36 protein-coding genes and 1 pseudogene (2 of these 37 running past the window's edge) are annotated in these 57,671 nt (G+C 71.3%); 10 read left to right on the top strand and 27 right to left on the bottom strand.

The window, feature by feature from the left end; all coding sequences use genetic code 11:
- The 6 genes from AB0F56_RS22445 to AB0F56_RS22420 all read right to left on the bottom strand — a co-directional run.
- Positions 1–1,634, bottom strand: partial view of an SDR family NAD(P)-dependent oxidoreductase gene (locus AB0F56_RS22445; protein ID WP_362012435.1) — the beginning only. Its footprint begins 5,098 nt before the window's first position; 1,634 of the gene's 6,732 nt are visible here — the first part of the coding sequence; the start codon lies at positions 1,632–1,634; its stop codon lies beyond the left edge, outside the window.
- Positions 1,627–12,471, bottom strand: a complete 10,845-nt coding sequence (locus tag AB0F56_RS22440) for an amino acid adenylation domain-containing protein (RefSeq protein WP_362012432.1) — start codon at positions 12,469–12,471, stop codon at positions 1,627–1,629. The genes AB0F56_RS22445 and AB0F56_RS22440 overlap by 8 nt, the downstream gene beginning before the upstream one ends.
- Positions 12,468–13,148, bottom strand: coding sequence for an FMN-binding negative transcriptional regulator (locus tag AB0F56_RS22435; RefSeq protein ID WP_362012430.1), 681 nt, complete (start codon positions 13,146–13,148; stop codon positions 12,468–12,470). Before AB0F56_RS22435 ends, AB0F56_RS22440 begins: the two co-directional genes overlap by 4 nt.
- Positions 13,149–13,164: 16 nt before the next feature.
- Positions 13,165–14,448 carry a SidA/IucD/PvdA family monooxygenase gene (locus tag AB0F56_RS22430; RefSeq protein WP_362012427.1) on the bottom strand — a complete coding sequence of 428 codons (1,284 nt, stop codon included), beginning with the start codon at positions 14,446–14,448 and terminating at the stop codon, positions 13,165–13,167.
- Positions 14,445–15,278 (bottom strand): phenylalanine 4-monooxygenase, encoded by an 834-nt coding sequence (locus AB0F56_RS22425; protein ID WP_362012424.1) that lies wholly within the window; start codon positions 15,276–15,278, stop codon positions 14,445–14,447. Before AB0F56_RS22425 ends, AB0F56_RS22430 begins: the two co-directional genes overlap by 4 nt.
- A 369-nt stretch (positions 15,279–15,647) precedes the next feature.
- Complete coding sequence (locus AB0F56_RS22420) at positions 15,648–16,148, bottom strand: peptidylprolyl isomerase (protein WP_362012421.1); 501 nt, start codon at positions 16,146–16,148, stop codon at positions 15,648–15,650.
- A 90-nt stretch (positions 16,149–16,238) separates the two neighbouring features.
- Here AB0F56_RS22420 and AB0F56_RS22415 point away from each other — a divergent pair, with 90 nt between their 5' ends.
- Positions 16,239–16,499, top strand: a complete 261-nt coding sequence (locus AB0F56_RS22415; RefSeq protein ID WP_362012418.1) for a thioesterase domain-containing protein — start codon at positions 16,239–16,241, stop codon at positions 16,497–16,499.
- On the opposite strand, the gene AB0F56_RS22410 is transcribed toward AB0F56_RS22415, so the two are convergent.
- The 3 genes from AB0F56_RS22410 to AB0F56_RS22400 all read right to left on the bottom strand — a co-directional run bounded on the left by AB0F56_RS22410 (position 16,405) and on the right by AB0F56_RS22400 (position 19,797).
- Complete coding sequence (locus AB0F56_RS22410) at positions 16,405–17,298, bottom strand: NAD(P)-binding domain-containing protein (protein ID WP_362012416.1); 894 nt, start codon at positions 17,296–17,298, stop codon at positions 16,405–16,407. The two genes, AB0F56_RS22415 and AB0F56_RS22410, sit on opposite strands and share 95 nt — an antisense overlap.
- 125 nt (positions 17,299–17,423) lie before the next feature.
- A complete protein-coding gene (locus AB0F56_RS22405; RefSeq protein WP_362012414.1) occupies positions 17,424–19,361 on the bottom strand; it encodes a cation-translocating P-type ATPase in 1,938 nt (645 codons plus the stop codon).
- Between the two features lie 76 nt (positions 19,362–19,437).
- On the bottom strand, positions 19,438–19,797 hold the full coding sequence (locus AB0F56_RS22400; protein ID WP_362012412.1) for a helix-turn-helix domain-containing protein: 360 nt from the start codon (positions 19,795–19,797) through the stop codon (positions 19,438–19,440).
- Positions 19,798–19,958: 161 nt separating this feature from the next.
- On the opposite strand from AB0F56_RS22400, the gene AB0F56_RS22395 reads away from it, so the two are divergent.
- The gene (locus tag AB0F56_RS22395) at positions 19,959–20,906 is read left to right on the top strand and encodes a bile acid:sodium symporter (protein WP_362012463.1); all 948 of its coding nucleotides are present in this window, start codon (positions 19,959–19,961) and stop codon (positions 20,904–20,906) included.
- A gap of 138 nt (positions 20,907–21,044) precedes the next feature.
- On the opposite strand, the gene AB0F56_RS22390 is transcribed toward AB0F56_RS22395, so the two are convergent.
- Together AB0F56_RS22390 and AB0F56_RS22385 are read right to left on the bottom strand one after the other, a co-directional pair.
- Positions 21,045–21,563, bottom strand: a complete 519-nt coding sequence (locus AB0F56_RS22390) for a hypothetical protein (protein ID WP_362012409.1) — start codon at positions 21,561–21,563, stop codon at positions 21,045–21,047.
- A gap of 6 nt (positions 21,564–21,569) precedes the next feature.
- Entirely contained in the window at positions 21,570–29,138 is a 7,569-nt protein-coding gene (locus tag AB0F56_RS22385) for a ricin-type beta-trefoil lectin domain protein (protein ID WP_362012460.1), read from the bottom strand.
- 646 nt (positions 29,139–29,784) lie between these two features.
- On the opposite strand from AB0F56_RS22385, the gene AB0F56_RS22380 reads away from it, so the two are divergent.
- Complete coding sequence (locus tag AB0F56_RS22380; RefSeq protein ID WP_362012458.1) at positions 29,785–32,982, top strand: hypothetical protein; 3,198 nt, start codon at positions 29,785–29,787, stop codon at positions 32,980–32,982.
- 842 nt (positions 32,983–33,824) lie between these two features.
- Positions 33,825–34,757, top strand: a complete 933-nt coding sequence (locus tag AB0F56_RS22375; protein WP_362012406.1) for a ribosome-inactivating family protein — start codon at positions 33,825–33,827, stop codon at positions 34,755–34,757.
- Positions 34,758–34,805: 48 nt separating this feature from the next.
- On the opposite strand, the gene AB0F56_RS22370 is transcribed toward AB0F56_RS22375, so the two are convergent.
- Positions 34,806–37,568 carry a LuxR C-terminal-related transcriptional regulator gene (locus tag AB0F56_RS22370; RefSeq protein WP_362012404.1) on the bottom strand — a complete coding sequence of 921 codons (2,763 nt, stop codon included), beginning with the start codon at positions 37,566–37,568 and terminating at the stop codon, positions 34,806–34,808.
- Between the two features lie 141 nt (positions 37,569–37,709).
- Between AB0F56_RS22370 and AB0F56_RS22365 the strand changes: the two genes are divergently transcribed.
- The gene (locus AB0F56_RS22365; RefSeq protein ID WP_362012401.1) at positions 37,710–38,729 is read left to right on the top strand and encodes a helix-turn-helix domain-containing protein; all 1,020 of its coding nucleotides are present in this window, start codon (positions 37,710–37,712) and stop codon (positions 38,727–38,729) included.
- Positions 38,730–38,795: 66 nt separating this feature from the next.
- On the opposite strand, the gene AB0F56_RS22360 is transcribed toward AB0F56_RS22365, so the two are convergent.
- From AB0F56_RS22360 to AB0F56_RS22330, 7 genes are all read right to left on the bottom strand, one after another.
- On the bottom strand, positions 38,796–39,668 hold the full coding sequence (locus tag AB0F56_RS22360) for an alpha/beta hydrolase (RefSeq protein WP_362012398.1): 873 nt from the start codon (positions 39,666–39,668) through the stop codon (positions 38,796–38,798).
- A gap of 40 nt (positions 39,669–39,708) precedes the next feature.
- Complete coding sequence (locus AB0F56_RS22355) at positions 39,709–40,548, bottom strand: alpha/beta hydrolase (protein ID WP_362012395.1); 840 nt, start codon at positions 40,546–40,548, stop codon at positions 39,709–39,711.
- The gene (locus AB0F56_RS22350; protein WP_362012392.1) at positions 40,545–41,078 is read right to left on the bottom strand and encodes a DoxX family protein; all 534 of its coding nucleotides are present in this window, start codon (positions 41,076–41,078) and stop codon (positions 40,545–40,547) included. Before AB0F56_RS22350 ends, AB0F56_RS22355 begins: the two co-directional genes overlap by 4 nt.
- Before the next feature lie 19 nt (positions 41,079–41,097).
- Positions 41,098–41,772 carry a hydrolase gene (locus AB0F56_RS22345; protein WP_362012391.1) on the bottom strand — a complete coding sequence of 225 codons (675 nt, stop codon included), beginning with the start codon at positions 41,770–41,772 and terminating at the stop codon, positions 41,098–41,100.
- A gap of 60 nt (positions 41,773–41,832) precedes the next feature.
- Positions 41,833–43,731, bottom strand: coding sequence for an amidohydrolase (locus tag AB0F56_RS22340; protein ID WP_362012388.1), 1,899 nt, complete (start codon positions 43,729–43,731; stop codon positions 41,833–41,835).
- A gap of 84 nt (positions 43,732–43,815) precedes the next feature.
- Positions 43,816–44,538: a GPR1/FUN34/YaaH family transporter gene (locus AB0F56_RS22335; protein WP_362012386.1), complete on the bottom strand. Its 723-nt coding sequence runs from the start codon at positions 44,536–44,538 to the stop codon at positions 43,816–43,818.
- Positions 44,531–45,508 (bottom strand): alpha/beta hydrolase, encoded by a 978-nt coding sequence (locus AB0F56_RS22330; protein ID WP_362012383.1) that lies wholly within the window; start codon positions 45,506–45,508, stop codon positions 44,531–44,533. The genes AB0F56_RS22335 and AB0F56_RS22330 overlap by 8 nt, the downstream gene beginning before the upstream one ends.
- A gap of 211 nt (positions 45,509–45,719) precedes the next feature.
- On the opposite strand from AB0F56_RS22330, the gene AB0F56_RS22325 reads away from it, so the two are divergent.
- A complete protein-coding gene (locus AB0F56_RS22325) occupies positions 45,720–46,754 on the top strand; it encodes an AraC family transcriptional regulator (protein ID WP_362012380.1) in 1,035 nt (344 codons plus the stop codon).
- A 22-nt stretch (positions 46,755–46,776) separates the two neighbouring features.
- Here AB0F56_RS22325 and AB0F56_RS22320 read toward each other — a convergent pair whose 3' ends face one another.
- Positions 46,777–46,950, bottom strand: coding sequence for a hypothetical protein (locus AB0F56_RS22320; protein ID WP_362012377.1), 174 nt, complete (start codon positions 46,948–46,950; stop codon positions 46,777–46,779).
- Between AB0F56_RS22320 and AB0F56_RS22315 the strand changes: the two genes are divergently transcribed.
- Positions 46,951–47,190 (top strand): hypothetical protein, encoded by a 240-nt coding sequence (locus AB0F56_RS22315; protein ID WP_362012468.1) that lies wholly within the window; start codon positions 46,951–46,953, stop codon positions 47,188–47,190.
- Positions 47,169–47,258, top strand: a pseudogene (locus tag AB0F56_RS22310) (DNA-binding protein); the annotation flags it as partial. The gene AB0F56_RS22315 and the pseudogene AB0F56_RS22310, both read left to right, overlap by 22 nt.
- Before the next feature lie 140 nt (positions 47,259–47,398).
- Here the strand turns inward: AB0F56_RS22310 and AB0F56_RS22305 are convergent.
- From AB0F56_RS22305 to AB0F56_RS22280, 6 genes are all read right to left on the bottom strand, one after another.
- Positions 47,399–48,200, bottom strand: a protein-coding gene (locus AB0F56_RS22305; protein WP_362012455.1) for an IS5 family transposase whose coding sequence is annotated in 2 segments (ribosomal slippage) — positions 47,399–47,875 and positions 47,877–48,200 — 801 coding nt in all. Because the reading frame shifts where the segments join, the coding sequence is not laid out codon by codon here.
- Between the two features lie 179 nt (positions 48,201–48,379).
- On the bottom strand, positions 48,380–48,733 hold the full coding sequence (locus tag AB0F56_RS22300; RefSeq protein WP_362012375.1) for a DoxX family protein: 354 nt from the start codon (positions 48,731–48,733) through the stop codon (positions 48,380–48,382).
- A complete protein-coding gene (locus AB0F56_RS22295; RefSeq protein ID WP_362012372.1) occupies positions 48,730–50,697 on the bottom strand; it encodes an acetoacetate--CoA ligase in 1,968 nt (655 codons plus the stop codon). The genes AB0F56_RS22300 and AB0F56_RS22295 overlap by 4 nt, the downstream gene beginning before the upstream one ends.
- Complete coding sequence (locus AB0F56_RS22290; RefSeq protein WP_362012369.1) at positions 50,694–52,271, bottom strand: bifunctional 3-(3-hydroxy-phenyl)propionate/3-hydroxycinnamic acid hydroxylase; 1,578 nt, start codon at positions 52,269–52,271, stop codon at positions 50,694–50,696. Before AB0F56_RS22290 ends, AB0F56_RS22295 begins: the two co-directional genes overlap by 4 nt.
- 9 nt (positions 52,272–52,280) lie before the next feature.
- The gene (locus AB0F56_RS22285; protein WP_362012367.1) at positions 52,281–53,258 is read right to left on the bottom strand and encodes a fumarylacetoacetate hydrolase family protein; all 978 of its coding nucleotides are present in this window, start codon (positions 53,256–53,258) and stop codon (positions 52,281–52,283) included.
- Positions 53,259–53,286: 28 nt separating this feature from the next.
- Positions 53,287–54,432, bottom strand: coding sequence for a VOC family protein (locus tag AB0F56_RS22280; protein ID WP_362012365.1), 1,146 nt, complete (start codon positions 54,430–54,432; stop codon positions 53,287–53,289).
- A 135-nt stretch (positions 54,433–54,567) separates the two neighbouring features.
- Here AB0F56_RS22280 and AB0F56_RS22275 point away from each other — a divergent pair, with 135 nt between their 5' ends.
- Positions 54,568–55,203, top strand: coding sequence for a TetR/AcrR family transcriptional regulator (locus AB0F56_RS22275; protein WP_362012362.1), 636 nt, complete (start codon positions 54,568–54,570; stop codon positions 55,201–55,203).
- Positions 55,204–55,214: 11 nt separating this feature from the next.
- Here the strand turns inward: AB0F56_RS22275 and AB0F56_RS22270 are convergent, their stop codons facing one another.
- Positions 55,215–55,997, bottom strand: a complete 783-nt coding sequence (locus AB0F56_RS22270; RefSeq protein ID WP_362012359.1) for a DUF2993 domain-containing protein — start codon at positions 55,995–55,997, stop codon at positions 55,215–55,217.
- Positions 55,998–56,475: 478 nt separating this feature from the next.
- Here AB0F56_RS22270 and AB0F56_RS22265 point away from each other — a divergent pair, with 478 nt between their 5' ends.
- Positions 56,476–57,671 carry the 5' portion of an MFS transporter gene (locus AB0F56_RS22265; RefSeq protein ID WP_362012357.1) on the top strand. It continues 418 nt past the right edge of the window, so the window shows 1,196 of its 1,614 coding nt (coding positions 1–1,196); it begins with the start codon at positions 56,476–56,478; the stop codon falls past the right edge of the window.

Genomic DNA, 57,671 nt, shown 5'->3' with positions numbered 1-57,671 from the left:
ACGATCACATGGGCGTTGGTCCCGCTCACGCCGAACGAGGACACACCCGCCCGGCGCGGCCGGTCGGTGCGCGGCCAGTCCCGGGCCTCGGTCAGCAGCTCCACCGCGCCCGACACCCAGTCCACGTGCGGCGACGGCGCGTCCACGTGCAGGGTCTTCGGCAGCACGCCGTTCCGCAGCGCAAGGACCATCTTCATGACGCCGCCGACGCCCGCCGCGGCCTGCATGTGGCCGAGGTTGGACTTCAGCGAGCCCAGCCAGAGCGGCCGGTCGCGGTCCTGCCCGTACGAGGCGAGCAGCGCCTGCGCCTCGATCGGGTCGCCCAGCTTGGTGCCGGTGCCGTGGCCCTCGACCGTGTCCACGTCGGCGGCGCGAAGGCCCGCGTCGGCGAGCGCCTGCCGCACCACGCGCTGCTGGGCCGCGCCGCTCGGCGCGGTCAGCCCGTTGGAGGCGCCGTCCTGGTTGGTCGCGCTGCCGGTCAGTAGCGCCAGGACCTCGTGTCCGTTGCGGCGCGCGTCGGAGAGGCGTTCGAGCAGCAGCACGCCGACGCCCTCGGACCAGCCGAGGCCCTCGGCGGCCTTGGCGTACGAGCGGCTGCGGCCGTCGGCGGAGAGGCCGCCCTGCTTGGTGAAGTCGACGAACAGCTCGGGGGTGTGCATCACGGTCACGCCGCCCGCGAGCGCCATCGTGGACTCGCCCGAGCGCAGCGACCGTACGGCCATGTGGATGGCGACCAGCGAGGACGAGCACGCCGTGTCGACCGTGACCGCGGGACCCTCCAGGCCCAGCACATAGGCGATGCGCCCGGACAGCACGCTGGAGAGACGGCCGGTCAGCGCGTGGCCGTCGCCGCCCTCGGGGACGCCCGCGAGCAGGGAGGAGTACGACTGCGCGTTGGCGCCGACGAATACGCCGACCTTGCCGCCGCGCCACGAGCCGGGCTCGACGCCGGCGCGCTCCAGCGCCTCCCAGGAGGTCTCCAGGAGCAGCCGCTGCTGCGGGTCCATCAGCTGCGCCTCGCGCGGGCTGATGCCGAAGAACCCCGCGTCGAACAGGGCCACGTCCTCCAGGAATCCGCCGTGGCGGGTGAGGCTGGCGGCCGGTCCCGACTGGTCGGCGAGCGCGGCGAGGTCCCAGCCCCGGTCCTCGGGGAAGGACGAGATCGCGTCGCGCCCCTCGGCGACCACCCGCCACAGTTCGTCGGGCGTGGTCACCCCGCCCGGGTAGCGGCAGGCCATGCCGACCACGGCGATCGGGTCGTCGTCGGCGGCGCGCCGCACGGGCTCGTCGTCGTCGGCGAGGGCGACGTGCTTCCCGTCCGCCGCGTCGACCAGCACGTCCGCAAGGGCCCGGGCGGTCGGGTAGTCGTAGATGGCCGTCGTCGGCAGCTTGACGCCGGTGATCCGGCTGAGCCGCAGCAGCAGCTGTACGGCGGTCAGGGAGCGCAGTCCCAGCTCGCGGATGGCGCGGTCGGGATGCACGTCCTCGGCGGTGCCGATCTCGAGCACCTCGGCGACCTGGGCCAGTACGAGGTCGAGCACCAGTCGGCGCCGCTCGGGCTCGGGCAGACCGCCGAGACGGTGGGCGAGTGCGGGCAACTGACCGGCCGGTGAGGCGTCCAGCGACTCAGGCATGGGTGGTCCCCTCCAGCGGGTCCGAGATCGGGAGAGTGGAAACGGGCAGGGCGGGATCGGCGAGCGCGGCGGCCAGCAGCGCCGCCGTGTCCCCGAGGAGGACGTCGACGGTGGCCTGGTCCAGTACGGCGGCGCGGTGCACGACGTGCCCGGTGAGGCCGCCGTCGGGTTCCTCGACGAGGTGGACCTCGAGGTTCCAGCGGGCGTACACGCGCTCGCCCGCGAACGGCTCGACGCGCACTCCGGGCAGGCGCAGCTCGCCCAGCTCGACGTTGACGAGCTGGAACACCACGTCCACCAGCGGCCGGTCCGGGTCGAGGCCCAGGCCCTCGGCGACCCGCTCCCACGGCAGGGCCTGGTGGGCGTAGGCGTCGACCGAGGTCGTGTGGACGCGGCCGAGGAGCTCGGCGAAGGTCGGGTCGCCCTCGAAGCCGACGCGCAGGGGTACGAAGTTGGCGAAGAAGCCGATCAGGCCCTCCACCTCGGCACGGGTGCGGCCCGCCACGGGCGAACCCACGGCGAGGTCCTCGGAGCCGGTGTGCCGGGCCAGCGTCGCGGTGAACGCGGCGAGCAGGGTCATGTAGAGCGTGGCCCCGTGCGCGGCGCCGATCTGCCGGGCGGTGTCGACGAGTTCGGCGGGCAGCCGCCACTCGGTGAGCACGCCCGCGTCGTCACGAGCCGTCACGGCCCGGGCGCCGGGCAACGCGAGGGGCCGAAGCCCGTCCAGCCGCTCGCGCCAGTGGTCGAGCTGCTCGTCGAGTACGGCGCCGGTCAGCCAGGACCGTTGCCAAGCGGCGAAGTCACCGTACTGCACCGGCAGTTCGGGCAGCTCCGGTACGCGACCCTCACGCAGCGCCTCGTACGCACGGGACAGCTCCGACCAGAGCACGCCCTGCGACCAGCCGTCGGTGGCGATGTGATGCACCGTCAGCATCAGGACGTGGTCGTCGGGGGCGATGCGCAGCAGCGACGGCCGGAGCACCGGGCCCCGGACCAGGTCGAAGGGCCGGGCGGCCTCCTCGCCCGCCGCGACGCGCGCGGCCGCCTCGTCCGGCACGTCCACGGCGAGGAGTTCGACCTCGCCGGCGGGCAGGACGACCGTCGTGGGCTCGTCGCCCGGCACGAACACCGTGCGCAGCACCTCGTGCCTGCGGACGACCTCGGTCAGCGCCCGGCCGAGCAGCTCCACGTCCAGGTCGCCCCGGATCCGTACGGCCAGCGGGATCGTCCACATCGCGTCGTCCGGGTCCGCCTCGTGCAGGCTCCACAGCTGGCGCTGGGTCAGCGAGAGCGGCAGCGGCCGGTCCCGCTCCACCGGCACCAGCGGCGGCACGGCCGAGCGCGGCGCGGTGGCCGCGACCTCGGCGAGCGCACGCGGCGTGCGGTGGTGGAACAGCTCGCGCAGGGACACCTCGACGCCGAGCACCTCGCGGATGCGGGCGACCGTGCGGGCCGCGACCAGCGAGTGGCCGCCCAGGGCGAAGAAGTCGTCGTCCACACCGACCCGTTCGGCCTCCAGGACCTCGCGGAAGATGCCGCAGAGGGCCTCCTCCTCGCGGCTGCCGGCCGCGGCGAAGCCCACATCGAGGGCGGTGCGCAGGTCGGGCGCGGGCAGCGCGCCGCGGTCGACCTTGCCGGTGGTGGTCAGCGGGAACGCGTCGAGCGCGACGAACGCGGAGGGCACCATGTAGTCCGGTACGGCCTCGGCGAGGTGCGCGCGAAGCCGCGCGGGCAGGTCGCGGTCGACTCCGGGGGCGGGCACGACGTAGCCGACGAGCCGCTTGACGCCCGGGGCGTCCTCGCGGGCGACGACGACGGCGCGGGCCACCTCGGGGTGGCGCAGAAGCACGGCCTCGACCTCTCCCAGCTCCACCCGGAAGCCGCGGACCTTGACCTGGTGGTCGAGCCGGCCCAGGAACTCCAGGCTGCCGTCCGGCCGCCAACGGCCCAGGTCGCCCGTGCGGTAGAGGCGGGATCCCGGCGGCCCGAAGGGGTTGGGCACGAACTTCGCCGCGGTCAGCTCCGGCTTGCCGACGTAGCCGCGCGCGAGGCCGGGACCCGCGAAGCACAGCTCGCCCGCCACGCCCACGGGCACGGGCCGCAGCTCGCGGTCGAGCACGTACGCGCGGGAGTTGTCGACCGGCCACCCTAGGTGGGCGGTGGCGGGCCAGTCGGCGACGGCGGCCGGCAGGGTGAAGGCGGTCACGACCTGGATCTCGGTCGAACCGTAGTGGTTGTGGATGCGCAGCTCCGGCCGGGCTGCGCAGAACTCCCGCAGCGCGGCGTCCAGCGACAGCGGCTCGCCCGCCTGCGACATGTGCCGCAGCGAGGTCAGCCGGGCGCGGCCCGCGTTGGCCTCCTCGGCGAGCGCGCGGATCATCAGGTTCGGTACGAAGATCTGCTCGATCGCCCGCTCGTCCAGCCAGCGGGCGAACCAGGCCGGGTCGCGGCGCACCTCGTCGGCGGGGATGACCAGCGTCTCGCCGTAGAGCAGCGCGGAGAGGACCTCCTGCACCGAGACGTCGAACGTGAGGGCGGTGAACTGCGCGGTGCGCGTGCCGGGACCGCCGGGGACGGCCTTCTTCTGCCAGGCCAGCATGTTGACCACGCACCGCGCGGGCATGGCGATGCCCTTCGGGGTACCGGTGGAGCCCGAGGTGTAGACGACGTACGCGAGGGAGTCGGGACCGGGGCCGGCGTCGGCCGGGGCGTCCGGCTCGGTGTCCGCGTCCGACGCGGCGTCGGTCTCGGAGAGGCCGTCCAGCAGGACGAGCGCCGTGTCGTCGGCGAACACGCCCGCGTGGGCCCGCTCGGTGACGGCGACGGCCATCCCCGCGTCGTCCACGATGAGCCGGACCCGCTCGGCGGGGTGGGTCGGGTCGATCGGCACGTATGCCGCGCCCGCCTTCAGGATGCCCACGAGTCCCACGATCATCGCGGTGCTCCGGTCCAGGCAGAGCCCGACGAGGTCGTCCGGGCGCACTCCCCGGGCGCGCAGCCGCCGGGCGACCCGCTCGGCGGCGCGGCCCAGTTCGGCGTAGGTGAGGGTGTCGTCGCCGAACTCCACGGCGCGGGCGTCCGGCGTACGGGCCACCTGCTCGTCGAAGAGCTCGGCGAGCGACGCGTCCCGGTACGGCACCTCCGTGTCGTTCCAGCCCTCCAGGAGCTGGTGGCGGTCGGTGTCGTCCAGGAGGGAGACCGTGGACAGCGGTGCGTCCGGGTCGGCGAGCGCGGCGCGCAGGACGACGGTGAGGTGGTGCAGCAGCCTGCGTACGGTCTCGGCCTCGAAGAGCGCCGTGGCGTGCAGGACCGTGCCGCGGACGCGGTCGCCGTCCTCCGTCAGGTGCACCTCCAGGTCGACGCGGGTGAACGCGTGCTCGTCGAGCAGCGGTTCGAGCCGCGCCTCACCGAGCCGGTCCCCCTTGTCGCCGGGGGCCCGCATGAGCTGGAAGACCACCTGCACCAGCGGGTTGCGGGAGAGGTCACGCTCGGGTGCGAGCGCCTCCACCAGGTTCTCGAACGGCAGGTCCTGGTGCTCCATGGCACCGACCGCCGACTCGCGTACGCGGCCGAGCAGTTCCCGGAAGGTCGGGTCGCCGGAGAGGTCGGTCCGCAGCACGAGCATGTTGACGAAGAAGCCGATCAGCCGCTCCACCTCGGCGCGGGTGCGGCCCGCGACGGGCGTGCCGACGGCGACGTCCTCGGTGCCGGCGAAGCGCGCGAGGGTGAGGGAGAACGCGGCGAGCAGGGTCATGTAGAGCGTGGCGCCCTCGTCGTCGCCGAGCGCCCGCGCGGCGCGGACCAGGTCCTCGGGCAACTCCCACGACTGGGAGGCGCCGGCCGAGGTGGCCAGGGCGGGACGCGGGTGGTCGAGCGGCAGTTCCAGCGGGCGTACGCCGGCGAGCCGATCGCGCCAGTACTCCACGTGCCGGTCGAGCACGGCACCGTCGAGGTGGGCGCGCTGCCAGACGGCGAAGTCCCCGTACTGCACGGGCAGTTCGGGCAGGACGGGCTCGCGCCCTTCGAGCGCGGCGGTGTACGCCTCGGCCAGCTCGCCCCAGAAGACGGCGTGCGACCAGCCGTCGGTGACGGCGTGGTGCGCGGTGATCAGGACGGCGTGGTCCTCCGGCGCGAGCCGCAGCACGCGGGCGCGGAGCAGCGGGCCCCGTGCCAGGTCGAACGGCAGAGCCGCGTCCGCTGCGGCGAGCGCCAGCGCCTCGGCCTCGTCGGCGACGTCGGTGACGGCGAGGGGGATCTCCCGTACGTCCTGGACGACGGCGACCGGCGTGCCGCCCCCGTCGTCGGGGAAGACGGTGCGCAGCGCCTCGTGCCGGGCCACGACGGCCGACAGGGCGGTGCGGAAGGCGTCGACGTCGAAGGCGCCGCGGGCGCGGACGCCCATCGCCACGTTCCAGAAGCCGCTGTCCGGGGTGAGCCGGTCGAGGAACCACAGCCGCTGCTGGGAGAAGGAGAGCGGCAGCGCGCCGTCGCGCGGCACGGGCCGGATCACGTCCACCTCGGCGGCGAGCTCGCCCAACGCCCCGGCCAGCCTGCGGGGCGTGCGCAGCTCGAACAGCGACTTCAGCTCGGCGTCGGGCCCGAAGAGGGCACGGATCTTCGCGATCGCCCGGGTGGCGAGCAGCGAGTGGCCGCCGAGGGCGAAGAAGTCGTCGTCGGCGCCGATCGGCCGCACCTCGAGGACCTCCGCGAAGATCTCGCAGAGCGCCTTCTCGGGTTCGGTCGTGGGCGGTACGTACGCGGCCTCGGCGACGGAGCGGGCGTCCGGCGCGGGCAGCGCCCTGCGGTCGATCTTGCCGGTGGTGGAGAGCGGGAACGCGTCGAGCGCCACGAACGCCGACGGCACCATGTAGTCCGGCACGCCGCCGACCGCGTGGGCGCGGAGCTCGGGCAGCACGCCCTCGCCGTGGCCGGGTTCGAGCACCACGTACGCCACCAGGCGCTTGTCGCCGGGCACGTCCTCGCGGACGGCCACGGTCACCTGCGAGACGGCGGGGTGGCGCAGCAGCACGGCCTCGATCTCGCCCAGCTCCACCCGGAAGCCGCGGATCTTCACCTGCGCGTCGCCGCGGCCCAGGAACTCCAGGGCACCGGTGGGCAGCCAGCGCACGACGTCGCCGGTGCGGTACATCCGCGCGCCGGCCGGGCCCCACGGGTCGGGCACGAACTTCTCGGCGGTCAGCTCGGGCATCCCCACGTAGCCGCGCGCGACGCGCGGCCCCGCGATGACCAGTTCGCCCGCGACGCCCAGCGGCACAGGTCGCAGGTCGCCGTCGACGACGTACACGCGGGTGTTGTCGATCGGCGCGCCGATCGGGACCCGGGAGCCCGCCAGGGTGAAGCCGGGTTCCATCGGGAACAGGGTGGCGAACGCGGTCGCCTCGGTCGGGCCGTAGGCGTCGACCACGGTCAGCTTCGGGTGGGCGGCCATGACGCGGGCGACGGTCTCGCCCGACACGGCCTCGCCGCCGGTGAGCACCTCGCGCAGGCCCTCGAAGCAGGGCAGGCACTCCTCGACGAGGAGGCTGAAGAGCGGCGCGGGCAGGCACATCGCGGTGACGCCGTGCTCGCGGATCAGCCGGTCGAAGGTCTGCGGCTCGACGTGCTCGTCGGCGGCGATGACGATCTGCTTGCCCGCCAGCAGGAACGGCCACAGCTCGTAGGTGGAGATGTCGGTGGCCAACGGGTAGTGCAGCAGCACCCGTTCGTGGTTCCCGTTGCGCCAGCGGCGGTCGGCGGCGAGGACCACGATGTTGCCGTGGGTCACCGCGACGCCCTTGGGCTCGCCGCTCGATCCGGAGGTGTAGATCACGTACGCCGTCGCGTCGCGGTCCGGGTCGATGCCGGGGTCGGTGTCGGGCGCGTCGCCCGGGTGGGCCGCGTCGAGGACCGTCACGGCGTCGGTGCCGGGCACGGGCCGGTCGGCGATGACGACACGGAGGCCGGAGGTGGCCACGATCCGTTCGGTGCGGCCCGAGGGGTTGCGCGGGTCGAGCGGCACGTAGGCGCCGCCCGCCTTGAGGATGCCGAGGACGGCCGCGACCATGTCGACGGAGCGGCCGGTGGCCACACCGACCGGCTCGTCCGCGCGGACGCCGTGCGCGAGGAGCACGTGCGCGAACCTGTTGGCGCGACGGTCGAGTTCGGCGTACGTGACCCGCTCGTCGCCGCAGACCAGGGCGACGGCGTCGGGCGTACGGGCGGTCTGCTCGGCGTAGAGCCGGGGCACGGAGCCCTCGGGCAGCGGCGCCGCGGTGTCGTTCCACTCGACGAGCACGCGGTGCCGGTCGGCGTCGTCGAGCATCGTCGCCGCGGAGATCGGCCGGTCGGGGTCGGCGAGCACCTGGCCGAGGACCACGGTGACGTGGTGCATGAGCTGGCGGACGGTGTCGGCGTCGAACAGGTCGGCCGCGTAGAGCACGGTGGCGGTGACGTCGTCGCCGACCTCGACGGCGTGCACTTCGAGGTCCATCCGGGTGTACGCGTGGTCGAGGTCGAAGTGCTCGACCTCGGCGTCCGCCCACGACGGCCACCCCGGTGCGCCGGTGAGCAGCTGGAACGCCACCTGCACCAAGGGGTTGCGCGAGAGGTCGCGCTCCGGGCGCAGTCGCTCCACCAGGTGCTCGAACGGCACGTCCTGGTGCTCGACGGCGGCGACGGCCGCCTCCCGTACGCGGCCGAGGAGTTCGCGGAACGTCGGGTCGCCCGAGGTGTCCGTGCGGACGACGACGACGTTGACGAAGAAGCCGATCAACGCCTCGACCTCGGCGTGCGTGCGGCCCGCCGTGGGCGAGCCGACGGCCACGTCGTCGGTCCGCGCGTAGCGGGACAGCACGACGTCGAAGGCGGCCAGCAGGGCCATGTACAGCGTCGCGCCCTCCTGGGCGGCGACGGCGCGGGCGGCGCGGACGAGGTCGGCCGGGACGGCCCACGGCAGGGCGCCCGCCCGGCCGGTGGCGACGGCGGGGCGCGCCTTGTCGAGCGGCAGCTCCAGCGGCGGCAGGTCGGCGAGCCGCTTCGTCCAGTGCTCGGCGCGCCGCTCCAGGACGTCTCCGGAGAGCCAGGACCGCTGCCATACGGCGAAGTCGGCGTACTGCACGGGCAGTTCCGCCGGCGCGGTACCGGAGTACGCGGCGGCGATCTCCGCCCACAGCAGCGCCTGTGACCAGCCGTCGGTCGCCACGTGGTGCACGGCGACGACGAGCACGTGGTCGACCGGGCCGAGGCGCAACAGGGTGGCACGCAGCAGCGGGCCGCGGGCCAGGTCGAAGCCGGTGGAGAGCTCGGTGGAGGCCGCCGCGCGCGCCGCGTCGACGCCGTCCACCTCGATCAGGGGCAGCGGGACGGGGGCGGGGGGAGCGATGACCGCGACGGGGGAGCCGTCCTCGATCGCGAAGGTCGTCCGCAGCGCCTCGTGGCGGGCGACGACGGCCGTCAGGGCGGCCGCGAGCCGCTCCGGGTCGACGGCGCCGCGCACCCGCACGGCGCCGCCGGAGGTGTAGGACGCGCTGCCCGGGGTGAGCTGGTCGAGGAACCAGAGCCGCTGCTGCGCGAACGACAGCGGCAGCGGGCCGCCGCGCTCCACCGGCACCAGCGGCGGCGCGGTGGTGGCCGCCGCCGCCTCCACGACGGTGGCCAGCGTGCGGGGCGTGCGCTGCTCGAACAGGTTCCGCAGCGGCACCTCGGCCCCGAGCGCGCCCGCGATGCGGGCGATGACGCGCGTCGCGAGCAGCGAGTGGCCGCCGCGTACGAAGAAGTCGTCGTCGGCGCCGAACTCCGCGACGCCGAGGACCTCGGCGAAGATGCCGCAGAGCGCCCGCTCGGTCTCGGTGCGCGGCGCGACGTGACCCGCGCCCGTCTCCTCCTGCGGGGCGGGCAGCGCGGCGCGGTCGACCTTGCCGGTCGCGGCGAGCGGCAGCGTGTCGAGCAGGACGTACGCGGACGGCACCAGGTAGTCCGGCAGGGCGGCCGAGGCGTGCGTGCGCAGCGCGGCGGCGTCGAGCTCGGCTCCGGCGCGCGGGACGACGTAGGCGACGAGCCGCTTGCCCAGCGCGCCGTCCTCCCGTACGACGACGGCGACGCGCGCGACGGCGGGGTGCCCGGCCAGCGCGGCCTCGACCTCGCCCGGCTCCACGCGGAAGCCCCGCAGCTTCACCTGGCCGTCGGCGCGGCTCAGGAACTCGAGGACACCGCCGGGGCGGCGGCGCACCACGTCGCCGGTGCGGTACATGCGCGTTCCGGGCGGGCCGAACGGGTCGGGCAGGAAGCGTTCCGCGGTGGCCGAGGGGTGACCGGCGTAGCCGCGCGCGAGGCCCACGCCGGAGACGTACAGCTCACCGGGGACGCCGAAGGGCACCGGTCGCAGCCGGTCGTCGAGGACGTGGGCGCCGGTGTTGTCGAGCGGGGTGCCGATGGGCACGCGGCCGGCCGGCGAGGGCTCCCCGGGTGCGACGGCGTGCACGGTGGCGAACGTCGTGGTCTCGGTGGGGCCGTAGCCGTTGAGGACCGTGAGGCCGGGATGGGCGGCGCGTACGCGGGCGACGGTCGCGGGCTGCACGGCGTCGCCGCCGGCGATGATCTCGCGCAGGCCCGCGAGGCAGGCCACGTCCTCCTCCGCGACCAGGTCGAACAGGCCCGATGTCAGCCAGAGGGCGGTGACGCCGTGGTCGGCGACGGCGCGGGCGATCGTCCTCGGCCCGATCGCTCCGGGCGGGGCGACGACCACGCGGCGGCCCGACAGCAGGGGCGACCACAGTTCGTAGGTCGAGGCGTCGAAGGCGTGCGGCGAGTGCAGCAGGACGCGCTCGTGCGCCCCGCCGGCCCAGCGCCGGTCCAGGGCCAGGGCGGCCACGGCGCGGTGCGTCACGGCGACGCCCTTGGGCGTGCCGGTGGACCCCGAGGTGGACATCACGTACGCCAGGGCGTCGGGGTGCGCGTCCGTCTCGGGCGCGGTGTCCGGGACTCCGGCCGGGTCGACCCGCAGGTCCACCACGGGGAGGTCCTCGGCGCCCTGGACCGCCTCGTCGCGGTCGGTCAGGAGCAGGGCCGCGCCGGTGGCGGCGAGGACCGCACGGGTGCGCCCCGCCGGGTTGCGGGCGTCCAGCGGCAGATACGCGCCGCCCGCCTTGAGCACGGCGAGCACGGCGACCACCAGGCGCACGGACCGCTCGGCCGCCAGCGCGACCACGACTTCCGCTCCGACCCCGCGGTCCCTGAGGACGTGCGCGAGCCGGTTCGCGGCCCGGTCGAGTGCGGCGTACGTCCACAGGTCGGCGCCGTCGGCCACCGCCACGGCGTCGGGGGTCCGCGCGGCCTGCGCGGCGAACAGCTCCGGGAGTGCGGCCTCGGGCAGCGGCACGGTCGCGCCGTGCGCGGCGGCGAGGAGCGCGGCCCGCTCGTCGGTGTCCGTCATGGCCAGCCGGGACAGCGGCACGTCGGGGGCTTCGGCCGCCGCCCGCAGCACGGCCGTCAGATGCCGGGCCAGTCCTTCGACGGTCTCGGCGTCGAACAGGGCGCGGCTGTAGTTGACCAGGCCGCCGACCCCGCCGTCGGCCTCCTCGCCGAGGTAGACCTCCAGGTCCATCCGGGCGAAGGCACGGTCGCCGGCGAACGGCTCGGTGGTGGTCCCGGGGAACGGCGCGGGGCCCGCCGTCGCACCCGGCACGACCTGGAAGACGACCTGGGCGAGCGGATTGCGCGACAGGTCGCGCTCGGGTACCAGCTTCTCCACCAGGTACTCGAACGGCACGTCCTGGTGGGCCATCGCGTCCACGGACGCGGTGCGCACGCGGTCGACCAGTTCGCGGAACGTCGGGTCGCCGGACAGGTCGGTGCGCGTCACCACGGTGTTGACGAAGAAGCCGATCAGGTTCTCGACCTCGGCCAGCGGCCGGCCCGCGACGGGCTGGGCGACGGCGACGTCCTCCGTGCGGGCGTGCCGGGACAGCACGACGCCGAAGGCCGCGAGCAGCGTCATGTGCAGGGTCGCGCCCTGTTGTTCGCCCACGGCCCTCGCGGCCGCGACGACGTCGGCGGGCAGCCGCCACATGACGACCCCGCCCTCGGCCGACGCCACGGCGGGGCGCGGCCGGTCCAGCGGCAGTTCCAGGGGCGTGATGCCGTCGAGGCGCTCCCGCCAGAACTCCAGGCGCCGCTCCAGCTCGGCGGCCGGCAGCGTGCGGCGCTGCCACGCGGCGAAGTCGGCGTACTGGAAGCGCAGTTCGGGCAGTTCCGGCTCCCGGCCGTCGGCCAGTGCGGCGTACGCGGCGGTGAGCTCGGCCCACAGCACGCCGTGGGACCAGCCGTCCGTGGCGATGTGATGCACCGTCAACAGCAGGATGTGGTCGTCCTCGGCGAGCCGCAGCAGACGGGCCCGCAGCAGCGGCCCCTCGCTCAGGTCGAAGGGGCGCGCGGCCTCCTCGCCCGCGAGTCGCTCGGCCTCGGCCTCGTCGGCGACGTCGACGACGTCCACCGGCACCGGCGCGGGGGCCAGCACGACGGCGGAGGGCGCACCGGCGTCGTCGGTGTAGACGGTCCGCAGCGCCTCGTGCCGCGCCACGATCAGGCTCAGCGCCCGGCCGAGCACGTCGGGCCGCAGCGTGCCGCGTACGCGTACGGCGGATCCGAAGTTGTAGAACGCGCTGCCCGGCATCAGCCGGTCGAGGAACCACAGCCGCTGCTGCGCGAACGCCAACTCCAGCGGCTGGTCCCGCGACACGCGCGTGATGCCCTCGGGCGCCGCGCCCGTCCGTGCCGTGCGCTGCCTCAGCCTGCTCAGCGCCGAGTCGAGACCCGGCCGCCGCCCCGTGCTCCCGGTCACCTGAGCTCCTCGGCCTCTTCGTCCATGCGGACCAGGCCGCGGGAGCGCATCAGGGCGGCCACCTTCCGGTGGGTCGCCGACTCGCTCCCCTCGAAGTCCTCGACGATCCGACGTCGCATGGGTTCCGGCTTCTCCTGGCTGAGCTTGAACATCGTCTGTACCGACTCCACCTGTAGCTCGAAGGCGCCCACGCCGGGCGCGATCTCGCGGAAGTAGTCCACGGAGGACTCCTGGTCCCATCCCTGGCCGAACCCGGCCTCGAGGCGTCGCGCGGTGTCCCGCACGATCTCCAGGACCTCCGCGGGATCGACGGTGGGGCGCAGCGTGCCCACCACGTGCACGGCGGTGAAGTCCCACGTGGGCGCGGCGGGCGTGACGCCGTACACCGTCGGTGACACATAGCCGTGCGGGCCCTGGAAGACGACCAGCGCCCGGTCGCCCTCGCGCATCGCGGTCCACTGCGGGTTGCGTACGTTCATGTGTCCGACGAGCGTCGAGCCGACCAGGGAGGTGCCGTCGGCCGCGAGGGTCTCCTCGTCGACGCCGCCGGGCCCGTGGCGGAACAGCACCGGCGCATGCGTGCCGAGCGGGGCGTGCTCCCCCGGTGTCACCACCAGGGCCAGTGGGTTGGCTCTCAGCAGGGCCAGGACCGGAGCCGTGCGGTCGTCTGAGTACAACGGACGCTCGTGCACGTCATGTCCCGTTCCCCGCTGTCCGCTCGTGCGTCCGCCGGTCGCCGGCCAGCGACTCCGCGATCTCGCCCGCGCGGACCGCGGTCATCGAAAGTAGGGTCGAGGAGATTCCGTGCGTCGCCTCGGTGGCGCCCTGCACGTAGATGCCGCAACGGACGTCGGCGGTGGTACGGAGCCGGTAGTCGCGGCCGATCCGCAGTTCACCCGTCTCGTCGCGGCACAGCTTGTCCGCGATGCCGCCGAGCAGTTCCGACGGGTCGGGCGAGGTGTATCCGGTGGCGTGGACGACCAGGTCGGCCTCGATGTCGGTGACCTCGCCCGTGGGCAGGAACCGCACGCGCACCGCGACGTCGTCCGCGCGCGGGTCGAGGGAGTCGATCCGGGAGCTGTGCATGACCCGGAGTCGGGGCTCTCCCGTGACCTTCTGCTCGTACTGGCGGCGGTACAGGTCGTCGAGCACGTGCCCGTCGACCACCGCGTAGTTGGTGCCCCCGTGGTACCGCAGCATCGCCTGCTTCACGTCCGGCGGGGCCTGGTAGAAGTCGTCCACGGCGGCGGGGTCGAAGACCCGGTTGGCGAAGGGGCTGGCGTCGGCGACGCTGTAGCCGTAGCGCGTGAAGACGGCGCACACCTCGGCCGTCGGGTAGCGGTCCATCAGGTGCCCGGCGATCTCCGCGGCGCTCTGGCCCGCTCCGACCACCACGACACGCTTGGGGGCCCGTTCGTCGAACGCGGGCAGCCGGTGCATCAGCTGGGAGCTGTGCCAGACCCGCTCGCCGGTTTCGACACCCTCGGGCAGGCGCGGGCGCAGGCCCTGGGCGACCACGAGGTTCCTGGTCCGTGCGGCGATCCGGTCACCGGCCAGGACGTCGAGCGCGACGACGGTGCCGTCCTCCACCACCGGCCGGACGCCCGTGACCTCGACGCCGTACTGGACCATGTGGCGCACCCGGTCGGCGGCCCACCGGAGGTAGTCGTGGAATTCGGTGCGCGAGGGAGTGAGGACCGCGTGATTGATGAAATCGACAAGCCGGCCCTTCTCATGTAAGTAGGAGAGGAAACCGAATTCGCTCACCGGGTTCCGCATCGTGGCGATGTCTTTGAGGAAGGACACCTGCATCGAGGCGCCCTCGATGAGCATGCCGCGATGCCAGCCGAAATCCGGCTGCTTTTCGAGGAAGAGCGCACCCGCCGATCGGTCTGCCTCGTGCAGTGCTGCGGCCAGTGCGAGATTCGCGGCACCGAACCCTATTCCGGCGACGTCGAGCACGGCGGTGCCCGTCATTTCGCGACCGCCAGGAGCCGCTCTATGGATACGTCGTCGCAGGTTGCCCAGAATTCGCCGGCCACATCCTCGAGGTGTGTCAGGGAGCGGGCGCTGTAAAGGGTGTCCTGATACCGGGTGATGTCATAGCTGACATGGACCATGTCGGCGATGGCGAGGGGGCGGATCTCGGCGGCACGGAACTGGTCCAGTTCGCCGTAGGACGAGACGATGCTGGCGCCGTAGGCGCGCGGCCCGTCGGCGGCATCGAGGAGTCCGCACTCGATGGTGAACCAGAAGACCTTGGAAATGAACTGCTGCGCCGTTTCGGTCTCCACGCGGCGCACGGCCTCGCCGGCCAGGCGGTAGAGCTGGGCGAATCGGCGGTCTGCCAGGGCGCTGCCGTGGCCGATGACCTCGTGCAGGACGTCCGGCTCTGTCGAGTAGAACGGCGTCGCGCCGTCACGGATGTACTGCGTGGAGTGGAAGTACCCGTCGGCGAGGGAGCCGCAGAAGCGGTGGAAGGGGACCACGCCCGCGGCCGGCTGCAGCCGAAAGCCGGTCAGCTCGTCGAGCCGGTCGGCGACTTGCTGAAGTTGCGGTATTCCCTCGACGCCGACATCGAGCTGTTCGGCCGCGTCGAGGAATTCAGGTGCCGCAAGGGAATGATGCCGTTCCTGCAGTCGCTCGGCGACGAGTCGCCAGACGGCGTGCTCGGCATCGGTGTATTCGATTTCGGGGATGACGTCGCCGCGTACATAGTTCGCCGCGAGAGCCGCGATCTCGTCACGCCGGCGTCGGTAGACAGAATTGTCCGCCGATACGCCAATTAACTGCTCCTGGCTGTCCACAACGTATCCCCGTAACGTCGTTGGTAAGAGTAGACGGCCAGGGAGAGACCCCTGAACCGAACGACGCTTTCAGGAAATTTTCCCCCGACCAACTCGCTTCAAGCTACACCAACGGACGACCCACTCGCAAGGCATTCACCGGCAACCCGCAGGTCAGCCGCCACTTGACGCCTTGGGATGATCCCAAGAACTCCCACTTCGGTCGATGTATTCAAGCCGTTAACCCCGATGGCGAATTTACCCGATTACCCGCACCATGATCAACTATGCGGCATTTGGCCTCGCGGGAAGGGGCCGGCGGCGCCGGCCCGCCGGGACCAGGCCGGCATCCGCGGCCCGGTCCCGAGCGCCGGACGCGCCGTCAGAACGTCACTGCTCGACCTGGGCGCTGAGGATGACCACGGGCTCGACCGGGACGTCCTGGAAGCCGCTGCGGCGGCCGGTGGGGACCGCGGCGATCTTGTCGACCACGTCGAGCCCCTCGACGACCTTGCCGAACACCGCGTAGCCCCAGCCCTGCGGGGACGGCGACGTGTGGTCGAGGAAGTCGTTGTTCGCCGTGTTGATGAAGAACTGCGCCGACGCCGAGTGCGGGTCGGACGTACGGGCCATGGCCACGGTGTAGCGGGCGTTACGCAGCCCGTTGCGCGCCTCGTTCTCGATCGGCGCGTGGGTGGGCTTCTGCGTCATGTCCTCCAGGAAGCCGCCGCCCTGGACCATGAACGTCTGGATGACGCGGTGGAAGACGGTGTTGTCGTAGTGGCCCTCGTTGACATAGGTCAAGAAGTTCTCGACCGTCTTCGGCGCCTTCTCGGCGTCGAGCTTGAGCTTGATTACACCGAAGTTGGTGGTGAGCACGACCTGAGTCATCGTGTCCTTCTTCCGGGAGCTGTCAGAAATTGCGCTTCAGCCTATATGATCTAGGGTCGCCTCCCCCCAGGAGCACGCCCATCGGCCGGAGTGTTCAATTCCGCCCCCGTGCCGTACGCCTCCGTCGGGCACCGCATGGGCGCCGTCCTGGCGTACGAGACGGCCCGGCGCCTCACCGACATCCCAGGACCGGCCCACCTGCTCCTCTCCGGCCGGGCCGCGCCCGGGCCGACCTCCGCCAGAAGGCCGGTGAAGGCTACTTCTCGTTCTTCGCCTTCACCTTCTCGAAGGTGCGCGCGAAAGAGTCGTCGCCGAAACCCTCGGCGACCAGCTCGTCGGCGGTGTTCTTGACCGGCTCCAGCCAGGACGCGTCGACGCCGAGCTCCCTGCTCGCCTGGAGGATGTGGCCGAGCGCGAGCTGGTTGGTGCGGACGTTGGAGATCCCGGTCGCGTAGTCGCCCTCGTCGATCACGCGCGCCTGGTCCTGGCTCGCGATGGCGGCCGAGACCACGTACCGCACCCAGGTGTCGATGTGGGGCTGGAACTCCTGGGCGGAGATGCCCGCCGTCTTGACCAGCGCGTGCGCGTGCCCCCAGCCCTGGCCGGCGGCGTACAGGACGCTGAGCAGGGCCAGGTCGAAGATGAGGGCAACCCCGGGGTCCTCGCTGACGTGCACGGACGCGCCGCCGAGCTCCTTCAGAAGGGCCACGTTGGCGTCGAAGACCTCCTTCTTACCTCCGTAGAAGAACTGCCCCTGCGGCGTGCCGACGAGCGGCGGGATCGCCATGATCGCGCCGTCGAGGTAGGCGATGCCGTGCTCGGCGGCCCAGGCGGCGGTCGACCGGGCGTCGTCGGGCGTGCCGGTCGTGAGGTTGATGAGGGTCTTGCCCGACAGCTGCGTGGCCAGCGGTTCGATCAGTCCGCGCGTGACCTCGTACGTCGACACGCACACGATGACGACCTCACTCGCGGCGACCGCGTCGGCGGCGGAACCGGCGAGCTTCGCGCCCTCGGAGACGAGCGCGTCGGCCTTGTCGGCGGACCGGTTCCACACGGTGGTCGGGTGACCGTTCCGCAGAAGGGTCGCGGCGAGCGCCTGACCCATCAGACCGAGACCGATGACGGATACCGAAGGGTTGTTGCTGGGCATTGAGAAATATCTCCTCGTGGAAATCGAATCCCGGGCTCCTTCACCGAGAGGGTAGGCAGCGTTTCCTTTACCCCTCAAGTACTTACAAATTGGTAAGTGGGGGGCGAGGGAGGGAAATTCGACGTTCAGTCGCAGCAGCCACAGCTGTTCGGCGCGGCCAACGCAACCGGGACGGGGACCGGCACCTGGACCGGCCTACGCACAGACGGGACCGCCCGACCGGCCTCGCGAAGCGCGGCGTGGGCGGGCAGATGCCTGCGGCGTCCGGCCCGGATGCCGTTGCCGATGACGAGGACTTCGGCCAGTTCGTGGCCGGCGACCACGGTGGCGAGGCCCAGGACGCCGGTCGCTGCGAGGGGGACGAGCGCGACGAGTATGCCGCCGGACATCAGCAGGTTCTGGGTGAACACCCGGCGGGCCGCGCGGGTGTGGGCGATCGCGTCGGGCAGCCGGCGCAGGTCCTCGCCCATGAGCGCGATGTCGGCGGCCTCGACGGCGACATCGCTGCCCATGGCGCCCATCGCGATGCCCGCGTCGGCGGTGGCCAGGGCGGGGGCGTCGTTGATGCCGTCCCCGACCATCGCCACCGGGCCGTGGGCGGACCGGAGTTCGGTGACGATACGGGCCTTGTCCTGAGGGAGGAGTTCGGCGCGTACGTCGTCGATACCGGCGGCGGCGCCGATGGCGGCGGCGGTACGGGCGTTGTCGCCGGTGAGCATGACGACCCGGACGCCCTGGCCGCGCAGGACCTTGACGGCTTCGGCGGCCTCGGGGCGTATCTCGTCGCGTACGGCGACGGCGCCGAGCAGGACGCGGTCGTGCTCGACCAGGACGACGGTGGCGCCGGCGTCCTGGAGCCGCAGGACGTCGTCGGCCAGCGGACCGGCGTCGACGAAGCCGGGCTTGCCGAGGCGAGCCTTGCCGCCGTCGACGGTTCCGGTGAGGCCGTTGCCGGGTACCGCTTCGACGTCCTCACCCGGGGCGAGGTCCCGCGTGTCGACCGCGGCGAGGATCGCGGCGGCGAGCGGGTGTTCGCTGCGGGCTTCGAGCGCGGCGGCCACCGCGAGCACCCGTGCGGGGTCCGTGCCGGTGGCGGGTACGACGTCGATGACCTCGGGTTCGTTACGGGTGAGGGTGCCGGTCTTGTCGAGGGCGACGACCTTCACCTTGCCCAGGGCCTCCACCGCGGCACCGCCCTTGATCAGGACGCCCGCCCTGGAGGCTGTACCTATGGCGGCGACGACCGCGACGGGCACGGACAGCGCGAAGGCGCACGGGGCGGCGGCGACGAGGACGACGAGCGAGCGTTCCATCCAGACGGCCGGGTCACCGAAGAGACTGCCCAGGGCCACGATCAGGGCGGCGAGCACAAGGACACCGGGGACGAGCGGCTTGGCGAACTTCTGCGCGAGGCGCTGGCTGGCGCCCTTGCGTTCCTGGGCCTCGTGGACGATGTGGACGAGGCGGGCGAGGGAGTTGTCCCGCGCGGTCGCGGTGACGGTGATCTCCAGGGCGCCCGAGCCGTTGACGCAGCCGGCGAACACATCGGCGCCTGGGCCGGCTTCGACGGGCACGGACTCACCGGTGACCACGGACGTGTCGAGCGCGCTGCGGCCGGAGGCGACGACGCCGTCGGTGGCGATCCGCTCACCGGGCCTGACCAGGAGGACGTCGCCGACCCTGAGGTCGGCGGCCGCCACCTCGGTCTCCGTACCCCCGCGCCGGACGGTGGCGGTGGGCGGAACCAGATCGAGCAGGGCGCGCAGCCCGTGCTGGGTACGGGCGACGGCGTACCCCTCCAGGCCCTCGGCGATGGAGAAGAGGAAGGCCAGGGTGGCGGCCTCGCCGTACTCACCGAGCGCGACGGCGCCGACGGCGGCGACGGTCATCAGCAGCCCGACACCGAGCCGTCCCTTGAGCAGGCCGCGCAGGGTACCGGGGACGAAGGTCGCCGCACCGACGAGCAGCGCCGCCCAGGTGGCGCCGGTGTCGTAGGGCCCGACCAGGAAGAGCGAGACGAGGAGCAGGACTCCGGAGGCGGCGGCCGCCTGGAGCTCACGCACCTGCCATATCGCGGCGGGCGCCGAGGTGGAAGCCGGGGCCGGTCCCGGACTGGGGGCATCGGCCGCGCAGCAGGCGTCACCCCCGAAGCTCCCCCTCCTCGTCGCAGTCGTCCCCCTCGGAGTCGACGAGCAGGACCAGGGAGGCCAGTTCGGCCAGGGCGTGGGCGAGCTTGGGGTCGGCCAGTTCGTAACGGACCCGCCGGCCGACGGGGACGGTGCGCACGAGACCGCAGCCGCGCAGACAGGACAGATGGTTCGACACGTTCCCCCGGGTCATGCCCAGGGCTTCGGCGAGATCCGAGGGATAGGCGGGCGCGTCCAGCAGGGCGAGCAGCAGCCGGCGCCGGTTCTCGTCGGCGAGTGCGGTACCGACACGGGCGAGCGCGGCGGCGTCGACGGCGACGGCCACGGGGCCGCAGGTGTGAGTCACGTCCATGAGAGGACAATACAGCCAATCCTGAATCAAGCCCAGCCTGAATCGACGGAACACCTGCGACGATGAGGCCGAGAGAGCGGCCGACCGCCCACCGGGGCTGCGGCGACGAGAAGGAGCAGGGCTACGTGGAGCACCGGGAGTCCAAGGGCCTGGTCGAGCGGATGGACGACCACCAGGTCGCCATCTACCTGGCGGCGATGGGCGTAGGCGGTCTCCTGGGCCGGCTGGCCCCGGCAGCCGGTCCCGGCCTGGAACACTCGATCAACCCCATCCTCGGGGCGCTCCTCTTCGTGACGTTCCTCCAGGTGCCGGCGGCCGAGCTGTTCCGCTCGCTGCGCGACGGGCGCTTCCTGGCCGCGGTACTGGTCGTGAACTTCGTCGTCGTCCCGCTCGTGGTCGCGGCGATGTTCGCGTTCCTCCCGTCCGACCAGGCGGTCCGCCTCGGCGTCCTGCTCGTGCTGCTGTGCCCGTGCGTCGACTACGTGATCGTCTTCTCGGGCCTGGCGGGCGGATCCAGCCGCCGCCTCCTGGCCGCCACTCCCCTGCTCCTGGTGGCGCAGATGGCGCTGCTCCCCGGCTTCCTCTACCTCTTCATGGGCCCCGGCCTCGCCGACATCGTCGAACCGGCCCCGTTCCTGGAAGCGTTCGTCTTCCTGATCGTCATCCCACTGACCCTGGCCTGGGCCCTCCAAACATGGGCAGCAAGCCGCGACACGGGCCAAAAGGTATCCGCCGCAGCAACCACAACCATGGTCCCCCTGATGGCAGCGACCCTCCTCACGGTGGTCGCCTCACAGGTCCCCGAACTCGGCGACAGCCTCCCGGACGTCGCCGCCGTGATCCCCTTCTACGCGGCGTTCCTGGTGGTCATGGCCTTCGCCGGCAAGGCCGTGGCCCACCTCTTCCACCTCGACACGGGCGCCGCCCGCGCGATCGTCTTCACCGGCGCGACCCGCAACTCCCTGGTGGTCCTCCCCCTGGCCCTGGCCCTCCCGGACACCCTCGCCGTAGCGGCCGTGGTCGTAGTCACCCAAACCCTCGTAGAGGTCCTGGGCATGGTCACGTACGTCCGCCTGATCCCCCGCTTGGTCCCGGCACGGCGAGGCTGACCGTTTCAGTCACGGGCCCCCTGCCCGGCCGGGCGCGCGTGAGGGTGGGTCGGTCAGGACGGGGAACACGAAAAGGGTGAAGCCCCGGCCGTTACGGCCGGGGCTTCACCCCTCTCTGCGTGGCGGGAACGCCAGGCGTCAGATCTCTTCCTGCCTCAGGTCCCAAGGCAGGCGATCACCAGCGGCGGTCTGCACCGCACGGAGCCTGTCCAGGTCCTCCTCGATCAGCATGAGCGCCTCGAACGCGTAGGCCGCACCTGCGAGCGACTCGCCCTGCATCACCTCCGCGTAGAGGACCCAGAGACCCTCGCGCGCCGCGGCGACGCAGTCGATCGCCTCGGGGTCACCGGAATCGACAGCCGGTCCGAGGATGCGCAGCAACGATCCAAGCGTCTCGCGCCTCGCGGGTTCGGACAGCGGACCCAACAGGGCGGCGATGGTCACCGAGACGAAGGCGGACGACGCCGGCACGAGGCTCTCGCCAGGTGTCATCACATGGTCCTGCAGTGCGGGGAGGAACGCTTCGCCACTGTCGTGGTCCTCGCCGAGGCCGATCAGGTCCCTGATCATGCCCGGGAGGTGCGCAGCATTCTCACCGCAACCACATTCCATTCGCTCCCAATCGAGCTTCTGGATTTCGATCTCGACGAGACTCATTGCCACTTACCTATCTCCCCATGGACCGCCGGGTTCGCCCTGAATCCCGGGCACGAAATTGTCGCGGCTGGGATAATCCGCCTGACATCTTACGCACACCTTCTTCAGCACAGCCGTCCACTTGCGTTGATTGTCTCGGGCCATCTGATACGCGTTGGTGAAGATGACCTCGTCGAGGTTTCCTCCCAAGGCGATCAGCGCATTGCCTTCGGCGCAGTATCCGCCGCCGGAGGAGGCGAGCACGGTGTCGCCGGTGCGGGTGTTGATGGCACCGACAAACGTACGGGTCCTCGTTGCCGCACTGGAGGCCAACGTCGCGTAGGTCGGGACGCGCTCCGCGACTTCCGCGAGACGCTGCTCCAGGTCCCAGTTCGCCGGCGCGCGGTCGATGTCGACGTTCGGCGCCCGGCCATTGGAGTCACCGCGCGAGCTGGGCACCTTGCCGGAGCCGCCACCACCGCTGGATCCGCCACTGGCCCGGGAGGATCCGCCGGCGCTTCCACCGGAGCCACCGGACTTGCCGCCGCCTGCCGAACTCTTGCCGCCTCCGGAGCTCTTGCCGCCGCCACCGGAGTGGGAGGAGGACTTGGGCGCGGACTTGGCCTGGGCCTGCTTGTGGGTGGGGTTACCCGTCTTCCGCTTCGCGGCGGCCGCCGCGTCGGCCCGTCTCTTGGCTGCTTCGGCAGCCTTCTTCTTGGCTCTCTGCGCGGCCTCCTTCTTGGCCTTCTCGATGGCCGCCTTCTTGGCCTTCAACGCGGCCGCCTCGGCGGCCTTGGCCGCCTTCAGGACCGCCTCCGCGGCCCGCTTGGCCGCCTTGAAGGCCTGAATGGCGTCGATGGTGCGGTTGATCGCCTTCAGGACCGACGGGATCTTGCCCAGCTTCGTCCATGGAATGGCGTCCAGGATGATGCTGCCGCACGACCACATGTCACCGCCGAAGCAGGCCATGGCGTCGTTGATGCCGATGAAGTCCTTCAGCGTCTCCCAGGCGATCGAGAGGATCACCGAGGTGAGGGACTTGCCCATGGTCGCCTGCGCCTGGGCGACCTGCGCCGCCGACAGACCCGCGCCGGCGAGGGCCGCGGCCTTCTCCGAGGCGGTCAGGCTGATGGCGAGACCGGTCGGGTCGGAGTACGTGACGGGGTTGTTCTGCGCGTACGCGTACCCATTGGCCTGCAGTGGGTCATTGATGTCGAGCACCGGGTCGACGGACAGGAAGCGTCCGACCACCGGGTCGTACAGTCGGGCACCCAACGGCTGGAAGCCGGAGGCGTCGTCCCGGGTCGCACCCAGGAATCCCTTGTGGTTCTGGAGGTTGGCACCGGCGGTGCCCCGCTCGTTGCCGAAGGGGTCCTGCTTGCGGATGCGCACCGACTGGCCGCCGTTGAGGGCGACCTCCGCGTACGCGCTGCCCTGGTGGTCCGAGGTCTGGGCGACCAGGATCTCGCTGCCGGTGCCGTAGGAGTAGCGCATGATCGCGCCGCCCGGAACCGAGTAGGTCCGCTGGGTGTTGACGAGGACACCGCCCTGCTGGACGGTCACCTCGGCCTCGCCCAGGTGGAGGGTCGCCTGCTTGCCCTTGATGGTGAGCAGACGGGAGCCGTCGGGGCCGTAGATGTGACGGGTGTCGTTCTGCGGCAGCCACTGCTGGGCGGCCTGGGCCGCGTCACAGGTGACGAGCACGATCGGCGTCGCGTTCACGTTCGCCGCGCCCTGCACCGCGACGCACAGGTTGCCGGAGGCGGGGTGGATCAGCTGGCCGGCGGCGTTGCGCTTCAGCTCCTGTGCGGCCGAACCGTTGCACTTCTGGATCTGGAGCGCGGAGCCGGCCGTGTTGGCCGCGGGCTGGAGGCACCAGGTGCCGTAGACCGAGAGCGTGCCCTTGTCGGGGTCGGTCTGCGGCACGGTCGCCGTGCCCGGGGTGGGTGTGAACTTGAAGTTCTGCGCCACCGAGGTGTTGCAGGCGTACAGCTGGATCGGCTGGCCGGCCACGGCTGCGCCCGACTTGAGGTCCAGGCACTTCTGGCCGAGACCCACGTACGGGGTCTTGCCGCCGGTGCCCGCACCGGTGATCCGGTCGACCTGGCCGTCGTAGGTCCAGGTCAGATCCTGCTTGTCACCGTTCTCGACCGTGGTGATCGTCTTGGTCTCGCCGGTGAGTTCGTAGAGCCGGGTGGCCTCGGCGGTCACCTCGTCCCCGGCAGGGGTCTTGTACTTCTTCGACACCTTGGTCAGCGTGTGCGGCTGATCCTTGGCGGCGTTCTTGCCGTACGCGTACGTGGTGACCGCGTTTTTGGTGGTGTCGCCGGTGAGGTCGTTCTCGGTCAGCTTGGTGCGGTTGCCGAGCAGGTCGTACTCGTACTCCTGCCAGTAACCGGAGGTGTCCGCGCCCGCGGCGACCCGGAGGGTGCCGTCCGCGTTCTTGTTGAGCGAGCCGTCCGGGTTCCTCGGGTTGACGCAGCTCGTCCGGTCCTTGGAGGTCCAGGCCGACTTCAGCTGGCCCATCGGGTCGTAGACGAAGCACTGGCGCTCCGCGATCCCCGTGGACTTCTCCTCGATCGAGGTGACGTTGCCGGCCGGGTCGTAGCTGTACGCCCGGTTGGACACGAGGTTGCCGGTGACGACGCTCTTGTCCGCGGTGGTGTCGTTGGGTCCACCCCTCTCGCGGTAGACCGACTGCTCGGTGAGCTCACCACTGGACTCGTCGAACGCGTTCTGCGTCCACACACGGTACGGCTGGGCACCGAGCGTGGAGCGGAGCACCTGGCCGTACGCGTCGTAGGTGGTCTCGGAGCCGTACCAGTCCTTGCCGGAGATGGAGAGCGGCTTGCCGTCCTCGTTGTAGCGGACGACCAGCTTCTCCTGGCCGAGGTTGCCCACCTCGGGAACGGTGGACTCGTCCACCATGCCGCGGTCGTTGTACGTGTACTCGTACCTGTAGTCCTTCTTCAGACCCCAGGTGTCGACGATGGACTGCGGCAGGGTCAGCGTCGTCGCGGTCGGCTGGTACTCCTTCGTGTAACCGTTGACCGCCTGCGTGTACGCGTCGCCATCCGTGTAGCGGGTGGCGGTGGCGGGCATGCCCTTGCCGCCCGCGACCGTGTCGTACGTGAACGCGGCCAGCAGCTTGCCGGTGGCGTTGTTCTCCCGGAGTTCCTTCGGTCGCGACAGCTCGTCGTAGCCGTTCCAGATCGTGTTGCCACGGGCGTTGGTGGTCGTCTCGACCCGGCCGAAGGTGTCGAAGGTGGTGCGAGTCGTGCCCGAGTCGGGGTCGGTCGCCGTCTCCACCTGAGCGTTGTGGTTGTACGTCCAGGACCACGGGTGGGTCGGGTCCGCCGAGGCGGTCGCCTTCTTCACCTGGCCGCGCGCGTCGTACTCGTAGCTCGTCGACGTGTAGCGCTCGGTGCCCGTCGGCGTGACGTGCTCGGGCGCCGCCGGGTTGAACGTGTCCGCACGCATGGTGCGGCCGGTGGCGTCGGTCCAGACGCGGTAGGACGACTCGCCCTGCGGCTGGATGACCTTCGACCAGTCCTCGCCGTACTCGTAGCGGACGGCCCGGTCCTCGTACGCCTTGGAGAAGGACTCCTTGGTGTTCGGGTCGATCCACTTGAGGTACGGCGTCTCCTGCAGCACGCGGCCGAGACCGTCGTAGGTGTAGCGCGTGATGTTGGGGACGGCCGTGTCGGACAGCGGGCTGAACAGCTCGCCCGGTGTCGCGTCCTGGGTCAGGTAGGCGTTGTTGGTCTGGTAGACCTCACCGGAGTTGTCGTACAGCGTGTCGGTGATCAGCCAGCCGGATTCGTTGTCGGCCTCCTCCTGCGTCTGCCGCTCGCGACCGAGGCCGTCGTAGAGGGTGACGGAGGTCTCGATCCGGTCCTCGTAGCCACGCGAGTAGGAGGTGACGAACGGAGGCTTGCGGATCTTGAGCTTGGGATCGGTCGGGTCGGTCGTCTCCTCGGGGATCGAGTAGACCGCCCGGAAGTCCGCGACGCCACTGCCGGGGGTGCGGCCCGGGGCCCACGCCTCGGCGAGGCGACCCAGCGGGTCGTAGACGGCCTCGCTCACGTGCCCGTTGGCGTCGGTCGTCTTCACCGTGACCGAGCGGCCCGGCTCCAGCTCCTGGATCTGGCTGTGTCCGGCAACGTTGGTCGTGGTGACCTTGAAGACCTGTCCAGTGGCCGGCCCGATGGGCTCGTACTTGATGGTCGAGGACTTCGGGGTCGGCTGGGTCAGCTGGTCCGCAGGAGTCTGCTTGACCACCCGGCCGACGGCGTCGAACGCCTTGGTGCCGGTGCTCTGGAAGCCCGTGCCGGCGCCGTTGAGGGTCCACGCCTCGGTGGCCAGGCCACGGGTCGAGCCGCCGAGCGCCGTCCCGTACGTGGTGCCGTCGTAGGCCGTGCGGTTGGCGCCGGTCAGCGAGCCGAGGTCGGCCCAGTCGGCGTTCGCACAGACCGTCGGCGAGACCATGACCTGCTTGGACAGACCGATGAGGTTCTTGGCGGTCTGGTGCAGGTACTCCAGCTTGGTGCAGGACTCGTCACCGGTCTTCCCGGTGTCGCCCTGCGACTCCACGAGCGTCGGAAGCCCGTACGTCGACTCGTACGTCGTCGTCGTCTTCACCGTGCGCAGCGTGCGCGGGTCGTCCGTGTTCGTGCCCGACGAGCGGGTGTACGCGATCTCGTCCGGCTCCGTAACCCGCCACGCCCGCAGCGGCGTCAGGCCGTCGTCGCGGTTGCGCTTGGCGAGTTCGGTGGCCGCGGGCTTGGTGGTGCTGCGGCTCAGCCACTCGGCGTCGGTCTTGGTGGAGTCGAGGTAGGTGAGCTCCTCCGCGATCCGGCCGGCGAACGGCTCCTCGTCCTTGGCGATCTCGACACCGGCGATGTCCTTGACGGACACGGTGTCACCAAGGCCGCGGAAGAACCGGGTGACGGCCTTGGAGCGCTGGCCGGGGGCGTCCGGGGTGTTCTCGACGACCGGGCCCGTGAGGGTCGTGGTCTGCTCGACGCCGGCGAACTGCGAGTAGGTGCGCGTGGACTTCTTGGTGAACTCGGCCTCGGCGAGCTTCCAGGCCGGCGCCTTGTACTGGTACTCGGTCCTGGTGGGGAAGCTGCCGTCGATGTTCGGCAGCTCCTCGACGGTGTCCACGACGTACTTGTGGAACCAGTCGATGTCCTCGAACTCGGAGTCCGGGTTCCAGAACACGGGGTAGCAGAGCCGGTTGTTCGCCTTCAGCGTCGGCTGCACCCGGGCGATGGCCTGCGCGCGGGTCTCCCCGGACTGCTCGACGATCCGGGGCAGGTCGCCGGTCGCGCAGCCGTCGGCGGCCGGCTTGTACGAGACGATGGTCTCGCCGCCGTACTCGTTGACGACGCGTCCGACGCGCAGCCGGGAGAAGCCGGGCCGGTGCGGGTTGTACTTCACGACCCGGTTCGGCATGTCCTCGGCGTTGGGCTCGAACTTCACCGTGTTGAGCTTCACGCTCGCGTCGGTGGTGCCCTTGCGGGCGTAGCCGGTGCGCTGGATGGACTCCAGCCACAGGGCGGTGTTCGGGCCGGTCTTCAGCGGGTCGGCGTTGTCCGGGTCACCGTTCGCGGCGAAGCTCTGCACGAGCTTGTACTCGTCGACGACCTGGCGGGCGGTGGTGTCGGTGCGCCGCTGGGCCGAGGTCGTGATCTTGTCGAGGCGCTTGCGGGTCCAGAAGCTCGGGCCCGCGTTCCAGCACTTCTTGTCGGCCACGCAGCGCAGGTCGGCCGGGGTGTCGAACCAGGGCCGGTAGTTGCGCGGGTCCGGGGACGCGAAGTTGGTGTCGGAGCAGGTGACGCCGTCGACGGTGTAGCAGCGCTCCTCGACCTTGAAGCCGATGCGGGCGGGGGCGTTCTCCGTGAAGATCTTGTCGCTGCGCTGGCCGTAGTCGATGTGGTCGAGCCAGCCGTCGCGGTCGTACGGAACCGGGTCCTTGAAGTTGAAGTTCCGGGCGTAGTAGTTCGGCTCCGCCTTCTGCCACCACAGGGACATGGCGTTGCCGTGGACGTCCTCGACGTAGTCGAGGCTCCAGCGCCAGGCCTGGGTGCAGAAGGAGGTGGTCCAGTCCGTGGTGGTCGGACCCTTGTAGCAGTCCTCGCCGGAGTGGTTGCCGTACACCGGGACGGTCAGGACCGAGTTGGTGTACGGGTCGTCGTCGCCCTTGTCGGCGGTGCCCTTGTCGGACCAGCCGGGCAGCTTGTTCATGCCGAAGTGGTACTTGATGCCGTCCTTGGTGGTGACGACCCAGTACTCGTTGAACCGGGCGCCGTTGGCCCGGTCGGTGTTGGTGATCCGCTCGACCTTGGAGCCGTCGCCGTTGGCGGTGAACCACTTGCTCTGGGTCTCGTCCCACACGAGCTCGGTGGTCGTGCCGCCGAGCGAGAGGGTGGCGTTGTCCGAGCCCCAGCACAGGTCCGCGGTGCGGTGCGTGGAGTTGTTGGACCCGGGCTTCTTGGAGTCCTGGCGGCAGTTGGCGTACGAACGCGTGATGGAGCCCGCGTTGTAGTCCCAGCCGTCTCCGATCCAGGAGGCCTGGTTGTTGGAGGACGAGGTGCGGCCGTCGACGGACTGCGAGGAGTACGACAGGCCGACCTTCGGCATCAGACCGCCGGCGGTCTCCGGGACCTGCACCTGGTAGCCGTAGGTGAAGGCGCCCGAGGAGGAGCCGGACGACCAGGAACCGGAGGACAGCAGCGGCGAGGCCGTGAAGTCACCGGACGCCGAAGCGCCGGTGTCGAGCATGCCGAGCGAGGAGCCGGCCGGCGCGTTGGCGGCCGGCTGGACACCGTCCTGGTAGGAGGCGTAGGAGGTCTTCGTCGCCTTGGCGGGGACGAAGCCCTCGCCGACGAGGGTGGAGACGGGGACGGTACCCGTCACGATCTTGCGGGTCTTGGCGTTCTTGGCAGCCGTGGACCGGGTCGGCGCGTCCTTGGCCGCCACGGTCTCCACCGTGCTGGGGAGCCGCTGGAAGTCCTTCTTGCCGTTCCTGACGTCCTGACCCCCGTCGGAGCCGGACAACGCCTGCGTACCGCCGCCGTCGGCGCAGTCGCCGGTGGTCGGGGAGGAGTAGACGCAATCGGGCAGCACCATCAGACCGAAGCGGTCGGCGGCCTGCGGTCCGTAGAGGTCGGCGAAGCCCGTGGTGTCGACGCTGACGGCCACCTCGGCGGTCGGGTCGACGGTGGCCGGCGGGGTGAGCTTCATGATGACGCCGGAGACGCCCGCGGTCTGCGAGGTCTCCTGCGGGGCCACGCCCACGGTCCACTCACCGGCGAGATCGGCGGCCGTTCCGCCCTCGGGAACGCCGATGGCGACCGGCAGCACGGTCGAGCCGGCCTGGACCGCCTTCATGGTGCCGGGCGCGTCGGTCGCCGCGATCGGGGCGTTGCCGGTTCCGGACGCCCAGGCCGCGGTGGCGGTCGGGGTGTACGGGTCGACCGGGTTCTCCGGCGCCAGGGTCAGGGCCTTGTCGGCGGCATCGTCGCCCGCGACATCGGTGGCCTCCGGAAGGTCCGGCAGCTCGACCTTGGCGACCTCCTCCTCGCGGTTCATCCCGGGGCCGGGCACGGCCAGCGCCTGGCCGCCCAGGCTGGTCACCGTCAGCACCGACGACAACAAGAGAACGATCGCCGTGCGGCTTCGCCGCCGACGCCTTCGTTGTGACTCTGTCAAAGCTGGGCGTCCCCGCCCCAGCCGTGACAGCGGACCTGAAGCACGCATACGCGCCGACTCCCACCCTGGCAATTCAGACAACGGACGAGGTGCGAAAACACCAAAGAGCACACGCCGGGCTCAGGTGGCTCAGGCGCGTGCGTGCGCACTCTCTGTCATGTCCGCCGCAGAGTTCAAGATCCGTCGGAAGCCGGGAGTTCGGTGAAAAGTGATCTACGTCACGGGTTAAAACGGATCAGACCCTTCAGCTGATGGCGCATCAGGCATACCTGCTACTTCAGCAGATGACAGTCAATAGGGTCCGGTAAAAGCCCTCAATCGGAGCAAGTTGACACCTCGCCCTATCGGTTTCCGAATTCGCATAACGGATTCACAACTTCGTCACACATGGACGGGAACCTTCGCATGTGTGATCGTGTGCGCGCCTTCTGCCCCGCGGCCTGCCGTACGGGGCTGTCTGTGCTGTCCTCAATCCGCTTGGTCCCCACGGGAGTAGACCGCCGTGACCGCGCCGCCCCGATATCTCATGCCGTTCGTGCGCACGCGCACGCGGTTGTCCCTGACCATCGGCCTCGTTCTGGCCGCCCTGACCGCCACCCTGCTGCCCTGGTGGCAGCCCGACGGCTCGTCTCCGAGCACCGCCGGCGGCCGCGCCACCGACGCCAAGCCCGCCTCGACCGGGCCGCGCGACGAGGCCACCGCCATGACCCAGGCCATGCGCACCCGTAAGCAGGTGCTCGTCGACACGGCCACCACCGCCACCTCGCTGACCTGGGCGCTGCCCGACGGGCAGTTCAAGACCCGGACCACGGCCGCACCCACCCGCGCGAAGAACGCCAAGGGCGAGTGGGCCGCGATCGACAACACCCTGAAGCGAACCGCCAAGGCTCCCCGGGGCCTCGGCATCGCACCCGTGAACCCGGCCGCCCCGGTCCGCTTCGCGAGCGGCAACGCCCCGAAGGACCGCGCCGACCGCTCGTTCGCCCGCGCCGAGACGCCGGGCGACACGGTGCTGGCCGAACTCGACCTCGGCGGCGGTCACACCATCGCGTACACCTGGCCGGGCGCCCTGCCCGAGCCGGTGCTCGACGGCCCCCGCGCCCTCTACTCCGAGGTGCTGCCGGGCGTCGACCTGCTGGTCGTGGCCCGTGAGGAGGGCGGTCTGGCCCAGGTCCTGATCGTCAAGACCCCCGAGGCGGCCCGTCAGAAGGCCCTGGCCACCGTCACGTACGGGCTGCGCTCGGACACCGCCGTCTTCCGGCAGGACCGCAAGGCCAGCCGGGTCCAGGTCCTGGACAAGGCCGGCAAGGAGATCGCCTCGATCCCCACGCCGTTCGCCTGGGACTCCAGCGGCCGTGACCCCGAACTGCCCGAGGGCACCCCGACCCGCACGGCCACGGACAGCCCGGCCCAGGTCCTGAAGCTGTCCGGCCTCAGCGGCATCGAGCCCGGCGCGAAGTCCGCGCCCCTGCCGATCGCCCTGGACGGCGAGAACACCGGCGCCGCCCGCCTGGGGCTCGGCCTCGCCGCCACCGGACTGGCCGACCGCGAGGGCGTCCGCTACCCGCTGTTCGTCGACCCGCCGCTGAACCCCGGCTGGGACGCCTGGACCGTGGCCTACAAGCCGTACCCGACGACGAGCTTCTTCAACGGCACGAACTTCAACTCCGGCACCTCCGAGGCCCGCGTCGGCAGCGAGAACGAGACCAACGGCACCGCCCGCTCGTTCTGGCGCATGGACTGGGACAAGAACATCAAGGGCGCCGTGATCAGCACGGCCACCTTCAAGGTGCTCAACGTCCACTCCTGGTCCTGCACGAACCGCGAGTTCCAGATCTGGCGCACCGGTCCGATCTCGTCCGGTACGACGTGGAGCGCGCAGCCGAGCTGGTCCGACGAACTCCAGCGCAAGTCCTTCGCGCACGGCTGGCCGGGGTCGGGCTCGACCTGCCCGGACGACTACGAGGACTTCAACGTCAAGGACGCGGCCCAGTACGCCACCACCAACGGCCACTCCACCGTGACCCTGGGCATGCGGGCCACGAGCGAGGGCGACACGCAGACCTGGCGCAAGTTCAAGGCCACCTCCGCGGTCATCGAGGCCACCTACAACCGCAACCCGTCCGAGCCCACCAGCGGGACCTCGACCCCGGGCGGTCCCTGCACTCCGGGTCCCGGCGCGGGCGTGACGATCGGCAAGACCGGCATCACCCTGAAGGTGACCGCCAAGGACCCCGACAACAACATGAAGCGGGTCCGGTTCCGGTTCTGGAAGACGGGCGAGACGGTCCCGACCGGCACCTACTACACGATCGCCCCGAGCGGCGGCACCGCCATGCTGACCATCAAGGTCACCGATCCGCCGCTGAAGGACATCACCGCCACCACCACCTTCTCGTGGGACGCCATGGGCGAGGACCTGGTGGGTGCCACCTCGTCGAACTACCCGCCGGGGACCGAGCCCTGCCGGATCACGGTCGACCCGAGCGGACCGTCCCAGCCCATCGTCGACAGTGCCGTGTGGCTGCCGGTCACCCCTGACGGTGCCACCTGGGCGACGGTGAGCTTCGGCCAGACCGGTCCGATCACCTTCGAGTCCCCCGGCGCCGTGAGGTTCACGTACGCCTGGGGCGGCGTCGCCCCGGTCCCCGTCAACGCCGACGCCAACGGCGTCGCCCTGGTCCCGGACCTGAAGCCGCTGACCGCAGGGCCCAACACCCTCCAGGTGTACGCCTACGACAACCTCGGCAACCCGAGCAAGCGGACGGACTACACCACCTACGTCCCGCCGAAGAACAACGCCGACGCCCCCGGTGACACGGGCGGCGACGGCACTCCCGACCTGCTGGTCATCGACGCCGCCGGCGCGCTGAAGACGTACCCGGGCACGCCCGTCGCCGGTACGGACCAGCCGGGCGGCGAGCTGTACGCCGCGCTGACGTCCTCGTACCTCCGGAACAAGGACGGCACGACGACGCTCAACCCGCCGGGCCACTGGTACGACTCCGCCTCGGCGCTCGGCAACAAGGCCGCGCTGATCGGCCACTACCAGGACGTCTATCCCGGCGACGGCACGACGGACCTGTTCGCCCGCACCCCGGACGGCGGCTTCTGGCTCTACCCGGGTGACGGCTACGGCTCCTTCGACGTCAAGCAGCGGATGAAGGTGCGGCTCCCGTCGAACGCGCCGGCGCCGTCCACCTGGATCCAGATGAAGGTCCTCGGCGACATCACGGGCGACAAGCTGTCGGACGTGGTGCTGCGCGACGCGGCGGGGTTCTGGGTGCTCTCCGGCTACACCGGTGGTGCCTTCAAGACCGCGACGCAGATGAACCCGGACGCCTGGGCGCGCCGTGACATCGTCAACCTGGCCGACATGAACAAGGACGGCGTGGCCGACCTGCTCTGGCGGAACCTGGACAACGGCAACATGTACCTGCGCCGCGGCAAGCCCGCCGCGGCCGGCGGTGTCGACCTCAACTCCCTGATGCTGGCGAACAACGCCGTCGCAGGGGACGAGCCCTTCGGCACCAGCTGGACCGAGGCCAACGTCGACACGGCGATCGGCATCCCGGACATCAACGGCGACGGGATCCCGGACATCTGGGCCCGGTTCAAGTCCGACGGGCACGTGTCGATCTACCACCCGTCGACCACCAACACCAACGCCCCGGTGAAGACGGTCATCTCCTCGGGCTGGGGCGACAAACTCGCCTTCGGCTGAGCCCGACCCGACAACAGGGTGAGCCCCGGCGCCACACGGCACCGGGGCTCACCCCTTTCTCAGGTCCTGTACGGCGGCTCCTGTACGGCGACGGGGCCCGGAGGAACCTCAGGTCAGGCGTCCTTCTTCACCGGGTCCAGAATCGCCACGCACTCCACGTGGTGCGTCGTCACAAAACACGTAGAGCCCAAAACAGGTTAAGGAAAACCACAGGTCATCGGCGTGCGAGACGCGAATCGGCCTCAAGATCAACATGCATGGCGTGCACTACGGGCGCTACGTGCGGCCTTTGACGCACGCCTGGAGGGCGTCCAGCGCTCCGCGCCACTGAGAATCGCGCGCCCGATGAGCATCGGCTCCGGTACGTGTACGACGACCGCAGCGCGGACCGCGGGGACTTCTGTGCCGCCCAGCAACGCGAGCGAGCCGCGCAAGCGGCTCGAGCTCTGGGTGCGCAGACGCTTCGCAGCTCGCGGATCTCCTCACAGTGACGGCGATTCCGGAAACGATTGGAGCTCGGTCCGCGTGGTGGAGGTTGGGCCGAGGCGGACAGAATGAAATGCAGTGGCCGAACCGCGCGGAACGGACAACACGGCCACGGGCAGCCCGCCCGACCTGATGCTCGACCTCAGGCGCTGGCTGCGTGGTCCTTCGAACGCCACCAGCGGGCCTGGGGCGTTCAGCTCTTCCGCCCTGAACGGCACGCGGTCGCCGACAGAACTGGTCCTGTCGCTCCGGGACGACCACGTGCCTCGCATCCTCCCTAAGGTCACACCTTCCATGTGCATCAGAACGCGGTCCGCCCATGCCTCAAGAGTGAACTGCGTTCAGAAGGAGGAATGATGAAGAGAGCGACGGGCCGGGCCAGGATGAGGACGGTGGTCGGCACCGCCCTGGCCACCCTGGGAGCGATCCTGGTGGGCTTGCTCGGGCCGGTCGGGGCCGCGCACGCGGACACCGCCCCCTTCCAGGCGCGCCGTGTGTACGTGAACCTGTGGGGGCCTCCGGGCATTGGACTGCGGGACAGCTACTCGTACTTCCTGCAGAGCGTCCGGGACGCCGCCGGCCATGCGGGGCCCGCGGAGGTGATGCAGACCCAGCACGAGGGGGTCGGCCTGGTCTGGGTGACCCTGACCGCGCGCAACGAGCACAACCAGGAGCGGCGGATCCACCTATGGATGAACCCGGCCAACATGTACGTCCTCGGCTTCACCACGCACGACGGTCGGACCTACGAGTTCAACGACACCGGCCGGGTCGGCAGCAACGACACCACCCTGCGCTGGCGCATGCGCAACACCCACGGACAGGAGATCCAGGCCGCCGGCATCTCGCGCGATCCGATCCAGCTGAACTTCGGCGGCGGCTACGGGTCTCTGGAGAACGCGGCCCAGCGCGGCCGGGACCGGATGCAGGTGGGCTACTTCGACGTCCAGGCGTCCATTCTGCAGCTGGCGACGATCGCCAACCCGTCGGGTGTGGGCCGCTTGGAAAGCGCCCGGTCCCTGATGCTGATGATCCACTTCGTGTCGGAGGCGGCCAGGTTCCACGACATCGAGGGCTCCTTCCGCACGGCGATGGCCACCTACGAGCAGCGCCCCCTGCCGGGCTGGCAGGTGGCCTTGGAGAACGCCTGGGGTGCGCTCTCCGCCTATTGGCGGCGCCTGCTCGACCCGCGGGTGGATGACAATCCACCGTTCCTGCCGGGGGTGAGCAACTACTACGGGTTCGACAACGTGCGCCGGTACCTGTCGATCGCCAACAGCGGCACCTGATCGCGGTCGGTCCCGGCCCGCCGGAGGGGCCGGGACCGAAGGGAGGGGTCACTCGGGCAGGGCGGTCCTGAGGTGTCTGCGGGAGGTAACGCCGAGCTTCCTGAAGACCTTGGCGAGGTGGTACTCGACAGTGCTCGCGCTGAGGAACAGGTGGGTGGCGATCTCCTGGTTGGTGGCCCCGTCCACAGCCATCCGCGCAATCCGCGTCTCCTGGGGCGTGAGGCCTGCGGGTGCGGGGGCGTCGCGCCGCCGGGGATGCTCACCCGTGGCCCGCAGCTCCAGCCGCGCCCGTTCGGCGAACGCGGCCGCCCCCATCCGGGCGAAGGCCTGGTGGGCTGCGCGCAGCTGCACGCGGGCATCGCCACGGCGCCTGCGCCTCCTGAGCCACTCCCCGTGGAGGAGGCGGGTGTGGGCCTTCTCCGTGCCGAGCGGAGTCGGGTCGAGGTGGGCGACCGCGTCGCGGAAGAGGGCGTCCGCCTCGGCGCCGACGGCCATGAGGGCGCGGCTGCGTGCGAGCAGCCCCAGCGCCCAAGGTGTACCGCAGGCCTTGGCCCGCTCCGTGAGCCGGTCCAGGGCTCGTTCGGCCGTGCCGGTGTCGTGGTTGCGAAGAGCTGCCTCGACGAGTCCGGGAAGGACAAGGCCGCCGCCGTGCGCCGGCGGGTCGTCGAGGGCCGGGACGGCAGCCGCTTGGGCCTCGGCGTAGCGGCCCTGGCCCAGCCTGAGCACCACGTGGGCGGCCCGTACCAGTTGCACCGGGACGCCGCCTGGCCGTTCGGGGTAGAGCTCCTGCTGGGCGCGTACGGCGGCCAGGGTGGCCGCCTCGTCCCCGCGCCAGCCGTGCAGCATGGCGTCGGTGGGGTGGGAGAGGCGGGAGTTGGCGCCGGTTGCGTCGGCGACGTCCTTGAACTCGGCGAAGTGCAGCTGAGCGGTCGCCAGGTCACCACGGAAGACCTCCGCTGTGGCGTTGGCATGTGCGGCGATCTGGAGCATGCGCAGGGCGCCGTGCGAGCGGGCCGCGTCGGCGTAGCGTCGTCCGCATTCGGACAGTGCGTCGATGTCCCACGTCTCGATCGCCGCGAGCATGCCGAGCAGGCTCCAGCGGACGGCTCCGCCGTGTTCGGCTCCCGGCGCTCTCATGGCGGTGAGCGCAGCCTTGAGTACGGGCGCCGCCTGGGTGTGGCCGACCGCCGCGAGCCGGGCGTGACCGTCCAGGAGGAGGTCGGCCGGATCAAAGGAGTCCTGCCGGTCTCCGGTGCTCCGGCCGCGTATCTCCAGTGCGGTGCGAGCGATGGCGGCCATGCCCGTGCCCCGACCGATCCGGGGGACGACCATGGCTGCGTCGACGGCCTCGAGGAGGGCGTCCCGACAGCCTCGCGGGTCGTAGGACGACAGGGCCTGTGCCGCCTGGTGCAGTAGTCCTACGGCGCCCTCCTTCCCCACCATCAGGCGGACGAGGCCGCGCAGGCGGTCTGCGTGTGCCCGTACGGCAGGCAGGTCGGGAGCGGGGGCCAGACGCGCGAGGAGTTCCTCGGCCCGGTGCGGGGCACCGCCCATGAGGGCTGCCGCGCTGGCCTCCAGCAGGCGGACGGAGGCCGTGGCCGCGTCCTCGGTGAGTTCCGCGGCTCGGTGGAGGAACGCGGCCCGGGCGAGGTAGCCGCCGTTGTCCTTGGCGCGTTCGGCGCAGGCGTGCAGCCTGTCGGCCACCGCTGCGTCGGGGCCGGCGGCGGCCGAGGCCAGGTGCCAGGCGTGCCTGCCGGGGTCGGCGAGCGGGTCGGTGACGGCGGCCAGAGCCGCGTGGGCGGCGCGACGATCGGCGCGGCCCGCTCCCCCGTACACGGCGGACCGGATGAGGGGGTGCCGGAAGGACAGGCCGGCGGCATCGGTGCCGGGGGCCAGTACGTCCGCCCGTTCGGCCTCCTCGAAGGCGGCGTCGATGTCGTCGGGCGTCGACGGTACCTGGTGGTGCACAGCGCGGCGTACGAGGTCGCGATCGCCGGTGGCGTCCGCCGCTGCGATCAGGACAGCCCGGCGGGCCGGTGCCGGAAGCAGCCGGAAGCGCTCCAAGAACCGGGCCTCCAGGCCGCGGCTGACCGGAAGCGGCCTGCCGGCGGCGCTCGGCTGGAGGGTGCCGGCGCCCAGGGCGAGTTCGCGGATCGCGAGGGGGTTGCCCGCGGCTTCGGCGATGATCCGGTCCCTCAGGAGGAGGTCCGTCGTGGGGTCGAGGTGTTCGGCGAGCAGGGCGCGGGCGTCGGTGTCCCCCAGCCCGGGGATCGACAGTTCCGGCAGTCCTGCCAGGACGGCGGCGGAGCCGGACTCGTCCCGGAGTGCGAACAGCATGGCGATGCCGTCGGCGTGAAGGCGGCGGCCGACGAAAGCCAGGACGTCGAGGGATTCGCGGTCCATCCACTGGGCGTCGTCGCATATCACCAGCAGCGGTTGCCGGCGGGCGGCGCCGGCGAGGAGGGTCAGAACGGCCAGCCCCACCAGGAAGCGATCGGGGACGGGACCGGTTGTCATACCCAAGGCCGTCTCCAGCGCCAGGAGTTGGGGCCCCGGCAGATCTGCGCGCCGGTCCAGGAACGGCAGGAGCAGTCGGTGGACGGCTGCGAAGCCGAGTTCCTGCTCCGCCTCCGCGCCGGCGAGACGTGTCACGCGCAGCGATGAGGCGCAGGCCACCGCGTGGTCCAGCAGTGCGGTCTTGCCGATCCCGGCGTTCCCGCGCAGCACGAGTACACCGCTCATGCCGGTCCGGGCGTCGGCGACCAGTTGCTCCAGCTCGGCGCGCTCCGTCCGCCGCCCCTTCATGATCATGACGTCGAAAATACCTCGTCACACGTCGGGATCCGCGTCCGCCCGGCCCCTTCCGGCCCTCAGTGCCGAGGGGGCGCGGCGCAGGAGGACTGGGGGGTTTCCAGGATTCGGGGGCGGCCCGGCCCGCGGCACGCTGCGGGCATGCCCTGGACGACACCAGCACGTACACAGATCCCCGACAGGGTCCCCTGCCCTGCGCAGTGCGACCGCCACCCCCCTGAGGAAGGCGCCCGGACCACCACGGTGCTCCGGGCCGCCGGCTCCGCGGGAGCGGACCACGTCGGCCTCTTGTCCGAGGCACTGGGCGGCGCGGTGGGCTCGGCGACGGTGGCGCCCCGGGACCACGGAACCTTCTCGGACCGGTTGACCGTCAGCGAGCACGGACCTCTGCGTGTCGTGACACTCGACGCGGACGCCCGCCTCACCCGATGCGCCGCTCAGCCGGCCGTTGTGTGGGGGGCCACCGGCCGTGGTTTCGTCAGCATCGCAGTCCAGGTCTCGGGCACCAGCGTCCTCCTACGGAGCAGCCGAAGGACGCGGCTTGGGCCGGCGGACGCTGCCTTCCTGCTCCCCGGCCACGCCTTCGGCCTCGAGTTCCGGGACCGGGGACGGCTTCACCTGCTGCGCGCGCCCCGTGGGTTCCTTCCCTTGTCGGACGAGCAGGTCCTGACCGGCCAGGCCGATGAGGCGGGCCGGGTGGTCGCCCCCCTGCTGACCGGCCTGGCCGAGACGATGACCAGACTGCGCCCCGGAAGCGGCGACCGGATCGCGGGGTCCCTCGCCGAAGCGCTGGCGGCCCTGGTCACTCCGCGGGCGTCCCGGTCCACCGCGGCAGGCGCACTGATGGCCGGCGTGCGTGCCCACATCGAGGACCGGCTCACGGATCCGGGGCTCTGCCCCGCGTCGATAGCGGCCGCCCATCACGTCTCGGTCCGCTACGTGCACCGGCTCTTCGCTCAGGAAGGCACGACCGTCGGCGCGTGGATCCGGCACCGCCGGCTGGAGGAGTCCCGCCGCGAACTCACCCGCCCCGGTTCGGCGCCGCCGACGATCGCTGCCGTCGCCTTCCGGTGGGGGTTCGTCAGCGCGAGCCACTTCAGCCGCGCGTTCCGCCAGACGTACGGCATGGCGCCGCACGAATGGCGGAATCTCCACGCGTGACCCGAACGGAGCGGCCGGCCGCCGGCCCCTCGGTGACGGGCAGGCCGGTGCGCCCAACGGGGACGATCACGCGTCGGGCTCGACGAACCGCCGGACGAAGGCGAGCGCGGTCTCGGCGACCTCGCGCCAGCCGTGGTCGATGGTGAGGGAGTGACCGCGTCCGGCGATTTCCGTGATCTCGGTGACGGCGTGCTCGTTCTGTGCCTGCTTCTTGTACGAGGCGTTGGCGATGGCCCAGGGGACGGTGTTGTCCTTCTCCCCCGAGATGATCAGCAGGGGGCCGCGGTCGGCTGCGGCCGTGTGCACCTTGGCTTCCGTCCACGGGTTGACGTTGGCCGCGGCAGCCTGGAACAGGGGCTCGCCGGGGGCGGGGACGGCGAAGGTGTCGTACAGATCCCGGGCTTCCTCCTCGGTCACGGCGTTGGCGAAGGAATAGCGGAACTGGTCGTAGGTGAGCGGTACGGCCCGGTGGTAGTTGGCGGGGTTGCCGAGTACCGCACTCGCGGCCCGCAAGGATGAGAGCGGCAGTGGCAGGACGCCGCGGAACGGGGCCGGGTCGATGGCGACGGATGCCTGGGAGAGCCCGCGTCCGGCGGTGATCTGGGTGATCAGTCCGCCGAAGGAGTGGCCGACGACGACGGGCTTGCGCTCCAGCTTGCCGATCAGGTCGCAGAAGTGGTCGGCGACCTGCCCGACGCTCTTGCCTGCGAACACCTCCGGGTGGGCGTTGGCTTCTTCGACCGTCTCGGGATCATCGGGCCAGCCGGCCAGGACGGGAGCGAAGCCGGCGTCCTCGAAGACGGCGGCCCAGCGGTCCCAGCTGGTGGGCAGCAGCCACAGGCCGTGGATGAACACGACGGGAACGCGGCCGGTGGCGTTGGCCCGTTCGATCTGCGCGAGGTCCCTCGCGTAAGAGGGGCCGGACGGAGGGTTGCTCATACTGTCTCCTCGGTGGGCGGGATCGGGAGGAGCCGTCGGATCAGACGGTCCGCGCGGCGGCGCCGATGACCGACACGACGGCATCGGGCCTGCTGTACATGGGCAGGTGGGAGGAGGCGACTTCGGTGGTGCGGGAGCCCGCCCGGCGGGCCTGGAAGCGCTGGAGTTCCGGGACGATGCCCCGGTCCTGGCCGCAGACCAGAGTCCAGCTGGGAAGCGAGCGCCAGGCCGCTGCCGTGCAGCGATCGGTGAACGCCATGGCGTTGAGGGGGCGTTGGCCTGCCGCCAGGACCCGGGTCAGGGGCCCGGGGACGTCCTGGGCGAAGACCTCGCGGAACCGGTCGGGCCGGATGTAGAGGTCGGCGCCCTGGTTGCCGTCGGGGCCGGGGACCGGGACGGGTGTGAGGGCCGCCTCCAGTCGGGAGCCGGGGAAGCGCCCGGCGAGCTCGCCCAGGACCTCCCCCTTGTCGGGCATGAACGCCGCGACGTACACCAGGGCCTTGACGTTGCCGGCCGCGGCGGCGGCCTGGGTGATGACCGCCCCGCCGTACGAGTGGCCGACCAGGACGACGGGTCCGGTTACGGCGGCGAGGCGGGCGGCGATCTGGGTGGCGTCGTGGGCGAGTCCGCGCAGCGGGTTGGCTGCCGCGATCACCTGGTGTCCGCGGCGCTGGAGGCGCTCGGTCACCGGGTTCCAGCCGGCGGCGTCGGCGAAGGCCCCGTGCACCAGGACGATGGTCGCCCGCGGGCCGTCGGGGTCCGGGGTGTCGGCGGTCCCGACCGCCGCGGCGGTAGCGGGCGAGGTGAGGACCATTGCGGCTCCCGTGGCGGCTGCTCCGGCCAGCGCCGTGCGCCTTGAGAGGAAGGGGCGTGTGGTCATCGGGGGCTGTCTCCTTCGAGTGAGCCGGTGGCCGAGGTGGTGGCGGGCACGGGGCGGTGCAGCAGGGCGCGGGTCGCCAGTCCGGCGAGCACTCCGCCGGCCACGGCGGCCGGAACGAGCCAGGAGGGCCAGGGCAGGAGTCCCAAGGCCCCGTCGACGGAGTGTCGTCCGGGGCCGGTGAGGGCGAGGGCGGCGGCGATGACGACGAGGACGAGCGGGTATTCGTAGCCGTCGTTCTGCACCCAGAGGCCGTTGTGCCATTTCACGGTGAGGGCGACGGTCATCACACCGATCGCGCCGGCTGCGGCGAGCGGGGTGAGGGCGCCGGAGGCCAGGAGGAGGCCGGAGCCGGTCTGGCCGGCTCCCGCGGCGAGGGCGGTGAGCGCCCCGCCGCGGAAGCCGTCGTGCCGGAACTCCTCGGTCCCGCCCGCCAGACCGGTGCCACCGAAAAGGAAGCTGACCTTCTGCACGCCGTGTCCGGCGATCAGCAGGCCCGTCACCATGCGGAGGACGAGCAGACCCGTGTCCATGAGTTCTCGGTCCCGCCGCTCAGCCCGCGGCGTGGGGGTCGATCATGGAGTGGGCGTAGAAGACGCCCAGGCCGTAGGCGCCGCCGTGTTCCTTGACCACGTTGGTGGTGGCGGCGTACGTCTCGGTGCGGGCCCAGTCGCGCTGGAGCTCCAGGAGCACCTGGAGCCAGGTGACGGGCACGGCGCCCGCAGCCGTCATCCGCTGCATGGCGTGCTCGTGGGCGGCCGGCGTGACGCCCGCCGAGGCGTCGGCGACCACGTACACCTCGTAGCCCTGGTTGAGGGCGGAGAGGGCGGGCAGGACCAGGCAGACCTCGGTCCACAACCCGGACAGGATGATCTTGCTGCGGCCGGTGGCCTTGACGGCCCCGACGAGGGCCGGGTCCTCCCAGGCGTTCATGGAAGTGCGGTCGACTATCTCGTGCTTGGGAAAGACCTCGCGCAGCTGCGGCAGGATCGGGCCGGAGAAGGATTCGGCGGCCACGGTGGACAGGACGACGGGGACGTCGAAGACCCGGGCGGCCTTGGCCAGTCCGACGGTGGCGTTGATGACGGCGACGCGGTCGGAGCTGCCCGCGCCGAAGAACATCTGCGGCTGGTGGTCGACGAACAGCATCATCGCGTTGTCGGGGGTGATCAGGTCCGGGCTGGGGCCGGCCTGGACGGAAGCGAGGTCGAGTGCGAAGTCGGTCATGAGGGATTCCTTTCGATGGCGGTCGACGAAGATCGGCAAAGGTGGAGGGGAGATCTCGGGTCAGAGCACGAAGCAGGGGTCGAAGGCCCGCGACGGCTCCTCGGGAGCGAACCCGCGTACGACCCGCCACCGGCGGTGCCGCTCCGATTCGGCGGCGGCCTCGGCCAGCAGGTCTGCCTGGCGGGCCCCTGTGGCCGACGGTGGGAGCGTCCCCTGGTAGCCGCCGTAGTGGGCGACCGGGCTCCAGTCCGGGCTGACGGGCGGCAGCGCTTCGTCCAGGCCCTCGTAGGTGTCCGCGGCGTAGACGATCCGCCCGCCGGTCACCGTCAGGACGGACTCGATGTGCGGGATGTCCCCGGCCGGGACGGTGAGGTAGTCGTGCGAGAGGACCGCGAAGTCCGCGAACCGACCCTCTGCGAGGACCCCCTTGTCCGCCTCCTCCCCGGTGAGCCGCGCCCCGCCGGCCGTGTACAGCTCCAGGGCCTGTTCACGGGAGACGAGCTGCTCGGCGGGACGGAGGGCCAGGTTGCCGACGGTGCGGCCGGTGACCAGCCAGTGCAGTGCCACCCAGGGGTTGTACGAGGAGACGCGGGTGGCGTCGGTACCGGCGGCGAGGGGGATCCCGGCGCGCAGCATGTCCGCGATGGGCGGGACCGTGCCGGCAGCCTGCTTCCCGTACCGTTCGGCGAAGGCGCGGCCCTGGAAGGACATCCGGTTCTGGACCGAGATGCCGCCGCCGAGGGCGGCGATCCGTTCCAGGCTGTGCGGCGAGACGGTCTCGGCGTGGTCGAACAGCCAGCGCCGGCCCGCCGGGAACAGCCCTTCGGCTGCGAGCCTCTCGAAGACGGCCAGGTCCCGGCGGATGGTGTCGTCGTAGGTGGCGTGCAGTCTGAAGCCCCAGCCGTGCTCGGTCAGGAGCCGGACCGCCTGCTCGAACTCGCCCTCGTAGCCGTCCGTGAGTTCCGGCCGCGGTTCGGAGAAGTTCTCGAAGTCGGCGGCCGCCCAGGTCAGGTTCTCCCCCGCGCCGTTGAGGCGCAGCCACTCGTCGCCGTCGCCGGGGCGGACGGTCTCGGTCCAGCGGCGCAGGTCGGCCAGTTCCTGGCCGGCGGTCTGCGGGAAGAGGTGGTAGCCGATGCGGACGCTGAGCTCGCCGGCCCGGGCCAGTTCGGTGACCGTGGCGTAGTTCTCCGGGAAGTTCTGGAACCCGCCGGCGGCGTCGACGGCCGAGGTCAGGCCGAAGCGGTTCAGCTCGCGCAGGAAGTGCCGGGTCGAGGTCCGCCTGTCGGTCTCGTCGAGGGCGGGTGCCTTGGCCAGCGTGGAGTAGAGGATGAGCGCGCTGGGCGCGGCCAGCAGCAGGCCGTTTGGCTCTCCGGCCCGGTCCCGGACGATCTGACCGCCTTTCGGGTCGGGGGTGTCCCGGGTGAAGCCGGCGGCCCGGACGGCGGCGCGGTTGAGGATCGCGGACTGGTAGAGGTGCAGGACGAACACGGGTGTGTCCGGTGCGGCAGCGGTCAGTTCGGCCGGGGTCGGCATCCGCCGTTCGGCGAACTGGTCCGCGGTCCAGCCGCCCACGACCCGGACCCACTGACCCCGCGGAGTACGGCCGGCCTGCTCACGGAGCATGGCCAGGGCCTGCCGCAGCGACGGTACGCCGTCCCAGCGCAGCTCCAGTACGTAGTTCAGGCCGCCGCGGATGACGTGCAGGTGGGAGTCGTTGAGCCCGGGGACGACCCGGCGGCCGAGCGCGTCCACGACCCGGGTGCCCGGTCCGACCAGACCGGCGATGTCCCCGTCGTCGCCGAGGGCGGTGATCCGGCCGTCGCGGACGGCGAGCGCCGTCGCGGACGGCCGGGCGGGGTCTTGGGTGTGTATCTTTCCGTTGCGCAGGACGAGGTCGGCGTGTCCCCCGTCGGGTGATCCGTGGGCGGGGGTGATCCCGCCGACGGGCATGCTGGTCATGGTGCTCGCTTTCGATGCGTGGCGACGTCGGGGGCCGGAGTGCGGGCGTACGGGGCCGGATGTGAGCGGCCGGACGTCGGCCGGTCAGAGGGTGCGCCGGACACCGGCCTGGCGTTCGAGGTCGCGCAGCTGCACGGACAGGTCTCCCACGACGGCGTGGTGGGCCGGGCCGCTGCGTCCGATCGGCAGGACCTCCTCGCCGCGCATGTCCTCGAGCATCAGCGCGAACGCCGTGTACAGGGCGACAACCCCGAGCAGCAGCCCGAGCCACCCGGAGAGGACACCGGCCCAGTCGGCTCCGGTGAGGTTGGCGACTGCCGCGACGGCGAACCGCGGCACGGCCGTGCACAGGACCAGCCACAGGGCCCGCTTGCGGCCCGCCACTGACGCCATCAGCAGGGCGAACAGGGCGAAGACGGCGTTGAGGACGCCCAGCACCCGGATGCCGTCCGGCGGATCCGTCGCCAGGGTCAGCGAGGTCGCCAGCCACAGGCCGGAGAAGCAGGCCATCAGGGTTGCCGCCACCACGTCACGGGCACCGAAGGCGAAGGCGGCCACGAGCAGCTGGAGCACGAAGGCGGGCAGGATCGCCAGGCCCACGGCCCGCCGACCGCCTTCCTCGAAGACGCCCAGCTGGAAGCAGCCGACGATCACCGACGCGATGGCCACGGTGTAGAAGCCGAGCGGCATCGGGGAGGCGATCGGCCGCAGGTTGATCCGCGTCATCCCGCGCAGGTCGGGCTCGAAGCGCCGGCCGGCGCCGAGCGGATCACCCTCGCCGGCCGTCTCCGTCGTCGGCTCAGGCATCGGCCAGTGCTCGCCGGAGCGTGGCGACGGCGAGGTCGATGGCCGCCTGGGCGGCGTGGGTGCCGCGCAGGGCGTTGAGCATCACGAAGTCGTGGATGATGCCCTGGTAGCGGACGGCGGTGACGTGTACTCCGGCGGCGCGCAGCTTGTTGGCGTACGCCTCGCCCTCGTCGCGCAGCACGTCGGCCTCGGCGGTGACCACCAGGGCCGGGGGCAGGCCGGCCAGCTGCCCGGTGGTGGCCCGCAGCGGGGAAGCGGTGACCTGGGAGCGCTCGTTCTCGTCGGTCGCGTACTGGTCCCAGAACCACTGCATGCCGTCGCGGCGCAGGAAGTACCCCTCGGCGAACTGCCGGTACGAGCCGGTGTCGAAGGAGGCGTCGGTGACCGGGTAGAACAGCACCTGCTGGACCAGCGGCAGACCGCCGCGCTCCTTCGCCATCAGGGTCAGGGCGGCGCTCATGTTCCCGCCGACCGAGTCGCCGGCCACCGCGATCCGGGAGGCGTCCAGGCCGTGGTCGGCGCCGTCGGTGACGATCCAGCGGGCGACCGTCCAGTTCTGCTCGATGGCCACCGGGTAGCGGTGTTCGGGGGACAGGTCGTACTCGGGGAAGACCACGGCCGCGCCGGCCCCGACGGCGAGTTCGCGCACGAGGCGGTCGTGGGTGTGGGCATTGCCGAACACCCAGCCCGCACCGTGGATGTAGACGACGACCGGGAGCCGCCCCGCGGCGCCGGCGGGGCGGACGATGCGGGTCCGGACCTCTCCGGTGGGCCCCCCGGGTACGGTCACCCACTCCTCGTCCACCGCGGGCAGGTCGACCGGGCCGGACTGCACCTCGTCGACGGCCTTGCGGCCCTCGGCCGGCGGGAGCTGGAACAGGAACGGCGGCTTGGCGGTGGCCCGGGCGAACTCGGCCGCGGCGGGCTCCAGGACCGGGGTGACGGGGGTGTACGGGTACTGGTCGGTCATGATCCGGCCTCTCACTCGGGACGGGCGTGCCGCGGCGGCGATGACGCCGCCGGACACGGCTCCCGCACTGGAACTGCGGCAGCCGTTCCGAAAGCTAGATGCGATCGAACGGGGCAGGTCGCCCCTGGGTGCACGGATCTTGCCTCTGCGTGCAGAGTCTGCCCCGGGCGGTCGCCGCCTGCCCGAAAATGACCTGTGGGACGAACAACGGATGCGGGAGGGGCGGGACTTCGTGCTGCTGCTGGACTTGGCTGCCTTCGCGCCGAAGGACCGGGTGGACGCGTTCCACCACGCGCTGAACGACACGTCGGTACCGAACGATGTTGTGCACGAATCTCCCGAGGAGGGGATCCGCGCCCGGTTCGAGACGTGGCGGGTGGGCTCGCTGGACCTCTTCGACGTACGGAGCACGGGGTTCGAGGTCCGGCGGACAGCACGGCACGTGCGCCGGCACCGCGAGCGTCCCGTGGTCTCGGTCTCGCTCCAGACCACGGGCGTCCACCGGGCCGAGAACGCAGGTGAGCGGTACCTCCTGGGCCCGGACGACATCAGCGTCTTCCACGAACTCACTCCTCGCCGGTACGGGTGGTCCGGCGAGGCGGCCTCCTGGGCCGTCACCATCGACATGGAGGACCTCGGGGTGCCGGTCGACACGGTCGCGAGGGCCTCCCTACGGCTGCGGAGCAGCCCGGTCCACGGCCTGGTCCTGGCACACCTGCGCGCCCTGAGGCGAGACCCCGGCGGCCTGGAGAAGGACCCGGGCGCCGCCGCCGTCGGCACCGCCACGACCGACCTGGTCCGGGCCCTGCTGACCTCGGCGGCGCACGACGCGGAGGACCGGCGTGTCCGCGCGGTCATGAACGACTCCCTGACCCACCGGATCATGGCCTACACACGCAGCCACTTGACCGACCCCGACCTTTCTCCGGACCGCATAGCGCACGCACACGCCATCTCCAGGCGCCAGCTCTACGCGGTCCTCGGCCGGGCCGGCATCAGCCTGGGGCAGTGGGTGATCTCCGAGCGACTCGAAGCGGCATGCCGCCTGCTGACCTCCCCGCGGCACGCCGGCCTCCCCGTGTCGGCCGTGGCGGCCCGCTGCGGATTCACCAGCCCCAGTCACTTCACCCGCCGGTTCCGTGCCGCCTACGGCGTCACACCACGCGAATGGCGGCGCCACCGGATCCAGGACTCGTCACGCACCCCACCGGACGCGCCCCCGGACACGATCCCGCCCACGGCCTGATGACCTCTCGGCCGGCCGACGGCTATGCGGAGGCATAACGCACCCACGCGTCCGTGAGGCTCTGCAGCGTCGCCCGAGTGACACCGCTGCCCTCCAGGTGATCCGTGAAAATCTGCAGCCGGTCGGGCCCTTCGGGCCAGTCCGGATCAGCAGCAGCCAGCCTGGCGAGTTCCCCGACCCCGTCCTGGTCCGTCACGTGCCCCAACAGCCACGCCGTGAACTCACCCACAGGTCCATCCCCGCATCCGAAATCCCCACCAGCGGCATCTCTGTCTCCCTCACGGCCGGCACCCTGCAAGCGATCCGTGAGCGGGTCGGCAAGCGTGGCGTGTCCGCCTTCCTGGAGAAGGCCGCGCAGCGGCAGATCGAGCGCGACAACCTGGACGATCTGATCGCCGACTTCGACAAGACCCGCCCGGCCGCGTCACGATCCTGACGTCCGACGTCGAGGACATCACCATGCTCACCACCGACCACCCACGCGTGACCGCCGAGAAAGCCTGAGTCGCGCCGGTTCGCCGGGCGCGGCGTGACGCGTGCCCTCCGGATCTGCCACCAAGACGTTCCCGGCAAGCGTGAACCGATGGTGTCCTGCCCTGCTCGGCCGAGGCGACGACATTCGGAGCAAAGAGCTCGTAACACGATCATGGTCGACGCTTCTTGAGGCGTCTCCAGCAGATGAGGCTGCAGGCCAGGGAGACAAAGGCGTCGTGGAGTTCGGTGCGGCGTTCCCAGCGGACAGCGAGGCGTTTGAACTGGTGGAGCAGGGCGAAGGTCTGCTCCACCACGTAGCGGAGCTTGCCCAGGCCCTCGATGTTCGTGGCACCTCTGCGGGAGATGACCGGCAGGATCCGGCGCTTGCGCAGTTCGCGGCGGTTGGGGTTGGAGTCGTAGCCCTTGTCGCCGAGCAGCGCCTCGGGGCGTCGGCGGGGACGGCCGGGACGGCCGGGACGGCCCGCAACGGGCGGGATGCCGTCGACCAGGGCGAGCGTCTGGGTGACGTCGTTGACGTTGGCCGCGGTGGTGATGACCTTGAACGGGGTGCCGCGTCCGTCGCAGATCAGATGGTGCTTGCTGCCCGTCTTGCGCCGGTCGACCGGCGACGGACCGGTGTCGGCTCCCCCTCTTTTTCGCGCGGACATGGGAAGCGTCGACGCACGCTCTGGACCAGTCCAGCTCGCCGGCCGCGTTCAGCTCGGCGAGCAGAATGCGGTGGAGCTGGTCGAAGACCCCGGCCTTCTGCCACCGGTCCAGACGCCGCCAGCAGGTCTGCCCGGAGCCGAACCCCAGCTCCGAGGGCAGAAGTTGCCAGGCTATGTCGTTGTAGAGGACGAACAGGATGCCCTGGAGGCAGAGACGGTCCGGCACCGGCCGCGGCTCAGGCGACCTCTCGGGCCAGGGCGGCAGCAGCGGCTCGATCAGCGCCCACAGGTCATCGTCCACGATCCACGGCCGTGTAGTCGCACCATCCCGAACGGCCGAATCGTCACACCGGTCACGGCTGACCAGGACTCTTCAGCAAGATCGTGTTACGAGCTCAAAGCCGGCCGAGCAGACGGAGGACGGTCCGTGATCCGTCGGGGGCGACAAGGTCTCATGCGTCGCGACGGCGCACATTTAGGACATCAGCCGGCTGCGACCGTCGCCCCGGCGTACGCCACCGCCGTCAGGGCCAGGACGGCGGCCGGTAGGGCCCGCATGGGCGGGTCGCCGTGGCGCAGGTGGACCACTGCGGCCGCGGTCATGAGCAGCGCGAGCCCGACGCCGGCGGCCATCCCGAGTGGGGCGGAAGCCAGTCCGAGCAGCAGTCCGACGGCTCCGGCCACTTCCAGGGTGCCGACGACGCGGTAGAGGCCCGGTGACATGCCGAGGTGTGCTGCCGCCTGCCGCATGAACGGCACCGCGGCGATCTTCCCCAGTCCCAGCGGGAGGAAGACGAGGGACAGTACGGCGGCGAGGGTGACCTGTGCGGTGGTCACGCCGGCCGCCTCCGGCGTTCGGCGCCCAGGCGGGCGAAGTGGTCGATGAGGTCGGGGGCGTCCACGGCTGCCGGGTTGACGACCTGCTCGACCGGGGCGCCCTGGAGGAGGCGCTTGACGGGGACTTCGAGTTTCTTGCCGGTGCGGGTGTGCGGGATGCCGGGGACTTCGAGGATCTCGTCGGGGACGTGGCGGGGTGAGGCGCCGGTCCGGATCGCCTCCTTGATCTTCTCGCGGAGCGGGTCGTCCAGGGTCGCGTCGGCTGCGAGGACGACGAACAGGGGCATCCAGTAGCCGCCGTCGGGTTCTTCCGCGCCGATGACGAGGGCCTCGGTGATCTCGGGGAGGCGTTCGACGGCGTCGTGGATGTCGGCGCTGCCCAGGCGTACGCCGTTGCGGTTCAGGGTGCTGTCGGAGCGGCCGTGGACGATCACGGAGCCGTGTCCGGTGACGGTGATCCAGTCGCCGTGCCGCCAGGCGCCGGGGTGGGAGGAGAAGTAGGCGTCGCGGTAGCGGGTGCCGTCGGGGTCGTTCCAGAAGTACAGCGGCATGGACGGCATCGGGCGGGTGACGACCAGTTCGCCCACCTGGTCCACGATCGGGAGGCCCTCGGCGTCGTACGCGGCCAGGGCCACCCCGAGATGAGGTGCGGACAGCTCCCCGGCCCAGACCGGTGTGTTGGGGGCGCTGCCCGCGAAGCCGGAGACGACGTCCGTGCCACCGCTGGTGGACGCGAGCAGGACGTGGTCGCCGACGTGGTCGCGGACCCAGGGGTAGGCGGAGGCCGGCAGTGCAGAGCCGGTGCAGCCGACCACGCGGATCGACGACAGGTCGTGTGCCGAGGGGGCGATGCCGTACTTGGCCATGCCCAGCAGGTACTGGGGGCTGGTGCCGAAGACGGTCACCCGGTGGCGCGCGGCCAGCTCCCACAGGACGTCGAGCCGGGCGAAGGGTGCGGGGCTGCCGTCGTACGTACAGGTCGTGGCGCCGGTCAGCAGGGTGGAGGCGACCAGGTTCCACATCATCCAGTGGGTCGTGGTGTACCAGAGCAGACGGTCGCCGGGCCCGAGGTCGGAGTGCAGGCCGAGGGTCTTCAGGTGCTCCAGCAGGACGCCGCCGTGACCGTGGACGATGCCCTTGGGCAGACCGGTGGTGCCGGAGGAGAACACGACCCACAGGGGGTTATCGAACGGCACCGGCGTACAGGTGAGTTCCTCGGCGCGGGTGGACGCGTCCTCCCACGGCACCACCAGCGACGGGAACGCTCGCGAAGTCCACGGCAGGCCCACGTGGTCCACCAGCAGCGTCGCCTTCAACGTCGGGAGATGCGCGGCCAGTTCACCGGCGGCCTCGCGGCGGTCGTGGGTCGTGCCGTTGAAGAGGTAGCCGTCGGCGGCGATCAGGACGGTGGGTTCGAGCTGGGCGAAGCGGTCGGCGGCGGCCTTGGGGGCGTAGTCCTGCCCGCAGACCGACCACACCGCGCCCAGGCTCGCGGCGGCGAGGAAGGCGACGATGGCGTGCGGGGTGTTGGGCAGGTAGCCCACGACCCGGTCCCCCTTGCCGACGCCCAGATCGCGCAGTGTGGCGGCGACGGAGGCGACCTGGGCGCGCAGCCGGCCGCCGGTCACCTCGTGACTGGAGCCGGTCTCGTCGAGGGCGATGATCGCCACGGCGTCGTCGGTGAGGTTGCGCAGGGCGTGATGGGTGTAGTTGAGGGTGGCGCCGGGGAACCACCGGGCGCCCGGCATCCGCTCCTCGGCCAGCACCTGCTCGTACGGGGTGTCGGACTCGATGTCGAAGTACTCCCACACCGCGCGCCAGAAGCCTTCCAGGTCGGTGACCGACCAGTGGTGCAGGGTGGCGTAGTCGGTGCCGTCGAGCCCGGCGTGGCGGGCGAAGTCCATGATGCGGCTGTTCACGACGGCCTTGGGGTCAGGGGTCGTGAAGGGGTCCGGCCTGGTCATCGTGTGGCGCTCCTCAGCAGGCTCTTCTCGGCGGTCTGTTGGAGGGGGAGGGTGCTGCGCGTGGTGTGCAGGAGGTCCGCCCAGGCGGCGGTGTCGGTGAAGTCGTGCCTCCCGGCCGGAACGACGTCCATGACGACGCGGTCGGGGCGCAGCAGGACGGCATCCACCCTGCCGGCGCGCAGCCAGGCCGCGAGAGTGCCGTCGTCACCGAGGCCGGTGACAGGGATCGTCCGGGCGCCGAGCGCGTGGGCGAGGGCGTTCAGTGCGGGCCAGGGTTCGGCGGCGGTCAGGACGGTGAAGGAGTCGCCGAGCAGTTCGTCGAGGCGGATGCGCCGTCCGTCGAGTGCCACCCATGGTTGCGGGCAGTGGGTGCCCGCGAGGCCCCTGCGCATACGGCGCCGGACGAGGGGCCCGGCGGTCAGGGACGGGCTGAGGTCCCGGCCCGCCGCCGCGGTGAGGCCGGGTATGCGGCAGGCAGCGGCCAGGATCCTGCGGCGTAGTGCGGCGGCGCCGTCCTGGCCGCCGGTCATGGCCCAGCCCATGGCGACCGCGAGCCGGATCACATGCCGTGCGTGCGGCTTGCGCTCGCTCTCGTACGTGTCAAGCAGCCGCTCGTCGCCGCCCTGGCCCAGGACGCGGGCCAGCTTCCAGGTGAGGTTGTAGGCATCACGCAGGCCCGCGCACAGCCCCTGCCCGATGAACGGCGGGGTGAGGTGGGCGGCGTCGCCGAGGAGGAAGACTCGTCCGCTGCGCCACCGGTCGGCGATGCGCGCCCGGAAGGTGTACTGGGTCTCGCGGACGATCTCGAAGTCACCGTCGTGGGAGGGTGGCATCCATGGGGCGATCAGCTCCCGCACCGGTTGCCGCTCGTCCTGCAGCCGGAACTCCCAGCGGTAGCGGTCTTCGCCGACGCGCATGAAGGTCGCCGGGCGGTGTGGGTCGCAGACCTGGTCGACGCCTTCCCAGCAGCGGACGTCGGCGTTCGTGCGGACGTCGACGACGGTCCATCGTTCCTCGAAGCGCAGGTCCTCCCATGTGGCGCCGATGGCGTCGCGGGTGAGGCTGTTCGCCCCGTCGCAGCCGAGGACCGCCTCGGCCCACAGTTCGTACTCTCCGTCGTCGTCGCGGTAAGTCACGCGCACGGGGCCGGCGGTGTCCGGGCCGACGCCGGTAACCTCCACGCCGCTGCGCAGTTCGCATTGCGGGTTCCGGGCGAGGGCTTCGCGCAGCAGTCGCTCCAGCTCGGGCTGGTCGAACATGCTGGTCTGCGGGTAGCCGTGATGACCGTGCTCGGAGCGCCGGAACTCGGCCATGACCCGGTGCCGGGCGTCCAGCAGCCGCAGTCCGTTCGCGGGGCGGGCTATCTCTGCGAACTCCTCCCCCACGCCCGCGGCCTGGAGGATCCTGCGGACCTCGTCGTCGGTGGCGACGGCGCGCGGGAGCGGGTAGACGTCCCGGTGGCGTTCCAGGACGACGGTGCGCACCCCGCGCCGGGCGAGGAGGAGGGCGGCGGTCACGCCCACCGGTCCCGCGCCGATGATCACCACGGGTACCTGCTGTTCGGTGCGGCTCACCTCAGGTCCCTACTTCGCGTCCGTGACGGAGGTTCGCTGCTCGCCGAGGTCGATCCGGCCGTCCGGGGTCGCGATCGTCGCCGTGATCACGTCTCCCGCGTGCAGGTAGTGCGGGTTCTTCGCCTGGGACTTGAAGAAAGCCTTCCACTTCAAGGCGGGCGGCAGCAGTGCGCCAACCTTCTCGACCGGCTTCGGCGGGGCCTTGAGGGCCGTGCCGCCGGGCGTGCCGGTCAGGAGCAGGTCGCCGGGGTCGAGGGTCTGGAAACGGGCCAGCAGGGTGAGGGCCTGCGCCGGGCGGACGATCATGTCGGCGAGGGTGCGGTCCTGGCGCAGCTCGCCGTTGACGGACAGCTTCAGCCTGAGGTCGAGGAGATGGACGAAGTCCTCCGGCTCCAGCAGGGCGAGGTACGGGCCGGTCGGTGTGAAGGTCGGGTAGGACTTGCTCTCGTAGAACTGCGTCTTGGTCAGCTGGACGTCGCGCGCGCTGATGTCGTTGGTGACGACGAGCCCGGCGACGTACGACGGCAGGTCCCGCTCGTCGACCGTGGTGCCGATGGGCAGGGTGGCGCCCATGACGAGCCCGAGTTCGACCTCGTAGTCGAGGAACTTCACGTGCGAGGGCCGTACGACGGGGTCGCCGGGTCCGCTGACCGACCCGGACGCCTTGCGGAAGAAGGCGGGCGGGATGTCGCCCGTGAAGCCCGAATCACGGGCGTGACTCCGGTAGTTGACCATCTGGGCGACCACCCGGCAGGGGGTGGTGACCGGCGAGAGGACGGCCAGGTCGGCGACGGGCGTGCCCGCCTCGGTCGAGCGAGCCGCCTCTCGTACGGCGTCACGATCGGCGATCAGCTCGGCGGTGGTGGTGGCCTTGGTGTCGACAGGGATGGCCCGGTGGATTGGGGTCTCCCCTGCTCGAGCGGAGTCGAGAGCTTGGGGACGGACGACCCACCATCCGTCGGCGGTGCGCAGGACGTTGGTGCTCATGTCAGTACCTTCGTGAGGGGGGCGGTGTTCAGGACTTGGCGGCTTTGAGCAGGCCCAGCAGGCGCGCCGGGTCCATCTCGTTGTCGCCGCGCAGGGCCTGGATGACGTCGCGGACCCGCTGCGGGGAGGGACTCGCGCCGAGGAAGTCACGCGTGGCCGGTGGACCCCACTGGGCAAGACCGCTGGTCGACATGGGTGCCCACCCGGGCTCGACGCCGCTGGAGAACAGGTCGCCGTCGGCGAAGTGCTCCAGCATGAAGCGGTCGGGGTCGCGCCAGTAGTCGAAGAGCTGGCTGCCCTGGATGTGCCGGCCGACGCCCCAGCTGCGCTGGTATCCGCGTTCCTTGAGGTATTCGCCGCCGACGGCGATCGAGTCCAGGTCGGTGACCTGGTAGGCGGAGTGGACATAGCCGGTCCCCGGTCCCAGGTGCATGGCCAGCGTGTGATGGTCGGCCGGCACGCTGCCGAGGTCGCAGCGGATGAACGCCATGGTCGGGCCGCGGTCGCGCTGCCCGTCCAGGAAGAGGAAGTCGGACACGATCATCCCCAGCGTGTCCAGGTACCAGTCCAGGGCCCGGCCGAACACGCGGGTCTCCAGGACGACGTGGCCCAGCCGCTGGATCCGGGACGGCTCGCGCGGCGGGCGCTGCGTGGTGTTCGTACGACGATGGTCCGTACCGAAGTTGAGCAGCAGCGGCAGCTGCTCGGGCAGCGCCGGCAGCTGCTCGCCGCAGTGCACCACCCGCACCGGGAAGCCAGACGGATCGAGCAGGTCGACCGTCTTTCCGCCGCCGGGCACGTCCGCGTCACGCACGTCGGAACCGGTGGCCCGCGCCAGCCGGTCCAGATCGGGACGCTCCGCCGCACGGAACGCCGGGCCGATGAAGCGGGACGTACGCCCGCGCCGGATCACCATGCACGGCGAGCCGGCGAACGTGCCGCGCAGCCACAGCTCGCTGTCGGTGCGCGCGGCGATCTGGAAGCCGAAGTCCCGGGCGAAGACCTCGGCTCGCTCCAGGTCAGGCTTCTCGAACTCCAGCCAGGCCAGGTCCGCGACCTTGATCACGGGATTCCGGGAGCGGCCGGGATGCTCGCCCCTCAGGGCTCCCTGTTCGCTATGCAGGTCCTGGTGGGCCGTTTTGGCATCGGCCCCGTGGACGCGGGTCTCAGACATGGTGCCCTCCGAGCAACATTGCCGTAATGAGGAAATCATCAACTTTGACAGTTCCGTCGTCAAGATGCTCCCGGCTGGAAATGATGGATTCATCAGAACTGCAGTCGTCATCGCCTGCGCGGTTAGACTTGGCGCATGCCTACGTCAGCCCCGCCCAGCAACCGATTCGAGCGACGTCGCGCCGAGACCCGTAGCGCGCTCATTCGCGCCGCCCGGCAGATACTCGCCGACAGCGGGGACACCGGCATCAGCATCCAGGCGATCGCCGAGCGCGCCGACGTGGGCTTCGGCTCCTTCTACAACCACTTCGAGTCGAAGGCCGAGCTGTTCGAGGCGGCGGTGGTGGACGCCCTGGAGGAGTACGGCCGGAACTTCGACCAGCGCCTGGCGGAGATCGACGACCCTGCGGAGCTCGTCGCGGCGGGCTTCCGGCTCAGCGCCCGCATGGCCGACTCCCACCCGGAACTGATGCAGGTCCTGCGCCGTCGCGGGCTCAGTCACATCCACTCGGACAACGGCCTGGCCCGGCGGGCGCTGCGTGACATCGAGGTCGGCACGGCCTCCGGCCGCTTCACCGTGGTCGACCCGACCGTGGCCCTGTCCGCACTGGGCGGCACCCTGCTGTCCCTGGTGGAGCTGAGGTTCGCGCGCCCCGACGTGGACGGTGACGAGGCCGCGGTGAACCTGGCCGAGATGGCCCTGCGCATGCTGGGCGTACCACCGAACGACGCCCACGAGGTCGCCCGGCGCCCCCTCCCCGGCCCCGCCTGAGGCGACCGCTCCTACCCGGCGGAGGACGAACCCCGCCGAAAGGCGACCGAACGGCCGGTGAAGGCAGCGTCGATTCCGTCCCGCGTGGTGGTGACGGATCGCAGGTGCAGCCCCTCGGGGACGCTCTCCAGCGGGATGGGATCTTCCAGGGCTCTATCCAGCAGCGCTTCCAGCGGAGGAAGCAGCTCGCCCCGGACGGTGCGGACATCCGTGAAGGCGATGCGGTTGCCCGTTGCCGCCGAGACGGCCGCGCTCACGGTGACGTCGCCGACGACCGGCAGAACGGCCGTCGCACTGATCCGGTCCGTTCCGCCACCTGGTGACATCCGCACACCGAGCGCGCCCGACACGTCACCGTACGAGAGGAATGCGGTCGCCTCGACATGGTCGGCGTGAGCCTCCTCGGCACTCCCGGAGGTCTTCAGCCCGTCAAGGCGTACGTTCAGCTTCGTCACCGGCAGGGGCCGAGTCGAGCCGTTCGCGGGTATGTCATGGGCGGCCAGGTCGATGCGCCGGAGGCTGCCCTTCGCCAGCTGGGTGAGCACGGGGAAGCCGCTGACGCGTACCGACGGCCGATCCGCGGTTCCCATGCCGTGCTGGAATGCCTCGGCCGTATGGCTCTCCGCACGGGCCGCCGCGATCCGGTCCACCGCGACGCCACCAGTCAGCAACGCCGCCATAGAAGCGGCGACGACGATCAGGCGCCGCCCCCTCGGGGCAGAGAAGCCCGTGGACAAGGAATCGCCGCGGTAGGGCTCGCCGACGCGTCCGTCATCGGGCTGGGGCTGGTACATGGGAGTGCTCTCCAGAAGGCGGTCAGGAACTTCTCGGGGTGAGTCTCTGGGACGAGGGCGCCGATGCACTCGGGCCGGCCGAGCCCTCGGACGCAGGCCGCGGCTCGGTCACCGTCCGCACCCATCGCGATCAGCGCGGCGGTCGCGGTGCGGGTGCCGTCGTCGGGCCAGGTCCCGGCGTTCACGCACTCCAGCAGGCCCAGCGGATGCCCCTCCAACGCCCGGCTCAGCGGGCCGGGTCGGCCGTTGGTGACCGGACACCGTGCGCCACACCACACCCTCGAGCAGGTCAGGTCGGGAGCTCCGGTCAGCGGTGGGGAAGGCAACTCAATAGTTGCACACTAGCGAGCAATTAACTAACCTGCACATGGATGGGCAATTAACTTGCCCGACGGTGCCTCGCAGGCAGACAGCCGCGCCCGCGCCGATCCTCTCCCCCGAAGCCTCCCGCTTTCTCTCTCCCCCCGAGGAGCCCCCGATGCCGCTCTTTGCCAACGCACCCGCCGAGAAGATGACCGAGCCCTACCCACGCCGCTGGTGGGCCTTGCTCGTGCTCTGCCTCAGCCTGCTGATCGTCGTGATGGCCAACACGTCGCTGGTCGTGGCCGCGCCGGACCTGACGCAGGACCTGGGACTCTCCAGCAGCGACCTGCAGTGGGTCATCGACGGCTACACCGTCCCGTACGCGGCGCTGATGCTGGTACTGGGAGCGATCGGCGACAAGTACAGCCGCCGGGGCGCGCTGATCCTGGGCCTGCTGATCTTCGCGGCCGGTTCGGTGATGGGCGGCCTGGTCGACGAGACCGGCCTGGTCATCACCGCGCGCGCGATCATGGGCGTCGGCGCCGCCGTGGTCATGCCGGCCACCCTCTCCCTGCTGGTCGCGATCTTCCCGAGGACAGAGCGTGCCAAGGCCATCACGGCCTGGAGCGCCACCTCCGGCCTCGCCATCGCCGCCGGACCGGTGGCCGCCGGCTGGCTGCTGCAGGACCACGCCTGGGGCTCCACCTTCCTCATGAACGTGCCCATTGCCGTCCTCGGCGTCGTCGGAGCGCTGGTACTGGTACCGCCGTCCAAAGCGAAGGGCATGGGCCGCATCGACTATGTCGGCGGTCTGCTGTCGATCGCCTCGGTCGGCAGCCTCGTCTACGCCACCATCGAAGGCCCGCACTTCGGCTGGGGCACCGGACCGATCACCGCGGCCGTGGCCGCCGGCCTGAGCCTGGCCGCCTTCATCGTCTGGGAGCTGCGCCACCCCAACCCCATGCTGAATGTGCGGAAGTTCAAGGAGCGCCCCTTCAGCGGCTCGATGCTCGCGGTGCTGTTCTTCTTCTTCGGCACCTTCGGCTCGATCTACTACTCCACCCAGTTCCTGCAGTTCGTCCTCGGCTACGACGCGCTGGAGACCGGCATACGACTGCTGCCACTCGCCGGAGCCGTCTTCGTCGGTGCCGCGGTGACCGGCAAGCTTGCCCCGAAGCTGGGCGTGAAGCTGATGGTCGGGGCCGGCATGGCCATCGGCACGGCCGGCGTCTTCCTGCTCACCCAGATCGAGTCGGGCTCGACCTACACAGACTTCCTGACGCCCCTGCTCCTGCTCGGCTTCGCCATCGGGCTGAGCCTGTCCCCGGCCACCGACACCATCATGGGCGCCTTCCCCGAATCGGAGCTCGG

The organism is Streptomyces sp. NPDC026092 (assembly GCF_040638605.1).
In the GTDB taxonomy this organism is placed as follows: domain Bacteria; phylum Actinomycetota; class Actinomycetes; order Streptomycetales; family Streptomycetaceae; genus Streptomyces.
Note: the sequence above shows the minus strand (reverse complement) of the source record. Positions and strands in the feature narration are given on the sequence as shown.

Coding starts and splice junctions, on each gene's coding strand:
- AB0F56_RS22390 (WP_362012409.1), bottom strand. CDS start 21,563: ATGAGTCTCGTCGAGATCGAAATCCAGAAGCTCGATTGGGAGCGAATG.
- AB0F56_RS22330 (WP_362012383.1), bottom strand. CDS start 45,508: ATGACCGACCAGTACCCGTACACCCCCGTCACCCCGGTCCTGGAGCCC.
- AB0F56_RS22400 (WP_362012412.1), bottom strand. CDS start 19,797: ATGGACGTGACTCACACCTGCGGCCCCGTGGCCGTCGCCGTCGACGCC.
- AB0F56_RS22360 (WP_362012398.1), bottom strand. CDS start 39,668: ATGAGCAACCCTCCGTCCGGCCCCTCTTACGCGAGGGACCTCGCGCAG.
- AB0F56_RS22335 (WP_362012386.1), bottom strand. CDS start 44,538: ATGCCTGAGCCGACGACGGAGACGGCCGGCGAGGGTGATCCGCTCGGC.
- AB0F56_RS22355 (WP_362012395.1), bottom strand. CDS start 40,548: ATGACCACACGCCCCTTCCTCTCAAGGCGCACGGCGCTGGCCGGAGCA.
- AB0F56_RS22340 (WP_362012388.1), bottom strand. CDS start 43,731: ATGACCAGCATGCCCGTCGGCGGGATCACCCCCGCCCACGGATCACCC.
- AB0F56_RS22370 (WP_362012404.1), bottom strand. CDS start 37,568: ATGATCATGAAGGGGCGGCGGACGGAGCGCGCCGAGCTGGAGCAACTG.
- AB0F56_RS22365 (WP_362012401.1), top strand. CDS start 37,710: ATGCCCTGGACGACACCAGCACGTACACAGATCCCCGACAGGGTCCCC.
- AB0F56_RS22325 (WP_362012380.1), top strand. CDS start 45,720: ATGCGGGAGGGGCGGGACTTCGTGCTGCTGCTGGACTTGGCTGCCTTC.
- AB0F56_RS22380 (WP_362012458.1), top strand. CDS start 29,785: ATGCCGTTCGTGCGCACGCGCACGCGGTTGTCCCTGACCATCGGCCTC.
- AB0F56_RS22345 (WP_362012391.1), bottom strand. CDS start 41,772: ATGACCGACTTCGCACTCGACCTCGCTTCCGTCCAGGCCGGCCCCAGC.
- AB0F56_RS22280 (WP_362012365.1), bottom strand. CDS start 54,432: ATGTCTGAGACCCGCGTCCACGGGGCCGATGCCAAAACGGCCCACCAG.
- AB0F56_RS22275 (WP_362012362.1), top strand. CDS start 54,568: ATGCCTACGTCAGCCCCGCCCAGCAACCGATTCGAGCGACGTCGCGCC.
- AB0F56_RS22410 (WP_362012416.1), bottom strand. CDS start 17,298: ATGCCCAGCAACAACCCTTCGGTATCCGTCATCGGTCTCGGTCTGATG.
- AB0F56_RS22395 (WP_362012463.1), top strand. CDS start 19,959: ATGGACGACCACCAGGTCGCCATCTACCTGGCGGCGATGGGCGTAGGC.
- AB0F56_RS22270 (WP_362012359.1), bottom strand. CDS start 55,997: ATGTACCAGCCCCAGCCCGATGACGGACGCGTCGGCGAGCCCTACCGC.
- AB0F56_RS22295 (WP_362012372.1), bottom strand. CDS start 50,697: ATGACCAGGCCGGACCCCTTCACGACCCCTGACCCCAAGGCCGTCGTG.
- AB0F56_RS22350 (WP_362012392.1), bottom strand. CDS start 41,078: ATGGACACGGGTCTGCTCGTCCTCCGCATGGTGACGGGCCTGCTGATC.
- AB0F56_RS22385 (WP_362012460.1), bottom strand. CDS start 29,138: ATGAACCGCGAGGAGGAGGTCGCCAAGGTCGAGCTGCCGGACCTTCCG.
- AB0F56_RS22375 (WP_362012406.1), top strand. CDS start 33,825: ATGAAGAGAGCGACGGGCCGGGCCAGGATGAGGACGGTGGTCGGCACC.
- AB0F56_RS22430 (WP_362012427.1), bottom strand. CDS start 14,448: ATGACGGGCACCGCCGTGCTCGACGTCGCCGGAATAGGGTTCGGTGCC.
- AB0F56_RS22285 (WP_362012367.1), bottom strand. CDS start 53,258: ATGAGCACCAACGTCCTGCGCACCGCCGACGGATGGTGGGTCGTCCGT.
- AB0F56_RS22420 (WP_362012421.1), bottom strand. CDS start 16,148: ATGACTCAGGTCGTGCTCACCACCAACTTCGGTGTAATCAAGCTCAAG.